General features: G+C 61.0%; 60 protein-coding genes (2 of these 60 cut by a window edge). 18 read left to right on the top strand and 42 right to left on the bottom strand.

Annotated features, from left to right (window positions below; genetic code table 11):
* On the bottom strand, window positions 1-3232 hold the 5' portion of the coding sequence (gene dnaE / locus HMPREF1531_RS09960; protein ID WP_016669827.1) for a DNA polymerase III subunit alpha. It extends 290 nt beyond the left edge of the window; 3232 of the gene's 3522 nt are visible here — the first part of the coding sequence; its start codon is at window positions 3230-3232; the stop codon falls past the left edge of the window.
* Between the two features lie 118 nt (window positions 3233-3350).
* Here dnaE and yddG point away from each other — a divergent pair, with 118 nt between their 5' ends.
* Window positions 3351-4274: an aromatic amino acid DMT transporter YddG gene (yddG, locus tag HMPREF1531_RS09955; protein WP_198011037.1), complete on the top strand. Its 924-nt coding sequence runs from the start codon at window positions 3351-3353 to the stop codon at window positions 4272-4274.
* An 11-nt stretch (window positions 4275-4285) separates the two neighbouring features.
* On the opposite strand, the gene HMPREF1531_RS09950 is transcribed toward yddG, so the two are convergent.
* Both HMPREF1531_RS09950 and HMPREF1531_RS09945 read right to left on the bottom strand, forming a co-directional pair.
* A complete protein-coding gene (locus HMPREF1531_RS09950; RefSeq protein WP_016669825.1) occupies window positions 4286-4915 on the bottom strand; it encodes a hypothetical protein in 630 nt (209 codons plus the stop codon).
* Window positions 4916-5106: 191 nt separating this feature from the next.
* A complete protein-coding gene (locus HMPREF1531_RS09945; RefSeq protein ID WP_016669824.1) occupies window positions 5107-5775 on the bottom strand; it encodes an AIM24 family protein in 669 nt (222 codons plus the stop codon).
* Between the two features lie 261 nt (window positions 5776-6036).
* Here HMPREF1531_RS09945 and HMPREF1531_RS09940 point away from each other — a divergent pair, with 261 nt between their 5' ends.
* From HMPREF1531_RS09940 to HMPREF1531_RS09915, 5 genes are all read left to right on the top strand, one after another.
* Complete coding sequence (locus HMPREF1531_RS09940; protein ID WP_016669823.1) at window positions 6037-6351, top strand: SAV_915 family protein; 315 nt, start codon at window positions 6037-6039, stop codon at window positions 6349-6351.
* Entirely contained in the window at window positions 6348-6635 is a 288-nt protein-coding gene (locus tag HMPREF1531_RS09935; RefSeq protein WP_016669822.1) for a hypothetical protein, read from the top strand. The genes HMPREF1531_RS09940 and HMPREF1531_RS09935 overlap by 4 nt, the downstream gene beginning before the upstream one ends.
* Window positions 6635-7870 (top strand): hypothetical protein, encoded by a 1236-nt coding sequence (locus tag HMPREF1531_RS09930; RefSeq protein ID WP_016669821.1) that lies wholly within the window; start codon window positions 6635-6637, stop codon window positions 7868-7870. The genes HMPREF1531_RS09935 and HMPREF1531_RS09930 overlap by 1 nt, the downstream gene beginning before the upstream one ends.
* A complete protein-coding gene (locus HMPREF1531_RS13385) occupies window positions 7867-8643 on the top strand; it encodes a hypothetical protein (protein ID WP_016669820.1) in 777 nt (258 codons plus the stop codon). Before HMPREF1531_RS09930 ends, HMPREF1531_RS13385 begins: the two co-directional genes overlap by 4 nt.
* 187 nt (window positions 8644-8830) lie before the next feature.
* Entirely contained in the window at window positions 8831-9607 is a 777-nt protein-coding gene (locus HMPREF1531_RS09915) for a hypothetical protein (protein ID WP_232210236.1), read from the top strand.
* A gap of 158 nt (window positions 9608-9765) precedes the next feature.
* Here HMPREF1531_RS09915 and HMPREF1531_RS13720 read toward each other — a convergent pair whose 3' ends face one another.
* Both HMPREF1531_RS13720 and HMPREF1531_RS14325 read right to left on the bottom strand, forming a co-directional pair.
* Window positions 9766-9993, bottom strand: coding sequence for a hypothetical protein (locus tag HMPREF1531_RS13720; RefSeq protein WP_156860243.1), 228 nt, complete (start codon window positions 9991-9993; stop codon window positions 9766-9768).
* Window positions 9994-10065: 72 nt separating this feature from the next.
* On the bottom strand, window positions 10066-10200 hold the full coding sequence (locus HMPREF1531_RS14325) for a hypothetical protein (RefSeq protein WP_269593314.1): 135 nt from the start codon (window positions 10198-10200) through the stop codon (window positions 10066-10068).
* Window positions 10201-10339: 139 nt separating this feature from the next.
* Between HMPREF1531_RS14325 and HMPREF1531_RS13715 the strand changes: the two genes are divergently transcribed.
* Window positions 10340-10582 carry a hypothetical protein gene (locus HMPREF1531_RS13715; protein WP_036897707.1) on the top strand — a complete coding sequence of 81 codons (243 nt, stop codon included), beginning with the start codon at window positions 10340-10342 and terminating at the stop codon, window positions 10580-10582.
* A gap of 21 nt (window positions 10583-10603) precedes the next feature.
* Here HMPREF1531_RS13715 and HMPREF1531_RS09905 read toward each other — a convergent pair whose 3' ends face one another.
* The 15 genes from HMPREF1531_RS09905 to HMPREF1531_RS09835 all read right to left on the bottom strand — a co-directional run bounded on the left by HMPREF1531_RS09905 (window position 10604) and on the right by HMPREF1531_RS09835 (window position 25191).
* Window positions 10604-10978 (bottom strand): hypothetical protein, encoded by a 375-nt coding sequence (locus HMPREF1531_RS09905; RefSeq protein WP_156860242.1) that lies wholly within the window; start codon window positions 10976-10978, stop codon window positions 10604-10606.
* A 107-nt stretch (window positions 10979-11085) separates the two neighbouring features.
* A complete protein-coding gene (locus tag HMPREF1531_RS09900; RefSeq protein ID WP_016669815.1) occupies window positions 11086-12219 on the bottom strand; it encodes a hypothetical protein in 1134 nt (377 codons plus the stop codon).
* Window positions 12220-12416: 197 nt separating this feature from the next.
* A complete protein-coding gene (gene lgt / locus HMPREF1531_RS09895; RefSeq protein WP_016669813.1) occupies window positions 12417-13283 on the bottom strand; it encodes a prolipoprotein diacylglyceryl transferase in 867 nt (288 codons plus the stop codon).
* The gene (trpA, locus tag HMPREF1531_RS09890) at window positions 13283-14116 is read right to left on the bottom strand and encodes a tryptophan synthase subunit alpha (RefSeq protein WP_016669812.1); all 834 of its coding nucleotides are present in this window, start codon (window positions 14114-14116) and stop codon (window positions 13283-13285) included. Before trpA ends, lgt begins: the two co-directional genes overlap by 1 nt.
* Window positions 14113-15354, bottom strand: a complete 1242-nt coding sequence (gene trpB / locus HMPREF1531_RS09885; RefSeq protein WP_016669811.1) for a tryptophan synthase subunit beta — start codon at window positions 15352-15354, stop codon at window positions 14113-14115. The genes trpA and trpB overlap by 4 nt, the downstream gene beginning before the upstream one ends.
* Window positions 15351-16151 (bottom strand): indole-3-glycerol phosphate synthase TrpC, encoded by an 801-nt coding sequence (gene trpC, locus HMPREF1531_RS09880; protein WP_016669810.1) that lies wholly within the window; start codon window positions 16149-16151, stop codon window positions 15351-15353. Before trpC ends, trpB begins: the two co-directional genes overlap by 4 nt.
* Window positions 16152-16154: 3 nt before the next feature.
* Window positions 16155-17681: an anthranilate synthase component I gene (locus HMPREF1531_RS09875; protein ID WP_016669809.1), complete on the bottom strand. Its 1527-nt coding sequence runs from the start codon at window positions 17679-17681 to the stop codon at window positions 16155-16157.
* A complete protein-coding gene (gene hisI, locus HMPREF1531_RS09870; RefSeq protein WP_016669808.1) occupies window positions 17674-18048 on the bottom strand; it encodes a phosphoribosyl-AMP cyclohydrolase in 375 nt (124 codons plus the stop codon). Before hisI ends, HMPREF1531_RS09875 begins: the two co-directional genes overlap by 8 nt.
* Window positions 18048-19538: an Asp-tRNA(Asn)/Glu-tRNA(Gln) amidotransferase subunit GatB gene (gene gatB / locus HMPREF1531_RS09865; protein WP_016669807.1), complete on the bottom strand. Its 1491-nt coding sequence runs from the start codon at window positions 19536-19538 to the stop codon at window positions 18048-18050. Before gatB ends, hisI begins: the two co-directional genes overlap by 1 nt.
* Window positions 19535-21049, bottom strand: coding sequence for an Asp-tRNA(Asn)/Glu-tRNA(Gln) amidotransferase subunit GatA (gatA, locus tag HMPREF1531_RS09860; RefSeq protein ID WP_016669806.1), 1515 nt, complete (start codon window positions 21047-21049; stop codon window positions 19535-19537). Before gatA ends, gatB begins: the two co-directional genes overlap by 4 nt.
* Window positions 21049-21345, bottom strand: a complete 297-nt coding sequence (gene gatC, locus HMPREF1531_RS14200; protein ID WP_036899003.1) for an Asp-tRNA(Asn)/Glu-tRNA(Gln) amidotransferase subunit GatC — start codon at window positions 21343-21345, stop codon at window positions 21049-21051. Before gatC ends, gatA begins: the two co-directional genes overlap by 1 nt.
* Window positions 21346-21728: 383 nt before the next feature.
* Window positions 21729-21935, bottom strand: a complete 207-nt coding sequence (locus tag HMPREF1531_RS09850; RefSeq protein WP_156860241.1) for a hypothetical protein — start codon at window positions 21933-21935, stop codon at window positions 21729-21731.
* 10 nt (window positions 21936-21945) lie between these two features.
* The gene (locus tag HMPREF1531_RS09845; protein ID WP_016669803.1) at window positions 21946-22920 is read right to left on the bottom strand and encodes a hypothetical protein; all 975 of its coding nucleotides are present in this window, start codon (window positions 22918-22920) and stop codon (window positions 21946-21948) included.
* A complete protein-coding gene (gene mnmA / locus HMPREF1531_RS09840) occupies window positions 22917-24008 on the bottom strand; it encodes a tRNA 2-thiouridine(34) synthase MnmA (RefSeq protein ID WP_084669329.1) in 1092 nt (363 codons plus the stop codon). The genes HMPREF1531_RS09845 and mnmA overlap by 4 nt, the downstream gene beginning before the upstream one ends.
* A gap of 31 nt (window positions 24009-24039) precedes the next feature.
* Entirely contained in the window at window positions 24040-25191 is a 1152-nt protein-coding gene (locus tag HMPREF1531_RS09835; RefSeq protein ID WP_016669801.1) for a cysteine desulfurase family protein, read from the bottom strand.
* A gap of 31 nt (window positions 25192-25222) precedes the next feature.
* Between HMPREF1531_RS09835 and glgX the strand changes: the two genes are divergently transcribed.
* The 4 genes from glgX to HMPREF1531_RS14320 are packed head-to-tail and all read left to right on the top strand — an operon-like array spanning window position 25223 to window position 32059.
* A complete protein-coding gene (gene glgX, locus HMPREF1531_RS09830; protein WP_016669800.1) occupies window positions 25223-27409 on the top strand; it encodes a glycogen debranching protein GlgX in 2187 nt (728 codons plus the stop codon).
* Between the two features lie 10 nt (window positions 27410-27419).
* Window positions 27420-29408, top strand: a complete 1989-nt coding sequence (locus tag HMPREF1531_RS09825) for an alpha-1,4-glucan--maltose-1-phosphate maltosyltransferase (RefSeq protein ID WP_156860240.1) — start codon at window positions 27420-27422, stop codon at window positions 29406-29408.
* 16 nt (window positions 29409-29424) lie between these two features.
* Window positions 29425-31323, top strand: a complete 1899-nt coding sequence (gene glgB, locus HMPREF1531_RS09820; RefSeq protein WP_016669798.1) for a 1,4-alpha-glucan branching protein GlgB — start codon at window positions 29425-29427, stop codon at window positions 31321-31323.
* A complete protein-coding gene (locus HMPREF1531_RS14320; RefSeq protein ID WP_269593313.1) occupies window positions 31316-32059 on the top strand; it encodes an NUDIX domain-containing protein in 744 nt (247 codons plus the stop codon). Before glgB ends, HMPREF1531_RS14320 begins: the two co-directional genes overlap by 8 nt.
* Before the next feature lie 51 nt (window positions 32060-32110).
* Here the strand turns inward: HMPREF1531_RS14320 and HMPREF1531_RS09810 are convergent, their stop codons facing one another.
* Entirely contained in the window at window positions 32111-33031 is a 921-nt protein-coding gene (locus HMPREF1531_RS09810) for a co-chaperone YbbN (RefSeq protein WP_198011036.1), read from the bottom strand.
* 46 nt (window positions 33032-33077) lie between these two features.
* On the opposite strand from HMPREF1531_RS09810, the gene pgm reads away from it, so the two are divergent.
* Complete coding sequence (pgm, locus tag HMPREF1531_RS09805) at window positions 33078-34712, top strand: phosphoglucomutase (alpha-D-glucose-1,6-bisphosphate-dependent) (protein WP_016669795.1); 1635 nt, start codon at window positions 33078-33080, stop codon at window positions 34710-34712.
* 39 nt (window positions 34713-34751) lie between these two features.
* Here the strand turns inward: pgm and HMPREF1531_RS09800 are convergent, their stop codons facing one another.
* The gene (locus tag HMPREF1531_RS09800; protein WP_016669794.1) at window positions 34752-35255 is read right to left on the bottom strand and encodes a hypothetical protein; all 504 of its coding nucleotides are present in this window, start codon (window positions 35253-35255) and stop codon (window positions 34752-34754) included.
* 37 nt (window positions 35256-35292) lie between these two features.
* Between HMPREF1531_RS09800 and HMPREF1531_RS09795 the strand changes: the two genes are divergently transcribed.
* The 4 genes from HMPREF1531_RS09795 to HMPREF1531_RS09780 all read left to right on the top strand — a co-directional run bounded on the left by HMPREF1531_RS09795 (window position 35293) and on the right by HMPREF1531_RS09780 (window position 38899).
* Window positions 35293-35634 carry an MGMT family protein gene (locus tag HMPREF1531_RS09795; RefSeq protein ID WP_016669793.1) on the top strand — a complete coding sequence of 114 codons (342 nt, stop codon included), beginning with the start codon at window positions 35293-35295 and terminating at the stop codon, window positions 35632-35634.
* A 46-nt stretch (window positions 35635-35680) separates the two neighbouring features.
* On the top strand, window positions 35681-36118 hold the full coding sequence (gene mce, locus HMPREF1531_RS09790) for a methylmalonyl-CoA epimerase (RefSeq protein ID WP_016669792.1): 438 nt from the start codon (window positions 35681-35683) through the stop codon (window positions 36116-36118).
* A 131-nt stretch (window positions 36119-36249) separates the two neighbouring features.
* The gene (locus HMPREF1531_RS09785; protein ID WP_016669791.1) at window positions 36250-37548 is read left to right on the top strand and encodes a DivIVA domain-containing protein; all 1299 of its coding nucleotides are present in this window, start codon (window positions 36250-36252) and stop codon (window positions 37546-37548) included.
* A 160-nt stretch (window positions 37549-37708) separates the two neighbouring features.
* The gene (locus HMPREF1531_RS09780; RefSeq protein ID WP_016669790.1) at window positions 37709-38899 is read left to right on the top strand and encodes an MFS transporter; all 1191 of its coding nucleotides are present in this window, start codon (window positions 37709-37711) and stop codon (window positions 38897-38899) included.
* 19 nt (window positions 38900-38918) lie between these two features.
* On the opposite strand, the gene nucS is transcribed toward HMPREF1531_RS09780, so the two are convergent.
* Window positions 38919-39629 carry an endonuclease NucS gene (gene nucS, locus HMPREF1531_RS09775; protein WP_016669789.1) on the bottom strand — a complete coding sequence of 237 codons (711 nt, stop codon included), beginning with the start codon at window positions 39627-39629 and terminating at the stop codon, window positions 38919-38921.
* A gap of 302 nt (window positions 39630-39931) precedes the next feature.
* Between nucS and HMPREF1531_RS09770 the strand changes: the two genes are divergently transcribed.
* Window positions 39932-40720: an alpha/beta fold hydrolase gene (locus HMPREF1531_RS09770; protein WP_016669788.1), complete on the top strand. Its 789-nt coding sequence runs from the start codon at window positions 39932-39934 to the stop codon at window positions 40718-40720.
* Window positions 40721-40725: 5 nt separating this feature from the next.
* Here HMPREF1531_RS09770 and HMPREF1531_RS09765 read toward each other — a convergent pair whose 3' ends face one another.
* Entirely contained in the window at window positions 40726-41412 is a 687-nt protein-coding gene (locus HMPREF1531_RS09765; RefSeq protein ID WP_016669787.1) for a peptidylprolyl isomerase, read from the bottom strand.
* Window positions 41413-41446: 34 nt separating this feature from the next.
* On the opposite strand from HMPREF1531_RS09765, the gene HMPREF1531_RS09760 reads away from it, so the two are divergent.
* Complete coding sequence (locus HMPREF1531_RS09760; protein WP_016669786.1) at window positions 41447-42064, top strand: cob(I)yrinic acid a,c-diamide adenosyltransferase; 618 nt, start codon at window positions 41447-41449, stop codon at window positions 42062-42064.
* Between the two features lie 91 nt (window positions 42065-42155).
* On the opposite strand, the gene HMPREF1531_RS09755 is transcribed toward HMPREF1531_RS09760, so the two are convergent.
* From HMPREF1531_RS09755 to thrH, 18 genes are all read right to left on the bottom strand, one after another.
* The gene (locus tag HMPREF1531_RS09755) at window positions 42156-42602 is read right to left on the bottom strand and encodes a DUF2550 domain-containing protein (RefSeq protein WP_198011035.1); all 447 of its coding nucleotides are present in this window, start codon (window positions 42600-42602) and stop codon (window positions 42156-42158) included.
* Between the two features lie 22 nt (window positions 42603-42624).
* Window positions 42625-43059, bottom strand: a complete 435-nt coding sequence (locus tag HMPREF1531_RS09750) for a F0F1 ATP synthase subunit epsilon (RefSeq protein WP_016669784.1) — start codon at window positions 43057-43059, stop codon at window positions 42625-42627.
* A gap of 1 nt (window position 43060) precedes the next feature.
* A complete protein-coding gene (gene atpD, locus HMPREF1531_RS09745; RefSeq protein WP_016669783.1) occupies window positions 43061-44506 on the bottom strand; it encodes a F0F1 ATP synthase subunit beta in 1446 nt (481 codons plus the stop codon).
* 10 nt (window positions 44507-44516) lie between these two features.
* Window positions 44517-45431 (bottom strand): F0F1 ATP synthase subunit gamma, encoded by a 915-nt coding sequence (locus tag HMPREF1531_RS09740; RefSeq protein ID WP_016669782.1) that lies wholly within the window; start codon window positions 45429-45431, stop codon window positions 44517-44519.
* 3 nt (window positions 45432-45434) lie between these two features.
* Complete coding sequence (atpA, locus tag HMPREF1531_RS09735; protein WP_016669781.1) at window positions 45435-47066, bottom strand: F0F1 ATP synthase subunit alpha; 1632 nt, start codon at window positions 47064-47066, stop codon at window positions 45435-45437.
* 48 nt (window positions 47067-47114) lie between these two features.
* Window positions 47115-47885 carry an ATP synthase F1 subunit delta gene (gene atpH, locus HMPREF1531_RS09730; RefSeq protein WP_016669780.1) on the bottom strand — a complete coding sequence of 257 codons (771 nt, stop codon included), beginning with the start codon at window positions 47883-47885 and terminating at the stop codon, window positions 47115-47117.
* Window positions 47885-48427, bottom strand: a complete 543-nt coding sequence (locus HMPREF1531_RS09725) for a F0F1 ATP synthase subunit B (protein ID WP_016669779.1) — start codon at window positions 48425-48427, stop codon at window positions 47885-47887. Before HMPREF1531_RS09725 ends, atpH begins: the two co-directional genes overlap by 1 nt.
* Before the next feature lie 14 nt (window positions 48428-48441).
* On the bottom strand, window positions 48442-48660 hold the full coding sequence (atpE, locus tag HMPREF1531_RS09720) for an ATP synthase F0 subunit C (RefSeq protein ID WP_016669778.1): 219 nt from the start codon (window positions 48658-48660) through the stop codon (window positions 48442-48444).
* Between the two features lie 37 nt (window positions 48661-48697).
* Entirely contained in the window at window positions 48698-49468 is a 771-nt protein-coding gene (gene atpB / locus HMPREF1531_RS09715) for a F0F1 ATP synthase subunit A (RefSeq protein WP_016669777.1), read from the bottom strand.
* Window positions 49465-49698 carry an AtpZ/AtpI family protein gene (locus HMPREF1531_RS09710; protein WP_016669776.1) on the bottom strand — a complete coding sequence of 78 codons (234 nt, stop codon included), beginning with the start codon at window positions 49696-49698 and terminating at the stop codon, window positions 49465-49467. The genes atpB and HMPREF1531_RS09710 overlap by 4 nt, the downstream gene beginning before the upstream one ends.
* On the bottom strand, window positions 49695-50135 hold the full coding sequence (locus HMPREF1531_RS09705; RefSeq protein WP_016669775.1) for a hypothetical protein: 441 nt from the start codon (window positions 50133-50135) through the stop codon (window positions 49695-49697). Before HMPREF1531_RS09705 ends, HMPREF1531_RS09710 begins: the two co-directional genes overlap by 4 nt.
* 54 nt (window positions 50136-50189) lie before the next feature.
* On the bottom strand, window positions 50190-51311 hold the full coding sequence (locus HMPREF1531_RS09700; protein ID WP_036897696.1) for an MraY family glycosyltransferase: 1122 nt from the start codon (window positions 51309-51311) through the stop codon (window positions 50190-50192).
* A gap of 4 nt (window positions 51312-51315) precedes the next feature.
* Window positions 51316-52152 carry an L-threonylcarbamoyladenylate synthase gene (locus tag HMPREF1531_RS09695; protein WP_016669773.1) on the bottom strand — a complete coding sequence of 279 codons (837 nt, stop codon included), beginning with the start codon at window positions 52150-52152 and terminating at the stop codon, window positions 51316-51318.
* Window positions 52149-53012, bottom strand: a complete 864-nt coding sequence (gene prmC, locus HMPREF1531_RS09690) for a peptide chain release factor N(5)-glutamine methyltransferase (protein ID WP_016669772.1) — start codon at window positions 53010-53012, stop codon at window positions 52149-52151. Before prmC ends, HMPREF1531_RS09695 begins: the two co-directional genes overlap by 4 nt.
* The gene (gene prfA, locus HMPREF1531_RS09685) at window positions 53009-54082 is read right to left on the bottom strand and encodes a peptide chain release factor 1 (RefSeq protein WP_016669771.1); all 1074 of its coding nucleotides are present in this window, start codon (window positions 54080-54082) and stop codon (window positions 53009-53011) included. The genes prmC and prfA overlap by 4 nt, the downstream gene beginning before the upstream one ends.
* Window positions 54083-54157: 75 nt before the next feature.
* Window positions 54158-54373 (bottom strand): 50S ribosomal protein L31, encoded by a 216-nt coding sequence (rpmE, locus tag HMPREF1531_RS09680; RefSeq protein ID WP_016669770.1) that lies wholly within the window; start codon window positions 54371-54373, stop codon window positions 54158-54160.
* A 116-nt stretch (window positions 54374-54489) separates the two neighbouring features.
* On the bottom strand, window positions 54490-56253 hold the full coding sequence (rho, locus tag HMPREF1531_RS09675; RefSeq protein WP_016669769.1) for a transcription termination factor Rho: 1764 nt from the start codon (window positions 56251-56253) through the stop codon (window positions 54490-54492).
* A 280-nt stretch (window positions 56254-56533) separates the two neighbouring features.
* Window positions 56534-56577, bottom strand: partial view of a bifunctional phosphoserine phosphatase/homoserine phosphotransferase ThrH gene (gene thrH, locus HMPREF1531_RS09670; protein ID WP_016669768.1) — the 3' portion only. 580 nt of this gene lie beyond the right edge of the window; 44 of the gene's 624 nt are visible here — the last part of the coding sequence; its start codon lies off the right edge, out of view — the gene reads right to left on this strand; its stop codon occupies window positions 56534-56536.

Genomic DNA, 56577 nt, shown 5'->3' with positions numbered 1-56577 from the left:
CCCGGACGTTGACCCGCCCCTTGATCCGCACCACGGAGTCCGGGGTGAGTTCGGTGGAGATCCGCTCGTAGACCTTCGGAAAAACGGAGACTTGGATGGAAGCGTCGAGGTCCTCCACCACCAGCGAGGCCCAGAAATCACCTTTCTTTGTTGCCCGCCGGTTCACTTGGGTGATCAACCCGCACAGCTGTTGGGTGGACCCGTTGGAACTCTCCCCCCGCTCCAGCAACCCGGCAATGGTCGTGGTGCGTTCGGCAGACAGCACATGTTCCAATCCGTTCAGCGGGTGATCGGAGACGTAGAGTCCCAGCATCTCGCGCTCAAAACCCAGCCGAGTGTGTTTATCCCATTCATCGAGTGTGGGAAGCGCCTCGGCGGTAGTCTGAGCTGATTCGGGATCGGCCCCGAATCCGCCGAGCAGCGAATCTTGCCCATGCTCGGCATTGCGTTTGACCTCGACGACCTGGTCGATAGCGTTCTCGTGGATCTCCACCAGGCCACGACGCGGGTGGCCCATGGAGTCGAAGGCCCCGGCCTTCACCAGCGATTCGATGACTCGCTTGTTGCAGACCACCAGCGGCACATTCGCCAAGAAGTCATGGAAGTCGCTGAAGTGCCCATGCTCCTCACGTGCGGCAATCAGGGCCTCCACGATGTTCTCCCCGACGTTGCGCACAGCCCCCAGCCCGAAACGGATAGCGTCGCCGACGGCGGAGTACTTGGCCAAAGACTCATTGACGTCGGGAGCGAGTACCCGGATTCCCATGCGACGACACTCGGACAGGTAGACCGCAGACTTGTCCTTCTCGTTGCGTACCGATTGGAGCAAGGCCGCCATGTACTCAACCGGATGATTGGCCTTCAGCCATGCGGTCTGGTAGCTGACCAGTCCATAAGCGGCCGAATGGGATTTGTTGAAGGCGTAGTCGGAGAAGGGAACCAGGATGTCCCACACTGTCTGGAAGGCCTCTTGAGAGTAGCCTCGCCTGAGCATTCCGTCGCGGAAGACCTCGTATTGGGCATCGAGTTCCTTCTTTTTCTTCTTGCCCATCACCCGGCGCAGCAGATCTGCTGCGCCCAGGGTATACCCGGCCAGCTTCTGGGCGATCGTCATGACCTGTTCCTGGTAGACGATTAGGCCGTAAGTCTCGTCGAGGATGTCAGCCAGCGGCTCGGCCAATTCGGGATGGATCGGTTCAATCTTCTCCCTCCCGGTCTTGCGGCGGGCGTATTTGTTGTGGGAATCAGCACCCATCGGTCCGGGGCGGTAGAGAGCCGAGACCGCAGAAATATCTTCGAATTTATCTGGTTGCATGGAGCGCAACAGGGCCCGCATCGGCCCGCCGTCAAGCTGGAAAACTCCCAGAGTGTCACCCCGCTGCATCAACTGGAAGGTAGCCGGATCATCCAGGGGGATGGCATCGATGTCCACGTCGACGCCGGTATTGCGTTTGATGTTCTTCAACGCATCGTCGATGACGGTGAGATTGCGCAGCCCCAGGAAGTCCATCTTGACCAGGCCGAGAGCCTCGGCCTTCGGGTATTCGAACTGGGTGATGATCGCCCCGTCCTGTTCCCTTTTCATGATCGGGATGACATCGGTGAGCGGCACCTTCGAGACGATGACCCCGCAGGCATGCACGCCCCACTGCCGCTTCAGGCCCTCGATGCCCTTGGCGGTGTCGACCACCTGGGCCACCTCAGAGTCGGCCTCGTACAGCTCCCGGAATTCCTTGCCCTCGTCGTAGCGTGCGTGGTCCGGATTGAACAGCTGGGAGAGCGGCACGTCTTTGCCCATGATGGCCGGGGGCATCGCCTTGGTGATCTTCTCGCCGACCGCGAAGGGCTTGTCGAGTACCCGGGCAGAGTCCTTCACCGCCTGCTTGGCCTTGATAGTGCCGAAGGTAACGATCTGGGCGACGTGGTCCTTGCCGTAGCGCTCGGTGACGTAGTCGAGAACTTCGCCGCGACGAGATTCGTCGAAATCGACGTCGAAGTCGGGCAGAGATGGGCGTTCCGGATTCAGGAATCGCTCGAACAGCAGCCCGTAAGGCAGCGGATCAAGATCGGTAATGCCCATCGCGTAGGCAATGATCGAGCCCGCACCCGAGCCGCGGCCCGGCCCCACCCGGATACCGTTACGTTTGGCCCACATGATGTAGTCCGAGACGATGAGGAAATACCCCGGGTAGCCCTTACCCAAGATGATGTCCATCTCGAAATCGGCACGTTCGCGCACCTCTCGCGGCAGCGGACTGCCAAAACGACGGATCAGGCCCTCCTCGGCCTCGTGGCGGAACCAGGATTCCTCGGTGTGTCCTTCGGGAACCGGGAAGATCGGCATGAAGGTACCATTCCCAGGCTCGAAGGTGGTCTCGCACCGTTCCGCGATCATCAGGGTGTTGTCGCAGGCCTCCTCGTAGTTGGAGAAGAGGGTACGCATCTCCTCCGGGGACTTGAGGTAGTAGCCGGTGCCGTCAAATTTGAATCGGTTCGCATCCGAAAACCGGGACCCGGAGGACACGCACAGCAGGATGTCCTGGGCACGGGCGTCCTCTGCGTGGACGTAATGCAGATCGTTGGTGGCCACCAGGGGTGCGCCCAGCTTCTTGGCCAGTCGCAGCAGGTCGGAGCGGACATCGGTCTCAATCCGCAGGCCGTGGTCCATCAACTCGACGAAAAAGTTCTGCTTGCCGAAGATCGACTGGAACTCCGCCGCCGATTCGACGGCCTTGTCGAACATGCCGAGCCGCAGATAGGTCTGTACTTCCCCCGAAGGGCATCCGGTGGTGGCGATGAGCCCCTCGTGGTATTCCTCGAGCAGTTCGCGATCGGCCCGGGGCTTGTAGAAGTGGCCTTCCAAGGAGGAGCGGGAGGCCAATTTGAACAGTTGGTGCATGCCCTCGCGGGTTTCCGACCAGATGGTCATGTGGGTGTAGGCGCCCTTGGCTGCGACATCGTCGCCGGTACCGTCTCCAAAGCGCACCCGCTTGCGTTCCCAGCGCGGGGTGCCTGGGGTGAGATAGGCCTCGAGCCCGATGATCGGCTTGACCTCGTGCTTCATCGCCGAGGTGTAGAAGTCGTAGGCACCGAACATGTTGCCGTGATCGGTGATGCCCAAAGCAGGCATTCCCATCTTCTTCGCCGCCTGAACGAGGTCGTCAACCCGTGCGGCCCCGTCGAGCATCGAGTAGTCGGTGTGGTTGTGCAGATGCACGAACCCCTTGCCCATTGCCTCCGCCTTCCGTCAACTGCCCGCATCACACTACCCTCCCGCCCTGGCATCCGCGGTGTGCGCACCGCGGTCACCGGTTCGCCGATGGTTCCCGGCCGGTGACATGATGCGACTCGTGAGTTTTTCCATTCGCAATGCGACCCTGGTCGGGATGGTCGCCATCATCCTGTGGTCCTCAATGGTGGCCTTGGTCCGCTCGACGACGGAAGCTTTCGGTCCGACCCAGGCCGCAGCATTGATTTACACCATCGCGGCGGCAGGTCTGTGGATCATCCGCCGCCCCCGCGGGTTACGCCGGTTCCCGGTGCGTTACCTGCTCATCGGTGGGTTGCTGTTCATCTCCTATGAGATCTGTCTGACCTTGGCTGTTGGCCTGGCCAGCGACGCCACCCAGGCCATCGAGGTGTCGGTGGTCAACTATTTGTGGCCAACCTCGGTGGTGTTGTTTTCGCTGCATGCGAACCGTGGCCGAGACGCGAACTGGCTGGTGGTGCCTGGAGTGCTCATCGCGACGATCGGAGTCACCTGGGCGGTGAGCGGCGGGAAGATTCTTGATCCCGGGGCTGTGGCGAGCCATGTCTCAGATAATCCGGTCCCCTATCTGCTCGCCTTCACCGGGGCCGTCGTCTGGGGCATATACAGCGTCCACACTCCGCGCATGGCGGCCGGCCATGACGGGATCACTCTGTTCTTCACGGGTGTGGCCCTCAGCTACTGGGGTATCCATCTGGTGCATGGTATCCACCAGCAGGTGACCGTCACCGCAGGGCAGATCTTGGTGCTCATCGCCGCAGGGTCGGTTATGGCCAGCGGCTATGCCTGCTGGAACATCGGTATCCTGCATGGCAACGTCACCGCGCTGGCGGTCGGTTCCTATGCAACCCCAGTGCTGTCTGCGATGTTCTCGGCGGTGGTATTGCGCGCCGATCTACCCGGTTCCTTCTGGTGGGCAGTGGGCTTCGTGGCCCTGGGGTCGGCTCTGTCCTGGCTGGGCACCCGCAGTTCGTCGGTGCGTGCGATCGGGCACCGGACACATTGACCCCATGCAGGTCAGGCGTGCTTGCGCAGTGGCGGCATCTGGTTCCAGCACTCCCCCAAGTCGGTGTTCAGGGATTGTGTTTCGGTATCTGGATTGGATTCCCGCAAGGCGAGCATCGGATCCCATGGTGCGCCGAAGACGAAGGACATCCGCGACGGGAGATCCACCACGTAGCCGCGGTCTTGCATGCAGGGAGCGAACTGGGCGTCGATGAGGGTGTACTCGTACCACTTTTCCGTGGCGCTGAGCTGGTCGCCCATGTCCCCGCGCACCGGGTAGGCTCCGGTGCACTCGAAGGAAGCCTGATCCGCATCGCGGGCCTGTTCGGCGGTCAGGGTTGCCGGATTCACTTCACCGGGCGCAGCCACCCCATGTTCTTGCAGGCAGGTGGCATGCACCTGCTCGAAATCCTCGGGGTTGATCCACCGGATGATCTGTGATTCCCCGGACACCTCCGGGTGGGAGTGCCGCACGACCTCCAGTTGTTCGGTCAACCGGTCCAGGTGTGCTTGGGTTGGGCGGTAGTACTCGATGGGTGCCAGCACCGTGGGGCCAGAGCCCTTCCAGGCTAGCCCGATGAAATGTGCCCCGGATAAACCAATGAGCACCGCGAGTGCCCGGATGACGATGGCCTTTACCATTGTTTTCTCCCCTCATGCCATCACACGTGGCGTGGTTCGGTCATGGCGGCGGACCACGGGGGCCGGTGGGTGACACCGGATTTCTCCACTGCTCGTGTTAATCATCGCACATTGGCCGACTAGTCACACCAACCGAGTGCTCACGTGACCGTACGACCCCGGCCGACAATAGACGGGGCCGCACGGCACACTCAACTGGCAGCAACGATGGGTTCACCCTCGCTGGGCTGAACCACCACGAATCCCGGGCCCTGGAAGCCCAGTTGGAAGGATTCGCCTGATCCCCGGCCGATGAGCGAGCCCATCTTGAAGGTCGATTTGATCTGGGGCTGCAGATTCGCAGACCAACAGATGGCCGCCTGCGGATCGACGAAGGTGGGCTGTTGCGAGCAGTCGAGCAGCATCGGCGGGCCGTCGGAGGAGATCGCTGCGGTCCCCTGCCCTTGCACCAGCAGGTTGAACAGGCCACCAGCCAAGATCCCAGCCCCTCCCATGGAGCGGATCTCGTAGGAGAGACTCGCATCGAAGGCCAGCAGGGATCGGGTATTGATGGTGATGGCATCTCCTTCGAGTTCCAACAGGAAGATGTCGTGAGCTGCCCGGGCGAAGAACACCTCTCCCTGGCCCGTGGCCCGCATGAGGTTCCCGCCCTCGCCAGTAACGGCTTTCTTCAGGAAACCGGTCACCGAACCGGAACCTTGGTAGTGGAAATCGACATTGCCCTGGTAGGCCACCATGGCTCCTTGTGCGGCCAACACCTCGGGGCCCAGCACTACCCTGAGCATCTTGTGGGATTGAAGGGTCCAGCGTTGAGTGGTCTGCTGTTCCTGGTGCACCTGGTCAAAGATCGCAGAGCGCATACTTCCTCACATCCTGTCGTGAAATCGTGAACTCAGCCTAATGCCCCGCCGGTGCATGACCGAAGCACCCGGGCAAGTATCTGCTGCGACTGGTGATGCGTCCGGGTGCTGTCTGGGAACCTTCCTGCCATGTCAGGAGGCCAAAGTACCCGCCGAAGAAAAGACACCGCTTTTCGATACAGAAGTGTATCCGCTCTATTGTGCTGTCTCGCGGTGGACACGGTGTTACGGTGATTTTGCCAACCCACATAAGGAGCCCCGATGTTTCCCGTCACAGATGCCGAACGACAAGCCGCCTTGATGTACCTGCCCCCGGTGTTTTATGTGCCGACAGCCCGGCTGAACGGACCAGACGGACCGGAGATCGAACTCCGGCATGTCGATGACAACGAGATCGCCCTGATGGTCTACACCGCCAGGGATAGGCTGCACCGTTGCTGTGGCGATTTCCAGCGGTGGGCGATGGTTCCGGCCGGGAATCTGAAAGAACTGCATCGCAGACTGCCCTTCGACAAGATCCTCACGGATGTGGAGATACCCGAGGAGCTCAGGTACGACCTGGAGGACCTGTTATGAGCGACTACGCGGTCGAGTTCGACGCGGCGATGGCGATGAGCGCCCAGCATGCCGAGAGCCGTGATGCCCTGGATGCCTTCGGTGCGAGCGCACCTACCGATGTCGATGGTGGTGATGGAACCGCCTACCTGCTGTCCATGCTTGCCGGAATCAACCGGGACACCGGAGCCCTGGTTGACATTCTGAATACTGCCGCGCACCAGATGGCGGTCACCGTTGACCTGTATCGAGGGGTCGAGGAGGAGGCCGAGCAGGTGTTCAGGGATCTGGGAGATCAGATCTGATGGGCGGCGGGGCATTCGACACCTACATCGCCGGTGAGCGTGCAGCAATCGACGATGCCGGGCAGTGGCTCAAATCGCTGCGAGCCGCCTACGCTGAGGCCGCCGATGACACCCACAGCGTGCGCTCGAAATCGAACTATGTTTGGACCGGCCGAGCCGGGGACGCCTACCGGGACTTCAACAAGGATCTCACCAAAGCACTTGATGAGATGAAGGATCGTTCCGCGAGGGCCGAGGATCTCTTCTTCTCCTACGCCCAGCAGCTGGCCTGGCGGCAAGAAGAAATGCAGGAGCATCGCGACAAGGCGATACAGGGAGATCTGGTGGTCGACGGCACCTGGATCAACGCTCCCGAACCGGTGGTGTGCCCTGCCCGGCCCCCTGACCCGAAGGCGTCTGCCGAGCGGCGCGCGCAGTACGGCGATGTGATGCGAGCCTACGAGCGGTACTGCGAGCAGTTGGATCTGTTCTTAGAGCTTGAGGAGAAGACCGCGAAGACCTTCAGGCGGCTGGAGGATTGGATCGAGATCAATCTGGCCGGGGCAGTCGAAGAACTCAACGCGGACAGCCTTGCCACGATCATGGGAACCGCCCTGTCGCGTCTCGGGCTTGCCGTTTCCGCAGGAAAAAGCTCTTTCAGCTCCCGGGCGGTCGATCTACGAGACAAGGCCACGAAGAGAGCCACCGAGGCCGCCCGCCGGGCCTCCGGTAACCCGGCAGTGAGATCTGGGCAGTATGACCCGAATCCTGCCTCGGTGCAGAAACGGGCCGAGGCTCATCCGAACGCAGTCCGCGCGGGCAGGGCCACCGACATGGCCAAGAGATTTGGCCGCATCGGTACCGCGCTGACCATCGCAACCGCTGGACTGGAGATCTCCCAAGGAGCATCGCCATCTGGTGTGCTTGTCGGTGTCGCCGGAGGTATCATCGGAGGCACCGTAGGGATGCCTGTCGGACAAGCTCTCGGAACTTCCGCAGTCGGTCTTATCGGCGCAGTGACAGGTCATGGCCCCGGCGCCGCTGCCGGGGCCATGGTCGGCGGGGTGGCGGGAACGGTTATTGGTTCGATGTTCTGCTCTTGGGCTGCGCGGTCTGCTTATACGAGTGTTATTCCGCAGCAAGTGCGCGAACTCATCGATGAGGGCATGAAAGACGCATGGGGCACCATCACCAGCTCCGACCCACCCGAGACCATCATCGTCAGCGACACCCCAGAAAGCCGCCACTATCGATGACACAAAAAATCACACTCACCATAAAACCACCACCCGGCACCAAAAAACTACCAAAGCCTCCACTTAAATACTTAGTGATAGCATTCTCTTTCAGCACAGCATCGCTAGCATTAGGATTTTGGGATTACGGAAGATCCAACAACTTTGGTTCCCTTCGTTTCGCAGGATCCATGGCATGCACCTTATTGTCCATGTTCATTGTTGGCTTGTCCTTGTGGCTCAAAAAAGATTGTCGATTGGAAATCTGCCGAACCGCAAACGAGCTTCAATCCCAAAACAGAATCAAAATACTTTTATCCTCTGCCACAATATCCCTCGTCAGCACATTTTTGATTCTCAACCCAAAAAATGCCAGTGCAGTATCTTTACTATGGTGGATCATGATGGGGATCACAAGCATTGGTTGGAGTCTATTTATAGCTTTAGCAGTAATTTCGGGAGCGCGTTTTTGCACGGTTCTTTCTGATCGCGGTATCAGAATACATGTGCTTTTTCGGAGTGACAGGGTCATCTTGTGGGATGATTGCCCGGAACCGTACATGATCTATCCACAAATCCTTGCTCTTTTGGTCGGCGGCAAGGTAATTTATGTATTAACCGGTTTTGAGGCGACGGATCCGCGGATTATGGCTGCTCTTATCAACTACTATCGCACCCACCCAGAACACCGACACGAACTCACCACCGGAGAAACCATCACCCGACTCACCACCGGACGCCTACCCATCGACTGGACCATCACCCCACAACCACAAAACCAGAAGAACACATGAACCCACACCCAAACCTCCGGCAAGAACACCCAAAAACTCAATACCTGACTCTCAACCACACGAACGTTATTCCATCGATAGACGAACCCATCGATGAGAGCGTGAAGAACGCATGGGGCACCATCACCAACTCCGACCCACGAGAGACCATCATCGTCAGCGACACCCCAGAAAGCCGCCACTACCGATGACACAAAAAATCACACTCACCATAAAACCACCACCCGGCACCAAAAAACTACCAAAAGTTCCAGCAAAAACGCTACTCTCAGCGCTTACCCTCATCGCGGCATCGTTAATATTCGGACTTCTGGGATACCAAAAATCTGATGACTTCAGCTTCCTTCGCATGGGAGGATCCATGGCATGCACCTTTTTGTCCATGGTTTCTTCTGCTGCAACTTTTCAATTCAGGAACGACTATAGATTCAAAGCTCGGCAAGATGCGGCAGGAATTCACTTCCAGAAAAGAATTGGAGCAACCTTTCTCGCTGCCACGACATCCGCTACCGGAGCAGCGCTGATCTTCAACCCCGAGAACATCAAAATTATTCATATCTCATGGATTGTATTAATAGGATGCGTAAATATTATTTTGAGCGGATATTTAATTTTGTTAACAATTATAGGACGACAGTCAGATATTATTTTTTCTCATCAAGGTATCGAAATACATGTTCTTTTTCGGAGTGACAGGGTTATCTTGTGGGATGATTGCCCGGAGCCATACATGATCTATCCACAAATCCTTGCTCTTTTAGTCGATGACAAGGAGATTTACGTATCAGCCGCCGCTGAAGGGATTGATCCTCGGATTATGGTTGCTCTCATTAATTACTATCGCACCCACCCAGAGCACCGACACGAGCTCACCACCGGAGAAACCATTACCCGACTCGCCACCGGACGCCTGCCTATCGACTGGACCATCACCCCACAACCACAAAACCAGAAGAATACATGAACCACACCCACATCACCGGTAAACACCCCGAACCTCAATACCCGGTCCTCAGCCTACTTACACGAGCATTACTCCACAGATACGCAAACCCATCGATGAAGGCATGAAAGACGCATGGGATACCATCGCCAGTTCCGACCCACCCGAGACCATCATCGTCAGCGACACCCCAGAAAGCCGCCACCACCGATGACATAAAAAATCACACTCACCATAAAACCACCACCAGGAACCAAAAAACTACCAAAATTTCCACTCAAATACTTACTCGCATTATTTGCCTTCAGCGCAGCACCGCTATTACCGGGATATCTGGAGTACGAAAAATCCAACAATCCCGGCTTCCTCCGCTTCGGAGGATTTATGGCATGCACTTTTTTATCCATGCTTATTGTCGGTCTTTTCTTTTATTTCAAAAGAAACTTTCGATTCGAATTTCGTCAAGCATCAAACGGGGTTCAATCCCAAAACAGAATCGAAACATTTTCGCTTTCAGCCACAGCATCCCTCGTCGGTACACTTCTAATTCTCAATCCGGAAAACGTCAGCGCAATATCTTTGCCATGGATAATTGTGATGGGAATCACAAGCATTGGTTGGAGTCTATTTATAACTATATCAGCAATCGCAGGAGCGTGCTTCTATACGGTTCTTTCTAATTACGGTATCAGAATACATGTGCTTTTTCGGAGCGATACGGTCATCTTGTGGGATGATTGCCCGGAGCCATACATGATCTATCCACAAATCCTTGCTCTTTTGATTGATGACAAGGAAATCTGTGTGGCAACCGGCTCTGAGGCGACCGACCCTCGGATCATGGCTGCTCTCATTAATTACTACCGCACCCACCCAGAACACCGACACGAACTCACCACCGGAGAAACCATCACCCGACTCACCACCGGACGCCTACCCATCGACTGGACCATCACCCCACAACCCAGCACATCACCTGGATTCAACGGGTCATAAGACCAGGACAACTACTAGATGTCAGGAGTCTGCTTGTTCTCCAGATTTCTCTTGTGGTTCGCCTGCCATCGATTCAAAGATTTCCTCGACATCGAACCCGGTTATCGCACGGATTTCTTTCCAAGACAGCAGAGAATTTAATCCCATGTCTTCGGCAATCTTTTTCGATTCCTTTTCCAGTTCACTCCGCATTTCAGCCACCATATCGGCACGCCATTCCTCGGAGAGTCCTGCCTGAGTCCTCAGGGTATCGAGAACCTGCTCATGGCCAGCAGCCTCGACCGCATCATGCAAGGCTTCAGCACCAGATAGCGGCCTGTCGGCCTCCAAGAATTCGTCAACCACCTGCCATACCGCCTTGTCCCCGGTCTGTGCGGCACGAGCCGATGCGGCCATCCTCGGATCATCCCCGGCAATGAGTTCCTCTAACCACAGTCGGGTCTCCCTGCCCTCCGGATCATTGCGTTGTCGCATCTTTTCCAAGCGACGTCTTTCATGCGGTTTCACCAGTCTGCTCCCAGATCCGGACCCGATGTTAAGAGTGCGCCAGCCAGTGCACAGAAAGTGACGAATCCCTGTAAAATCAGTAGTGCTTTGCTGAATGTCTTGCTGATCGCCTTGATGATGGCGATGGCCAAGCCGAACAGCTTCTTTAGGGCCTCCCACACGTGGTTCTCACCAGTGAAGATCCCAGTGACCATGTCCAAGCCCACAGCGATGGCATCTCCGAACTTGTTCAGGATGGTCTTCGCTTCGGCAAGAAATCCCAAGACCTCACCCGTCAACGTCTCGATGTCCTTGAGCAACACGTAGGAAGCCATTTGCCAAGCATCGTAGCTTTCATGAGCCTTCTCCCAGATTTCTTGAAGCCCATCCAGTTTGTCGGCAGCACCAAAAATCCTATCCCTCGCGGTGTCTGCACTTTCCCCTTCCCACTTGGCTTTCGTGGAGAACTCCTTCGCATTGTGACACATGAATCTCTGCATCCACCCTGTGTGGTCGGCAAACTTCTGGAAGATGTCAGCGATTTCTCCTAAAGCCTTCCAGTCACCAGCAACTGTGAACCATTTTTCCAAGTAATCAGTGGGTTTCTCACCGAAGATCCAGCCCAGCAGCTCATCCAGTGCATTGACCAAAGCGACCTCGCCCTTGAGCTCCTGGGCCATGGTGAGGATGTCGATGACCGGCCCGTACAGGAAAGGGCCACTCGCCTTGGGGCCATCGGTGAGACACATGTCAGAAGGAAGTTTATCCTCAGACCCCGGACCGTGAGGCATCCCACCAGACGACATACCGCTGTCGTCGTCACCCTGCTCGACGCCTGAGAAGATATTCCGTACCTGATCGACGTTGCCCTCCTCGGTCTTGCGATACATGGCGGCACTCTCGTGCAGGGCCTCGGAGATCTTGGTGATGTGAGCGTCCAGCTTCTGACACTGCGCAGAGACGTTGGGTGTCATCTCGCCGATGGTGGGCAGCATCATGCCCGGTAAACCGGTACTGGCTTGAAATGCCCTTTTATCGACGGCTTCACGTTGCCAGTAGTCGGATACCTTGTGAGAGTCTTTCGCCAATGTGGCGTATGTGTTCCCCACAGCGTCCAATCCTGCGGTATCGTAAGCGATGTCTCCAGTCATATGCTTCCTTTCACGTCACATGCACTAGCAGGCTAACCTGCGCAGGGGTCAGCACGAACGCGATAGCAGAAAAGACGGTAGCGCTGCGGCTGCAACTGAACTTCCCAAAGACGTGCATGATGGGCTCGCACATGCACTCCACAAGGGTCTTTTTCTTTTATGGAGAGGACCCATCACCTATGCCGCACCGAAATCCCCTATCCGGGTAGTGGCCTGGCCGGGCTGATACCCGATGCACCAGGAAAACCGAAGGGCCATAAGCGCATTCCCGGTTTCCTACGCCATGCGAAAACCAGGCTGGTTAGTCCACCGAGGAAGATCACCGCGGAGACCCACGAGTTCACCCGGAAAGCACCGATGTGGTTGACGGTGTCAATGCGTAGGGCCTCGATGAAGAACCTGCCGAAGGTGTACCACACGATGTAGGCGAGGAAGAGCTTGCCTCGTCCACAACGGAACCGTTTCTCCACCCACAACAGCGCTAGCCCACCAGTGAAATTCCAGACCAGCTCGTAGAGGAAGGCCGGATGATAGGTGGCGTAGGATTCGTAGCCTGTCGGCCGGTACGCGGGATCGATCGCTAGTCCCCAGGGCAAGTCGGTCGGTCGTCCGAAGAGTTCTTGGTTGAACCAGTTACCCAGCCTCCCGATGCCCTGGGCGAACAGCAGCCCTGGGGCGATGACATCGGCCATCTCACCGAAGGCCAGCCCACGACGTCGGCACATGATCCACGTGGCCAACCCGCCAACTATTACCCCACCCCAGATACCCAAACCGCCGTTGCGGATGTTAAGGGCCTGCCAGGGATTACGTCCAGGAGCGAAGTAGAGCTGGCTGTCGGTGATGACATGGTAGGCCCTGGCACCCAAGACCCCAGAAAGCACCATCACCAGCACCAGGGAGTCGAAATCCTCCGGTTTGCCTCCCCGGGCTGCAAACCTGCGACGACACAGCCGGGCCGCAACGAAAATGCCGATGAGAATGCAGACGGCATACCAGCGGATCTCGAATGGTCCGATAGAGAAACCGACCGAATCTGGTGATGGGATCTGGAGCAGATTCATCAGTTTGTCCTCCGGACCCCTGCCGCAAGATCGGAGACCAAGCGCCGCAACCCTCCCATGTCATTACTTCCCCGGCGCTCTGCTTCAATCAAGCACTTCACCAGGGCCGAACCTACGATAACCGCATCGGCGAAAGAACCGACCTCGGCGGCCTGGTCGCCATCGGAAACCCCGAGACCGACACCCACCGGAATCGACGGATCAATGGCACGAGCCCGCTCGACGATGACCGGTGCCGCCGCAGAGGTCGTTGCCCGGGCACCGGTGACCCCCATCACCGAGGTGGCATACACCCAGCCTCGGCAAGCAGCCATGGTCATCGCGATGCGTTCATCGGTGGACGACGGCGCAATGAGAAAGACCCGGTCCAAACCATGGACGTCGGAGACGCCCACCCACTGCTCTGCCTCCTCGGGGATGAGATCCGGGGTGATCAGCCCGGCCCCACCAGCATTGGCCAGGTCCCGTGCAAATGCCTCCACCCCATGCCGTTCCACCAGATTCCAATAAATCATCACCATCGGTACGGCTCCCGCAGCAGCCACCGTCTCAACGGCGGTAAACACATCTGCGATGCGCACCCCACGCTGTAGGGCTCTGGTGGTGGCGTGCTGGATGGCGAGCCCGTCCATCATCGGATCGGAATAGGGCATTCCGATCTCGACAATGTCCACGCCAATCCCCTCGCCTTCGACAAGGGCCTTCATCGCATCAAGTGAACCGGACACCGTTGGGTAGCCGACGGGTAGGAAACCGATGAGCGCTGAACGGTTCTGCTGCTTCGCCCGGGTCAGAACGTGCCCGGTAATTCCCAGCCGAGGATCGATGTTCATGCAAATGCTCCCGTCGTCGCGTCGGCCACGCCGTCGATCCCGAACCACTTCATGGCCGTGTCGACATCCTTATCCCCCCGCCCGGACAGGCAGACGACGAGCAGTGGGGACAGCTGTGGGGATGTGGCGGCCAGTCGCAGCGCCAGCCTGCGCGCCCCGGCCAGCGCATGAGCAGATTCGATGGCGGGCATGATGCCCTCGGTGCGGCACAGCAGTTTGAAGGCGTCCATCGCCTCGGCATCGGTGACCGGTTCGTAGATGGCCCGTCCCTTGACTGCGAGTAGGGCATGCTCGGGCCCGACCCCCGGGTAGTCGAGACCTGCGGAAATCGAATGGGATTCCACGGTCTGTCCGTCGTCGTCTTGGAGGATGAAGGTCCGGGTGCCGTGCAGCACCCCCTGGGAACCGCCGGTGATGGATGCGGCGTGGCGTCCGGTCTGCAGCCCATCACCCGCAGCCTCGAACCCGTGGAGGGCAACTTCCGGGCTATCAATGAAATCAGCGAACATCCCGATGGCGTTCGAGCCGCCCCCCACGCAGGCGCAGACCGCGTCGGGCAGCCGCCCGTACTGTTCCAAGCACTGGGCCCTGGTCTCGGTGGAAAGAACTCGCTGGAATTCCCGGACCATCTTTGGGAAGGGGTGCGGTCCGGAAGCGGTGCCGATCATGTAATGGGTATCGGCAACATTGGTCACCCAGTCACGCATCGCCTCATTCATTGCGTCCTTGAGAGTGGCCGAACCGGCCTCGACGGCCACCACCTCGGCGCCGAGAAGTTGCATCCGGGCTACGTTAAGCGCCTGCCGCTCGGTGTCCATCCTGCCCATGTACACCCGGCATTCCAGTCCCATCAAGGCTGCGACGGTGGCCGTCGCCACTCCGTGCTGGCCCGCCCCAGTCTCGGCAATGATCCTGGTCTTGCCCATCCGCTTAGTCAGCAGGGCCTGACCGAGCACATTGTTTATCTTGTGGGAGCCGGTGTGGTTCAGGTCCTCGCGTTTCAGCAGGATCCTCGCCCTCCCGCAATGTTCAGAAAAGCGTTCGGCGAAAGTGAGCAGGGACGGCCGGCCTGCGTAGTGCAGTTGAAGGTCACGAAGCTCGGCGAGAAACACCTCGTCATGGATGGCCGCCTCAAAAACTTCGGCAAGTTCGTGGATTGCTGCCTGGAGGGCCTCGGGGACAAAAATTCCCCCGAACTGTTCGAAATGTCCCCGGGAATCGGGCATCGTGTGGGTCATCTGGATTCCTCGCGATCTGCGGCTGCCACCAGCTCGCTGATGGCCTGTGCGGGGTGTGCATGGGTGACCAAGGCCTCGCCGACCAAGATGACGTCGGCTCCTGCCGAGCGCACCCTGGCGGCATCCGCCCCCGTGAGGATGCCGGATTCGGCGACTTTGACCACCTCATCAGGCAGATGGCTGACGATCCGTTCGAAATTCGCCACATCCACCTCAAGGGTCTTCAGGTTACGGTTGTTGACGCCGACCAACTCAGCCCCGGCGTGCACTGCCCGCCGGGCCTCGGCCTCGTCGTGCACCTCCACCAGGGGAACCATGCCCAGATCAAGGGCCAACCGGTGCAACCGGTCAAGTTCCGCATCATCCAGGGCAGCGACGATCAGCAAGGCGAGATCCGCACCATGGACACGGGCCTCCCACAACTGATAGTCAGTGACGATGAAGTCTTTGCGCAGCACAGGCAACCCGACCCGTTCGCGCACCGCGTCCAGATCGGCCAGACTTCCGTTGAACCGCCGCCTCTCGGTGAGCACCGACACGGCGGCTGCACCACCGGCCTCATAAGCAGCGGCTAACTGGGCTGGATCATTGATGGATGCCAGTGCTCCCTTCGATGGCGAGGCACGCTTCACCTCTGCGATGACCGAGAGCTGGTCGTTGCGGAATCGTCGCATTGCATCGCGCGGAGCTGGGGCCGCCGCGACAGCGGCCTCCAGATCGGTCATCGTGCAGGTGAGCATGCGCCGGGCCAGATCCTGGCGGACCCCAGTGATGATTTCGTCGAGAACAGTGCCCATGCGTCACTCCTCCTCGCCGATGGCCAGGTTGCGGATCTGGCCCGCACGAACCACCGCCCCCAAGACTGCCTCCGCCTTGTTGCGGGATTCGAGATCCTCGGCTGCGGGCACCGAATCGGCCACCACACCGGCCCCGGCTTGTACATAGGCAACCCCGTCGACGATCACCGCAGTACGAATCGCGATGGCCGCATCAGAATCACCGTCGACGTTGAAATAACCCACCACTCCACCGTAGGGACCCCGGCGCGAGGTCTCCAACTCGTCAATGATCTGCATCGCGCGCACCTTCGGCGCCCCCGAGAGAGTCCCCGCCGGGAAACAGGCCATCGTGGCGTCCAGCGCACTGCATTCATCGCGCAATCTCCCGGTAACCGAAGCCTCCAGATGCATGACGTGCGAGTAACGGTGCACCGACATGAATTCGGTCACTTGGACGGTCCCCGGCTGGCACACCCTGCCCAGGTCGTTGCGGCCCAGGTCAACGAGCATCAGGTGCTCGGCTCGTTCTTTCTCGTCGGCCAACAGCTCGGTTTCCATCCCCAGATCGGATGCCGGATCGGTGCCACGGGGACGGGTTCCGGCGATTGGGCGCGTGGTGGCTTGGCGATCCGACACGCTCACCAGCGCCTCCGGGGAAGAACCGACAATCGCGAACTCCTGTTCGCCATCGCTCAGCCGCAGCAAGTAGAGGTAAGGACTCGGGTTGGTCAGCCGCAGCTCGCGGTAAATCGCCAAGGCATCGGCATCGGTGTCCACCTCGAAACGTTGCGAAGGCACTACCTGGAAGATGTCACCGGCCCGGATGTATTCCTTGGCAGTTTCGACGACTCCTTCGAACTCCTCCTGGCTACGTTGACGACGAACACTCGGGGCAGGCCCCGCTGTACGAGTGGCGATCAATGAACGACGCGGCCCGGCCAGCACCCGGGCCATCCGTTCCAGCCTGGCGACGGCATCTTCCCACGCCTCGCTGGCCTGGGAGGGCGACACACAGTGGGTGTTGGCCACCAGCCACAGCTCACCGGTGCGGTGATCAAGCACCGCCATGTCCGAGGCCAGCATCATCACCATATCTGGCAGGTTCAGATCGTCCGGGTTCGCATCGCCGATGGACTCCAGCTGGCGCACCATGTCGTAGCCGAGGTAACCAACCATTCCTGCGGTGAATCCCGGCAGATCGGAGTCACGTTCTGTGTGCAGGTGCTCCAACGTGGCACTCAGCACATCCAGGGGACGACCGCCGGTGGGCAGACCGGGCGGGGGGGTACCGATCCACTGGCACCGATCACCGTGCCCGATCAAGGTGGCCGCTGCATTCACCCCGACGAAACTCCAGCGTGACCACACCCCCTGCTCGGCGGATTCGAAGAGGAAGGTTCCCGAACGCCCGCCACACAATTGTTCGTAGAGGGCTACCGGGGTCAGGTCGTCGGCCATCAGTCGGCACCGCACCGGAACCACGGCACGGTCCACTACCTGCGCGGCGAAATCCTCACGAGTGGGTATGACGATGCCCGGGTCAATCATTGGTGCTCCGTTCCTTCGTGACAGGTGACGCGAGAATCTCCCCACCGGTATCGAAACAGGAGTTCTCGCCGGTGTGGCAGGCGCCACCGGTCTGGTCGACGTGCAACAGCAGAGTGTCCCCATCGCAATCAATCTCGATTGTCCGAACGTACTGGGTATGCCCGGAAATCGCTCCCTTGCGCCACAGTTCTTGCCGGGAACGCGACCAATAGGTGGCTTGGCGGGTAGCCAAGGTGAGGGCGAGGGACTCGTCACTCATCCAGGCGACCATCAACACCCGTCCGGAACCGGCGTCTTGGACAACCGCCGGCACCAAACCGTTGGGGTCACGCTTCAACCGGGCTGCAACTGTGGGGTCCAGATTCATCAAGACAATTTTCCCATGATGATCTCACGCACCTTGGCGGCGTCGGCCTGGCCCTTCATCGCCTTCATCACCTGCCCGATGAGGGCACCGGCTGCCTGCACCTTTCCGTCACGGATCTTCTGAGCGACATCCGGGTTGGCAGCAATCACCTGGTCGACGGCGGCACCCAGCGCACCATCGTCGGAGACTACCGCAAGCCCGCGTGCCTCGACGACCTCACCCGGAGTTCCCTCCTTGGCGAGTACGCCGTCGATCACCTGGCGTGCCAGCTTGTCGGTGAGGGTGCCTCCATCGACGAGCGCCTGGAGCTCGGCCACTTGGTGCGCGGTGATGGCGAGCTCTTCGAGTGGAATCTCCGCCTCATTGGCACGCCGGGCCAGTTCCCCGCACCACCACTTGCGAGCAGCACCGGAGGTAGCACCGGCGGCGACGGTCGCCTCGATCAGATCGATCGCGCCCTCGGTGCCATTCACATCACGCATCTCCAGATCGGTAAATCCCCATTCACCTTGCAACCTGGCACGGCGGCGTCCCGGTTCTTCGGGAAGGCTGGCCCGCAGTTCGGCAACCCATTCCCGGGAGGGCGCGACGGGAACCAGATCGGGTTCCGGGAAGTAGCGGTAGTCCTCGGCCTGCTCCTTGGAACGCCCTGCGGTGGTGTAACCGGCCTCGTTCCACATCCGGGTCTCCTGCCTGACCCTCCCTCCAGCGCCGAGGATGGCCCCTTGGCGACGGATTTCGTAGGTGAGAGCGGCCTCCACCGAGCGCAGCGAGTTGACATTCTTCGTCTCTGTGCGAGTACCGAGTTCGCTGGATCCCTTAGGCATCAGCGAGACATTGGCATCACATCTCATGTTGCCCCGCTCCATCCGGGCCTGAGAGACTTTCAGGGCACGCATCATGTCGCGCAGGAACGACATATAGGCCCGGGCAACCTGCGGGGCCTTCCCCCCGGTTCCCCAAATGGGATGCGTAACGATCTCCATCAGCGGGACACCGGCACGGTTATAGTCCACCAAGGAGTGGTCGGCGCCCTGGATGCGACCGAGCCCACCCACGTGGGTGTTCTTGCCGGCATCCTCCTCCATGTGCACCCGCTCCACCGGGATGTGATAGCTCTGCCCGTCCACCTCCACATCGACTCCACCTTCGAAGCAGATGGGTTCGTCGTACTGGGACAGCTGATAGTCCTTGGGCATATCCGGATAGAAGTAATTCTTCCTGGCGAAGCGACACCACTCGGCGACCTCACACCCCAGGGACAACCCGATGCGGATGGCCGAAGCGACAGCTTCCCCGTTGACCACAGGCAGGGAGCCTGGCAGTCCGAGACATACCGGGCAGGTGTGGCTGTTTGGGTCCCCCCCGAAGGCGGTGGTGCACCCACACCACATCTTCGATGCGGTGTCGAGTTCGACATGCACCTCCAGACCGATGACCACATCGTAGCGGGCCATGACCTCGTCGTAGTCCATCAACTCGTCGGTCATCGAGTCACCTCCAAGGAGTCAAGGGAGGGGATACGTTCCAACAGCGGGCCTCCCCAGCGATCGGCCAGGGCTTCCTCCAAAGCGCCGCCCACACGGTAGCAGCGGTCATCAGCCATCACCGGGGCCATCACCTGCAAACCGACGGGCATATCGTCCTCGTCCGCCAGCCCGATCGGGAAAGAGCCCGCGGCATTACCTGCCAGATTCGAGGGAATGGTGCACAGATCCGATTTGTACATGGCCAGCAGATCGTCACTCTTCTCCCCGAAGCGGAAGGCTGTGGTCGGGGTGGATGGCGAGACGAGCACATCACACTGGGTGAAGGCTTGGTCAAAATCCCGAGAGATCAGAGTCCGCATCTTCTGCGCCGAGCCGTAGTAGGCGTCATAGTACCCGGCTGACAACGCGTAGGTACCCAGAATGATCCGGCGCTTCACCTCGTCACCGAAGCCGGCGGCCCGAGACAATCGCATGACCTGCTCGGCCGAGGTGATCCCGTCGTCACCGACCCGTAACCCGTAGCGCATGCCGTCATACCTTGCGAGGTTCGAGGAGACCTCCGCAGGCATGATCAGATAGTAAGTGGCCAGGGCGTATTCGAAATAGGGACAGGAAACCTCGACGATCTTGGCACCCAGTTCCCGGAGCAATTCGACCGCCTCGGCGAACCGAGCCTCCACCCCCGGGGCATATCCCTCGCCCCCGAGTTCGGTGACCACACCGATGCGCATGCCCCTCACATCGCGGCGCTGGGCAGCTGCCACCACATCAGGCACTGGAGCCTTGATAGATGTGGAATCCATCGGATCATGACCTGCCATCACCTGATGCAGCAAAGCGGTGTCTAAGACGTTACGGGCACAGGGACCGGGCTGGTCCAAGGAGGAGGCCATCGCGATGACCCCGTATCTGGATACCCCGCCATAGGTGGGTTTCACGCCGACGGTCCCGGTCACCGCGGCCGGCTGCCGGATCGATCCGCCGGTATCGGTTCCGGTGGCCAACGGTGCCTGGAAGGCAGCCAAGGCCGCCGACGACCCGCCCCCGGAACCACCAGGGATCCGATCAAGATCCCACGGATTGCGGGTCGGACCGAAAGCAGAGGTCTCGGTCGACGATCCCATCGCGAATTCGTCGAGATTGGTTTTGCCTAAAATCACCATGTCAGCTGCAATGAGCCGGTCGACGACGGTGGAGTTATAAGGCGGAATCCAGCCTTCCAGCATCCTGGAGGAGGCTGTGGTGGGCAGCCCTTGGTAGCAGAAGAGGTCTTTGACCGCGATCGGCACCCCAGCCAGCGCCGACAGTTCCTGACCGGAAGCCCGCTTGGCATCCACTCCCCGGGCAGTTTCTAGAGCTCGTTCGGTGCCCACGGCAAGGAAGGAGTTCACCACAGGATTGGTTGCCTCGATCCGTTCCAGGTGGATCCGGGTGATTTCCTCGGCAGATTGTTCCCCGGTCGCCACGCGACGAGCGAGTTCGGCTGCCGTGGCGTTGAGGGTGTCGTTCATCAGGCCTCCTCGTCGAGGATCCGGGGAGCACGGAACTGGGAGTCTTCGACAGCGGGCGCGCCGACCAGCATCGCCTCCGCGGGCCAGGACGGGGTGACGACGTCGTCGCGGAAGACATTGGTCATCGCGATGGCATGGGAGGTTGGCGGGATGTCCTGTTCAGCCACCTGCCCTACGACAGCGACCGATTCAAGGATTACGTCGAGTTGAGGGGCTAAGGCGGCCAGTTGGTCCTGCGACATCTCGATCCTGGCCAGATCGGCCAGCCGAGCGACGTCCTGCACACTGAGTGCCACGGGTTCTCCTTCCGCATCCGTGACCACCCAGGTGGTGGCACGGCCAGCGACACTGGCATCGTCCAGGTCGCCACCGGCCGACGCTCTCGTGAGGCGCCTGGCCAGAGCCAATCCTATCGGTGGCCATACCAGACTTGTCCCATGCGAGACGTTGTCTCCTGTCGACACACCGATCCAGTGATTCTCGCCGAATCCGTGACCGGCCCCGGTACTAGGCACCCAGGGGCCGGGACCGATCCTTCCGGCCGCCCATGACCACGCAATTGTGGCGGCCACGATGAAAGCCCGGTAAATCATCTTCGCCATCTAGTTGGCAACGAGTTGCATGATCCGCTTCGTCGTCATCGGGTGGGTGGCCACAGGGATGGTCGAGTAGTTCGGGGTCAGCCTCCCATAAGAATGGTGTAGAAGGTCCAACCCAGCCAGCACAAGGCGACGGTGATGCCAAGGCCCGCTCCTGCCACCTGCCAGCGGGCGCGGTTCTTCTCCCTTGTGGTGGGCACCCTGCTGGTGCCCCATTCCCCCAAACCCGGCTGAACGCGCACTGGGAGGTCACCGTTGATATTGAGGTCGGAGAAGAAATGACGCATGGCGACCATGCTACGCAAGCTCGGCCGATACGATTCCAGCCGCCCGGTCCAGCGTCTCGAAGCATCGTCCCGCATCTCCCAAGGCCCAGGAGGCCAGCCCGCACTCCGGAGTGAGCAGTACCGAATCATCAATGTGCCCGGGATCCATCGCAAAATGACGCAATGATGTGAGAACTCTTGCCGCGATCTCATCGTGCCCCGGGCACCGGGGTACGCGGGTATCGACAACTCCTGCGGCGAGAGCGCCTCCGGTCCCGATCCATTCCTCCAATACCTCGATCTGTTGTGGCTCGCCGGGCAACGGACAGGAAATACCGTGGAAACCACTTTGCTTCAGCAGGTCAAGCGGAACCGCTCCCCCGCAACTGTGCAACCAGGCACCGGGCACGCACACTTCACGCAACACCCGGATGATCTCCCCACGATCCGGTCTCCGGTAACGATGCATCCCGGAGGTGGTAGGCAGGGCTCCGCCGAGGACCCCCGCAAGAGCTGGCTCGTCGATCTGAATGATCAATTCGTTGGGGAATCTGCTGGCGAACCGTGCCACCAGCTCCCCGACTGCCTCCCCCATCCCTTGGGCAACATCGAGTACTGCGATCGGATCGGCAAGCACATGGTCCATGGTGGGGTGGGGCAATCGCAGACATGTCGCGAGAGTCCACGGGCCGGTGATCGCAATCTTCACCGGTGATTCCATGCCCTGGGTGAATTCGCCCTGGGTGAATTCCTCAAAATCATCGAAATCGTTGCGCCACCACCGCGCAGCCCTGCGGTGGGCGCCGTCTTGTTTCCGGGATAAACGCCACCCATCGAGGCAACGTTCCACCGGAAGCTCACTGAGCCCCAGAGCCCGCGAGATCATGTCAGAATCCGGCCGGGCAGGCAGTTCCGGAAAGGCCACCACCGATTGGGTGGTAGCCACGATCCGGGTAGCCTCGGCGAAACTAGTGCCGGGCATGGAGCCCACGCCGGTGGTTCTCATGACACACCCACCCCACGCCGGGCGGTCGTCGCGATGACGCAGGACCCGACCACCCGGTCATCGTCGTAGCACACCGCGTACTGCCCGGGCGCAACCCCCCTGAGCGGCTGCTCAGTGGCGATTTCCAGGCCCTCGCCGTGCGCGGTGATCGTCGCAGCCACGGGTGCCGCATGGGCGCGCACCTGCACCTGTCCACTCCATGACCCCAGCACCGGAGCCTGGGTCCATGTGGCGCGGATCCCAGTGAGCAGGTTGACCTCCAGATGCTCGGCGTCCCCCACGGTCACGGTGGCCGATGCCGGGTCAATGCCCACCACGTAACGCGGTCGGCCGCTGACCGAGGGGATTCCCAAATTGAGTCCCTTACGCTGACCGATCGTGTAACGGAAGATTCCTGCGTGATCACCTAGCCGGTTTCCCGCCATGTCGACGATCGGCCCCGGTGCCGCACCGAGCTTGTCAGTGAGGAATCCCGCGGTGTCCCCCTCGGGAATGAAACAGATATCGACGGAATCGGGCTTGTCCGCAACGAGCAGACCCAGCTGGGCTGCCTCGGCGCGCACCTCGGCCTTGGTCGAATCACCCAGCGGGAACAGCGAATGGACCAGTTGACTCTGGTCCAGGACCCCCAGCACATAGGACTGATCCTTGGCCGCATCGACCGCCCGGTGCAGTTCGATGACCCCATCGCCTTGCACAAGTCGTGCATAGTGGCCCGTCGCGACCGCGTCGTAGCCCAAAGCCATTCCCTTTTCCAGGAGGGCTGCGAATTTGATGCGCTCGTTACACCGCAGGCAGGGGTTGGGGGTACGTCCTGCGGCATACTCGTCGAGAAAGTCCCCGATCACCTCGTCGGCGAATCGCTGCGAGAAATCCCAGACGTAGAAGTCGATACCCAGTTTGTCTGCCACCCTGCGGGCATCGTGGGCATCGGCCAGCGAACAGCAACCCCGGGACCCGGTTTGCTGTGCCAGCGGCGTGCGTGACAACGCTAGATGAACACCGGTGACCTCATACCCGGCATCAATCAACCGGGCAGTGGCCACCGAAGAGTCCACTCCCCCCGACATTGCTGACAGAACTCGCACGCCGGTCAGTCTACGGATCGGATCAATCCACTCAGTTCCGCGGCACGGCGCGAGCCCGCTCCACCGCGGTCGGCAGCGCGGCGATCAATCGGTCCACGTCCTCACGCCGAGTGCTCCAGCCAAGGGAGATGCGCACCACAGCGGATGCCGCAGCCTCGTCCTGCCCAATAGCTAGCAACACCTCGGAGGGTCCAGTAACACCGGCCCGGCACGCCGATCCGGTGGAAACCTGGATTCCCATCTGATCGAGCACGAAGGTCACATCGGAGCCGACGACCCCGTCGAAGACCAAAGAGATGATGCCTGGTGAGACTGGGAACGCACCGATGACTCGACCGCCACAAGCACTCGCCGCCGCAGTAATGACATGGCGGAAGGCGAGCAGCCGCTTCGAACGAGTCTCGAACTCGATGGTCGCGATCGAGGCCGCCGATGCGAACCCGGCGGCCAGCATCACTGACGGTGTACCGGAGCGCACACCGCCCTCCTGACGCCCGCCCAGCCCCCATGGGCTGAGATCGATCCCGCGACGCACAATCAGCGCTCCGATACCCACCGGCCCACCTAGCTTGTGAGAAGACACTGACATCAGGTCAGCACCGCTACCGGAGAAATTCACCGGGATCGACCCGAAGGCCTGAACCGCATCGGTGTGGAACCATGCCCCCACCCGGTGTGCTGCCTCGGCTGCCCGATCAATCGGTTGGATGGTACCGATCTCGTTGTTCACCCATATCAGGGAGGAGATCGCGACGGTCTCGTCCAGTTGTCCTGCCCAGCGTTGCGGGTCGATGTGGCCGCTCGGCTCGACCCCGGCAACCCGAACCCGCTCGCCGAGTGCCTCGGTGACGGTGGACACCGACGGATGCTCAATCCCCGAGATGACCACCCGGGATCGCTCGGGAGCACGATGCGCGGCCGAGGCGAGCAGGGCGATCGAGTTGGCTTCGGAACCGCCCGAGGTGAACCAGACCTCGTCGGGTTCGGCCCCAGCCAAAGCCGCGAGATGTTCCCTGGCATCCTCAATGACCGCCCGGGCTGCCCGTCCGGCGCCATGCTGGGCCGATGGGTTGCCAGCCAGTTCGCGGGCCTGACCCATTACCTCCCAGGTACGGGGGCGCAACGGAGTGCTGGCGGCATGATCCATGTAGACCGGCGGGACTTGATCTAGGCTTTTATCCATCGTTCAAGGCTATTGCACAGCAAGGAGACCCATGCCCACCGAGATGGCCGCAACGCCCGGATGGCGCAACGGGGCGACGATCGACCAGGACGGATGCCGTTTCCAGTTGTGGGCCCCGGCTGCGAGCCGGGTGCAGCTGACCTTGTTGGATTCGGTAGGCACCCAATTGGCCACCGACATGGTCCGTTCGGGTGAACACTGGCGGCTGTTCGTTCCCGGGGTCGGGGCGGGGCGATATTACGGGTTCCGGGTGCATGGCGAGTGGGATCCGTCCCGCGGCCTGCGGGCTAATCCGGCGAAGCTCCTGTTGGATCCGTATGCGCGGGCGATCACCGGAGGGGTGCACCATGATGGCCCGATCCGCGACCATGGTTCGAACCTCCCGGCCTGGGCGGACACCCGCGACTCGGTCGGTCATGTTCCCTGGTCGGTAGTCGTCGCCGATTCCCCGCCACCACGTCCGATTGCCCGGCGACGCCCGATGAATCAGTCGGTGATCTACGAACTGCATGTGAAGGGATTTACCCAGCAGCACCCCAAGGTTCCGGTCCACCTGCGCGGCAGCTATCTGGGCCTGGCCTGCAAACCAGTCATCGAGCACCTGAAACGGATGGGGGTGACCGCTGTCGAACTGCTTCCAGTACAGGAGTTCTTGTCTGAGCAGTTCATCGCAGCGAAGGGCTTGTCCAACTACTGGGGATACAACCCAATCGGTTTTTTCGCCCCGCACGGCGCCTACTCGGCAACCGGCACCACCGGGGCCCAGGTAGAGGAATTCAAGGCCATGGTCTCGGCGCTGCATGCCGCAGACATCGAAGTCATCTGTGATGTGGTCTATAACCACACCGCAGAATCATCCCATCATGGGCCCACGCTAAGCTTCCGCGGCATAGACCAGGCGGGGTTCTACCGGTTAGACGGTGATGCCCATCATGATGTTGATGTCACTGGGTGCGGAAACTCCGTCGACACTTCCAATCCGGCAACACTCAACTTCATCCTGGATTCTCTGCGGTACTGGGTGCAGGAGATGGGGGTGGACGGGTTCCGCTTCGACCTGGCCACCGCGCTGATCCGCAACGAACACCACGGCGTCGACCGAAACCATTATTTCTTCGAAGCTATCGCCACCGATCCCATCCTGTCCCGGGTGAAGATGATCGCCGAGCCCTGGGACATCGGCATCGACGGGTATCAGCTCGGTGGCTTCGGGCGGGGCTGGAGCGAGTGGAACGACAAGTACCGCAACTTGGTGCGTGACTTCTGGCTTGGCACCGGGGGCATCCAGGAACTGGCGACTAGGCTTACTGCCTCTGCGGATGTCTTCGGCCACTCGGATCGCCCACCGTCGGCATCGATCAATTTCGTCACCGCGCATGACGGGTTTACCGTCCGCGACCTGGTGAGCCACGAGTACAAGCACAACTGGGCGAATGGCGAACTGAACCGCGACGGCAGCGACGATAACCGCTCAACGAACTGCGGGGTTGAGGGTGACACCGATGATCCCTCAATCAACGCGTTGCGCCACCGGCAAGTCCGCAACCTGCTGGGCACCTTGTTGGTCTCGCGCGGTGTGCCGATGCTGTTGGGCGGCGATGAGCTGGGACGCACCCAGCTGGGCAACAACAATGCCTATTGCCAAGACAACCAGAGTTCCTGGGTGGACTGGATCGGTGGGGAGTCCTGGCAGGATGTTCAAGAATTGGTGCACTCGCTGACCCAACTGCGCACCGACAATCCGTTGTTCACCCACGACGACTACCTATACCGGGTGGAGGTCACCGATGAGCGCGGTCGTTTCCTGGGACGCTACAACCTCGCTTGGATGAACGGTGGTTCCGGGGAGATGACTGATGCCGACTGGACCGATCCCAGCCGGCGGCTGATCGGTATGTACCTGTCGGACCGTTACCGTGCTCTGCTGGTGTGGTTCCACGCCGGGCACCAGTCGGTGCAGGTCACCATGCCTCCGGCTCCCTGGGGGTCCCACTACGAGGTGATCGCTACCACCGCGGAGCCGGGTGAACTCCCCCGGACCAGACTGTGTCCCGAGGAAACGCTGAGCCTGCCCCATCAGTCGCTGACCGTCATGGGGGTCGAGGTGATCACCCATGCCTCCGGGCTGAAGCGCCTGCCTCCGGCCCTACGCAAAAACCGTGGCGATATACCCGCTCATCCTACGATCCTGGGTGTATCTGGGCACGGTTCCCGGTAGCGTTGGAACCGTGACTGACACCACCACCAGCGTGAGCGGACGCTACAGCCAGTTCCAGTTCGGCCGATTCCCTATCGGCAAGGTTTCCCCGGTCATTGAGCATGGCGCCTATGCGGCAAAAGCAGTCGAGGGGGAATCGTTCCCAGTCTCCGCACGGATCTACCGCGAAGGGCATGACCGAGTCGGGGCGACGGTCGTGCTGACGGATCCGCAGGGAACCACCCACCACGTCGACATGGTTCAGATCTGGCCCCAAGGCCTGGACATCTGGCAAGCCTGGGTGCGGCTAGAGCAACTGGGTGACTGGCAGTTCCACATTGAGGCCTGGTCCGACGACTGGCACACCTGGGTACACAACGCCGAGGTGAAGCTGGATGCCGGAATCGACGTCGAACTGGTCTGCTTGGAAGGCCAGGATCTCACCGCAAGCGCCCTCACCAATGCGCAAAACGCCGATGACGCCCATGCTGCAGCGATCATCGCCGCGGCGCACGAGGCCTTGGTGCCTACCGCATCCGCCGAGGAACTGATCGCCGTCGCCACCGACCCGCAGCTTGATGCGGCAATGGTGGCCCACGCCCGTCGCCCCTTGACCACCCCCACCGTCGACTACCCGATCCGAGTAGATCGCAAGCGGGCCCTGTTCGGTTCCTGGTACGAGTTCTTCCCTCGTTCCCAAGGTGCCAGTCTCGATCCGGAGACCGGGCAGTGGACATCGGGCACCTTCGCCCAGTGCGGCCCGATTCTCGAACATGTCGCGTCCTTGGGCTTCGACGTGGTCTATCTCCCGCCGGTCCATCCCATCGGAACCCAATTCCGCAAGGGTCGCAACAATTCATTGGAGTCCACCGACACCGACCCGGGCTCCCCGTGGGCGATCGGCAACATCGAGGGTGGCCACGATGCCATTCACCCCGATCTAGGAACCATTGAGGACTTCGATGAGTTCGTTGCCAAAGCAAATTCCCTGGGTCTTGAGGTGGCGCTGGATTTCGCTCTCCAGGCTTCCCCGGACCACCCTTGGGTCACCGACCACCCCGAGTTCTTCACAACCCGCCTCGACGGCACCATCGCCTATGCCGAGAACCCACCGAAGAAGTACCAGGACATCTACCCGATCAACTTCGACAACGCACCGGCCACAATCTACGCGGAGGCGCTGCGCGTAGTGAATTTCTGGATCGACCATGGTGTGACGATCTTCAGGGTGGACAATCCGCACACCAAACCCCTCAATTTCTGGGCCTGGCTCATCTCCGAGGTGAAGGTGGACCATCCCGAGGTGCTTTTCTTCGCGGAGGCCTTCTCCCGCCCCGAGGTTATGCAAACTCTGGGCAAGGCCGGTTTCGACATGAGTTACACCTATTTCACTTGGCGCAATACCAAGAATGAGTTGGCCTCCTATCTCACCGAGCTGGCTTCAGAGACCGATGCCTTCATGCGACCGAATTTTTTTGTCAACACCCCCGACATCAATCCACTCTCGGTGCGTTCTGGAGCGCCCTCGGCCTTCTGGATTCGTACCATTCTGGCCACCATGATGTCCCCGAACTGGGGCATATACCAAGGTTTCGAACAATATGAATTCGAGCCTCTCAAACCCGGCGGCGAAGAATACCTCAATTCGGAAAAATACGAGTACCGTCCGCGCGATATCACCGCGGAACCGAACATGAATCCGTTGATGGGCCGGCTCAACCAGATCCGGCGTGAGCATCCCGCGCTCCAGCAGCTGCGGCGAGTGAAAGTCCTACCGACCACCCACGATGACCTGTTCGCCTTCGCCAAGAACGACGGCGATGACACGATCCTCGTGGTGGTGAACCTCAACCCTCATGACAGTGCCGAGGGCAATGTGTCGGTGGACCTATCGGAATGGGGAATCGGCACCGAGATGGGTGTTCACGACCTGCTGGGAGACGGAGCTTGGGCATGGGGAACTGAGAACTACGTCCGGCTAACCCCCGATCATCCCGCGCACATTTTCAAAGTGAACTGAAGAGAACGAGGACGACATGGACAAGTTCGGAAATCTGACCGGATGGGATCTCGAAGGATTCCACTGCGGTGGTGACACCGAGGCCTGGAGGCGGCTGGGCTCCCATGTCGTCACCGTCGACGACCCGGTGCGTGGCCCGGTCCGGGGTACCCGCTTCGCCGTATGGGCCCCCAATGCGGCACGAGTCCAAGTGATCGGTGATTTCAACTGGTGGCAGGGCGATGACATGGAAATCGTCCCGGGCTCCGGAGTATGGGCATTGTGGGTCGAAGGGGTCGATGTCGGCACCCAGTACAAGTACAAACTGCAGCACAGCGACGGGACTTGGCAGGAGAAGGCCGATCCCTACGCACGCTTTGCCGACATCCCCCCCGGCAATGCATCAATCGTCTGGGAATCCACCCACGACTGGGGCGAACAAGAGAGCCGTTGGCTGCAACAACGCGCCGAAACCAATGTCTATGAATCCCAGATGTCGATCTACGAGGTGCATCTCGGTTCCTGGCGTCCCGGGCTCAGCTATCTGGAGTTGGCCGAGCAGCTTCCCGCCTATGTGAAGTGGCAGGGCTACACCCATGTCGAGTTGATGCCGGTAATGGCCCACCCCTTCCCCGGTTCCTGGGGTTACCAGGTAACGGGCTACTACGCACCAGATGCGAGATTGGGCACCCCCGATGATTTCCGAGTGCTCGTTGAGGCGCTGCATGCCGAGGGCATCGGGGTGATCCTGGACTGGGTGCCCGGGCACTTCCCGAAGGATGACTGGGCACTGGGTAGATTCGACGGGACAGCTCTCTACGAGCACGCGGATCCCCGCCAAGGCGAGCAGCTGGACTGGGGAACCTATGTCTTCAACTTCGGTCGCAACGAGGTGAAGTCCTTCCTGGTCTCCAATGCCTTGTACTGGGTACAGCAGTTCCACGTCGATGCGTTGCGAGTGGATGCCGTCGCATCGATGCTCTATTTGGACTACTCACGTCCCGAGGGTGGTTGGGTGCCCAACCAGTTCGGCGGCAGAGAGAACCTGGAGGCCATCGACCTCCTCCGCTACGTCAACAAACATCTCTACGAACGCGAGCCAGGAGTCATCATGATCGCCGAGGAGTCCACCTCCTTCGACGGTGTCACCCGGCCGACGAACTGGAACGGGCTGGGTTTCGGGTTCAAATGGAACATGGGCTGGATGAATGACACCTTGCGCTACATCAGCCGGGATCCCTTTCACCGCCAGTACCACCACGATGACCTGACCTTCGCCATGGTCTACGCCTACTCGGAGAACTTCATCCTGCCCATCTCCCATGACGAGGTGGTGCATGGCAAGGGCTCAATGCTGAACAAGATTCCCCAAGACGACTGGCGCAAATTCGCCACCCTGCGAGCCTTCTACTCGTATATGTGGTCCTTCCCCGGTAAGCAGTTGCTGTTCATGGGGCAAGAATTCGCCCAGCGCCCCGAGTGGAGCGAGGCCACTGGCCTGGAATGGTGGGTTGATTCCCTGCATGGGCACAACGGGATTCGCCAGCTGATCCGCCGAATGAACGAGATCCAAGCCGACCACCCCGCCTTGTACGAGCTGGACTGCTCACCAGCGGGGTTCACTTGGATCAATGCCGACGATTCGGCACACAATACCTACTCCTATGTGCGGGCCTCCCGTGATGGACAGTTGGTCGCCTGCGTGACGAATTTCTCCCCCAATCCGATCGCCATCTATCCGGTACGGTTACCTCGACCGGGACGTTGGGTCGAAATCCTCAACACCAACTCCACCGACTTCGACGGCAACGGGGACTATCTCAACAGTAACGGGGTGCTGGCCTCCCCAACCGTGGCAGGTGCCGACGAGTGGGCTGCGGCCTGCCTGAATGTTCCCCCGCTGGGGTCTGTATGGCTGCGTCACGAAAGTGAGTGAGGCCCGGCTGGAACTGCCCGACTGCGAAGCTTCCGAGATCTCCGGCTGGTTGACGGCCAAGGCCGGGGAGTTGTTCGCCTCGGGACATTCTAGGGTCGAGGTCCGGGTCAGCGCCGGTGACCGGTCGCGTATCAGCGCCCTGCATCATGCCCGTTTCCGCAGGGAGGCCAGGCTGCGCGGTGCGGGCGCCGACGGGGAGGACTTGCTTGTCTATTCCTTGGTCCGTGACGACGTGGTGACAGGCGCCATGGGATTCACCGCCATGCTTGATACCGTCTTGCCAACCCACCGGGTGATCGGTCACGTGTTGCTCACAGATCAGACCGGCCGAGTGCTGTTGCTGGAGACCACCTACAAACCAGACTGGGAGTTGCCCGGCGGCGTAGTAGAGCCCGGGGAATCACCCCGGGTGGGAGCTCAGCGAGAACTCATGGAGGAGCTAGGACTAGAGATCGCTCTCGGGCAACCGCTGCTCGTCGACTGGATGCCCCCGTATCTGGGGTGGAGCGACGCCATTGAGTTCATCTTCGACGGCGGGATCTGTGATGCGCAGACGACCGAGGCGATGGTGTTGCCCTGCCATGAGATCGCCGCTTTCCACTGGGTGGAACCGGATCGGGTGGCCGCACATGTGTCGAAACTCTCGGCGCGCCGCATAGCCCGGATGTTACAGATGCTCATCGTAAATGAATCGATGACCTACACCGAGAACGGCCTGGATCCCCAGGCGCGTTGATCCGGACCCCGGTGTCAGGGGTCCGGATCAGCCGCAAACCAAGTGATGACCTCAGAACAGCGCGGCCGACAGCAGGCGCCGCGCTCTTTTTACCTCAGGATCTGCAGCACCCCTGGTCTCAAACAGTTCGACCAGACGTTCACGCACTTTGTCGCGTTCTACGTCGCGGGTCACTCGCACCAATCCCAGCAGTCGGTCGAAGGCTCTCGCGACATCACCGGTGACCAATTCGAAGTCAGCAGCCGCGAAACCGAGCTCAATGTCGGTGGGTGCGGCATCGGCCTTGGCGACCACGCCAGGATCGACCTCGCTGGTACGGGCCAGCAAGGCTGCTTGGGCTCGCCCGGCAAGGGCCTGGGCATCTCTGGGGGCATTCTTCAGCACCTTGTCGAATTCCTCGACGGCCCGCTGGAAATCGCCAGCCTCAAGGGCCTCGTCAGCCGCCGCGAACCGCGGATCGGCCTGTTCCCCAGCTGCCTCGGGTACCGAGGCAGTACTCACCGGCGTGGCGCGCCCACTCAAGCCGTTGGCCACTGCCAACTGGACGACCTGAGCGATGAGATCAACAATCCGCTGCTTATCAACAGTTCCTTGGAACAGCGGCGCCATCTGACCTGCGATGAGGGCAATCGCCGTGGGTACGGCCTGTACCTGCAACGCCTGGGCGATCCGGGGATCGGATTGAACATCCACGACGCCCAGAATCAGCCGACCTTCCTGGGCATTGACCGCATCGGTGAGATCATCCACCACCTGGTCGGCCCCTGGCGCCTGGGTGCTGGTGAGCACCAGAACCACCGGGTAACGCACCGATTGCGCGGCGACCTGCTCAAAGTCCGCCTCGGTGACCGGAAGGACATAGCTGCCCCGCGCGCCTGCACCAGTGGGTTGGCCAGTATTGTTGGCTGCGGCTGCAGTCAGCCCAGCAAGATCAACCGCGCCGGGCCTGGAAAAATTCTGATCCGTGCTCATGCACACCATTGTTCCACCACAACTCCAATTGAGGCATGATGGATCCATGGCTCATCCACGTGCAGGCCAAGTGGCCGATTCAACCGATCTCATCGACGTCGATGCGGTGATCGCCGCCTATTACGACATGGTTCCAGACCCCTCAAACCCCGACCAGGCGGTGTCCTTCGGTACCTCAGGACACCGCGGTTCCTCCTTGGACACTTCCTTCAACGAAGCCCACATCACCGCCATCACCCAGGCAATCGTCGAATACCGGACAGCTCAGAACATTACCGGCCCGCTGTTCATCGCCAAAGACACCCACGCCCTATCCCTTCCCGCTTGGAAAACAGCCATCGAAGTGCTCACCGCCGCCGGAATCGAGGTGCTGGCCGAACGGGCCGACGAGTACACCCCAACCCCTGCCCTGTCGCGGGCCATCATCCGCTACAACCGGAAACACGCCGATGGCCCACAGGCTGACGGCATCGTGGTGACTCCCTCGCACAATCCTCCACGCGACGGCGGTTTCAAATACAACCCACCGAATGGCGGCCCGGCAGACACCGATGCGACCAGTTGGATCGCCGACCGCGCAAACCAGTTGATGACCGACCCCGGTTCGATCAAACGGAACAACTACGATCGAATCGCCGACCAGGTCACCAGGTACGACTACCGCACCCCCTACTGCCATGAGTTGGCTCTGGCCATCGACATGGAGGCCATCAAGGCATCCGGATTGCGAATCGGTGCGGACCCGATGGGCGGGGCTTCGGCCCAATACTGGCAGTTTATCTCCGAGAACCTGCTGCCGGATCTGACCGTCGTGAACCCGGTCGTCGACCCAACGTGGTATTTCATGACCTTGGACACTGATGGCAAGATCCGGATGGACTGTTCCTCCCCCAATGCCATGGCCTCACTGGTCGCCAACAGGTCAGCCTTCGACATTGCTACCGGCAACGACGCCGATTCGGACCGGCACGGTATCGTCACCCCCGATGCTGGCCTGATGAATCCAAACCACTACTTGGCGGTCGCCATCGGTTACCTGTTCGCAAATCGTCCCGATTGGGGCCCGGATACCAAGATCGGCAAAACCTTGGTCTCTTCCGCGATGATCGACAATGTCGCAGCGAAGCTGGGACGCACGCTGGTCGAGGTGCCCGTCGGTTTCAAGTGGTTCGTGCCCGGGTTGATCTCCGGGGACATGGGTTTTGGTGGTGAGGAGTCAGCCGGAGCTTCCTTCTTGGAAAAGACCGGCGCCACATGGACCACCGACAAGGACGGCCTGCTGTTGGATCTGTTGGCCTCTGAGATCACTGCAGTGACCGGACAGACCCCATCCGAGCACCACCGGGATCTGGTCGGCGAATTCGGTACCTACCACTACGCCAGGGTTGACGCCGAGGCAAACCGAGAACAGAAAGCACGGCTCAAGGCTCTCACTCCTGCCGATGTCACCGCGACCGACCTGGCCGGGGATCCGATCACCAATGTCTACTCCCATGCTCCGGGCAATGGTGCTGCCATCGGCGGTATCAAGGTGACCACCGACGCCGGTTGGTTCGCCGCTCGCCCATCTGGTACCGAGGACAAGTACAAGATCTATGCGGAATCCTACCGCTCGGCCGAGCATCTGGCCGAGATCCAGGCCGCCGCGAAGATTGTGGTGAATACGGCGCTCAACGGCTGAGTAATCTCAGCATCTGTCCCGACGACGAGCGGCCAAGGCTCACCGGGTCTGTGGCCACCGGGTCTGTGGCCCGTATTGCGGTGCCTGCTCAGGGAATCCTTGCCCTGGCGACATCAGGTTCTGAGGTGGTGTGTTTTCTTGGGGAGCAGTGGAATAGTTCTGCACCGGAGCCTCGCATCCGAAGGCATCGGACGCCGCGGGCACACCGATGCCTGGAGTCCATGCAGGACTGCCCCCAACCCCAGTAAACTGCCCACTGGTGAAGGCCTTCACCCCGCCCGTCACGAGCAACACGATGGTTCCCGTCCATAGAAGGTGTGTGACGAAACTCACAGGTAAGATGCTCCAGGCCGCGTCAAGATATGCGGCCAATGGCCCCTGAATGAGGCCAACCAGCGAACCGGCCAAAGCACAGGCGGCCGCCAAGAAGAAAAAGGTGCGCGGCGTACCACGCAACTTCATTGCCCCGATGATCATGACGATCACTTGAGCAAGCAAGAACAGTGCTCCGAAGACTCCGAGCACCAAACCCACAGCATGCATGCCCCACAGATTAGACCTTGCAATAAAATCGACCCTAATGGATCACGAATTCCGTACCGAGTTAGTGCTGCGCTGCGTCGAGGCCATCCCACCCGGGCAGGTGGCGACCTACGGCGACGTCGCTGCCATCGTGGGGTGCGGGCCTCGCATCGTCGGCACCCTCATGGCCCAGGTCGGTGGCGGGGTCTGCTGGTGGCGGGTCGTGAACCGAGCCGGGCGATTGCCGTCTCGGCTGCTCGACGACGCAAGGGTCCACTGGGCTGCAGAAGGCACGGCCCTGCGCGGTGATGCACCACTGCCCGATATGGCTCGGGCCCGAGTGGACGTTGCCCGGCTTGATGCGAACTGGCGGACAGCCACTGCTGAGCTCACACAATGATGCCCCCACCTGTGCGTGTCATGTGAGCCTGTGGGAGAATCGGGACATGGAAGACCTCTTCATCTGCATTGACCACGCCGCCTACGTCTGCCCCGACGCAGAGGAGGCACAGAAGTACTACACCGACACCTTTGGCTGGCACGAGATCCACCGTGAGGTCAACGACGAGCAGGGTGTTTTCGAGATCATGATGGCCCCAGCAGCTGAGCTCACCGAGCACATGACCCAGGTCCAGATCATCTCCCCGACCCGCGAGGACGCCACCACTGCAAAGTGGCTTGAGAAGAACCGCCCCGGCCTGCATCACATGGCATGGCGTGTCGCCGACATCGCTGCGGTCTCGAAGACCCTGCGTGATCGTGGCGTTGTGCTGCTTTACGACGAACCACGCATCGGCACCGGCGGCTCGAAGATCAACTTCATGCACCCCAAGTCCGGCAAGGGTGTGCTGATCGAAATCGTGGAACCCGGCAAGGGCCACTGACACTGATGTCATGAATGTGCCGGGTCGGCGGGAGTTCTCCCCCGGTCCGGCACATCCGTGTCCGAGGGCGTGGCACCCCGGGATCACTCCACCGGTGTTGCTAGCCTCAAGGATGACGTGAGGAGTCCCAGATGAGCACCACTACCCCCGGACCAGAGGAGAACGAGGAGACCGGCCTCAACCTGTTCGATGACAGGGCCTCTGCTGCCGGTTCTTTCCCCCACGCAATGTTGGGCTATGACCGCCCCACCGTCGACAACTACGTGCGTGAGATTGAGCAGCAGGTCGCCACCCTCAAGCAGTTAGTGCGTCACTTGCGCTCCGAAGTCGCATCCGCACGCTCCATCCACGGAGACACCGACTTCACGAAGCTGGGCTCCCATGCCACTACCCTATTGCGCGCGGCCGAGGCCCAGGCCGCCGATTTGGTGGCGAAGGCCGCCGCCGAGGCTGAACGCATCAAGGAAGAGGGCCGCAGGGTCGCCGGGGATCTGCGTGCCAACGCCCAGACCGAGGCCGATGACGTGCGGGTGGAAACCCTCGCATCCCTGCGCGATATGAGGGCCGCCCTTGATGCAGAAGCCACCCAGCTCCGGGAAGCAACGACCCGGGATACCGAGGCCCTACTGGCCGCTGCTCGCACCGATGCTGCCGCCTTGGTGGACGCTGCCCGGCGCCAGGCGGAGATGGAAGCAGCGCATTCCGCAGCCCAGCGTCGCTCCTTGCTGGAGGACGCCCATCGGCAGGCCGATGAGACGACTCAGGCCGCAAATGCCGAGGCAGAGAAGATCCTCATCGGTGCCAGATCGCGCAGCGAAGGCATCCTTTCCTTGGCCCACGACGAGGCACAGTCCCTGTTGAAGGATGCGGCTGCCCAAGCCAGTGAGATCACCGCGAACTCCGCCAGTACCGTCGCCGAGGCGAATAAGCAACTGGAGGCAGCCCGGGCCCGGCTCGATGCTGCAGCTGCCGAGGCCCAGGAGATCCGGAGCCGGGCAATGACCGAGGCGGAATCGCTTCGCACCTCGGCGTCCGCAGAAGCCCAGGCACAAGTGACTCGCTCCCACCAACAGGCAACGATGATGATCGACCGCCTGGAGGCCCAGTACGCTTGGCGCAAAGAGCAACTCGAACGCGAGATCGGGGTACTGCACACCCGCAAAGACACGATCATCTCCCAGATGGGCAACCTGCAGGCCCTCGCCACCGAGGCCACCCAGGATTTCTCCGCCGATGATTCCGACTCCGAAACTTGGGTGTCGTCGAAACCGGTACGCACCTCCGCCGCATCCACCGAGCCCACCGCGGTCGTGGATCATGAGCAGATGGAAAAGACGACGGTTCTGTCCAAGCCACCGGACCACGAACCAACCGTGGTGCTCTCCCAGTTCATGCAGAACCAGCAGAGCGCCTCGAAGCCGACCGACTGAACACGAGTATCGGCGTGCGGTCACCTGTTCGGATGAATTCCGCGACACTGCCCACCAGCCATTCACCCACACTGTGGCCCGGGTGCATGTCTTATGGAAGCGTGGTCGGCCACAAACTTGCTTCGACTGATGTTTCACCTGCAGTCTTCGAGGCTGTCTGGTGAACCGGCTCGCCCTTCGGCACCAAATTGCCTGCAGTCTGGCCTTCTTCACCAACGGAGCGGTCTTCGGATCCCTGCTGCCGCGCTATCCGGAGATCAAAAATCTGCTGGGACTGACTAACACCCAGTATGGGCTCACCGTCATCGCCGTCTCACTCGGCGGGCTGCTCGCCTTAAACATGCCCTCCCGGCTGTTGGCCCGCTGGGCACCACCGCACATCGGGATTGTGGCCACCGTGGTAATGGGCGGGGCTCTGGTCATCACCGGAACAGCATCCTTGTGGCCGATGGTCTTCGTCGCCCTGCTACTCGCCGGGATCGCCGACGCGGTGTCCGACACCGCGCAGAACGCCCAGGCCATCGCGGTCCAGGAGGCATCCGGCCGCTCGTTGATCAACCGAATGCACGCCTTCTGGTCGCTGGGATCAGCCTGCGGTGGCGTCACCGCGGTCCTCGCATCCCGGGCTCACATTGATCTGGGCATCCAACTGCTGGGAACCGGATTCGCGTGCACCGCCGCCATGGTGGTCTCCGCCTGGCTATCGTCTGCCCGGCTACCGGATCACCACCGGTTGGCTGCCCCTGCGCAGAAGCCAACCGCGACCGCCCGCGGCAAAACTTCGGTGAAGTTAATCATGACCGGGCTAGTAATGATCACGATGACCTCCACCCTGACCGAAGACTTCGCCAACAACTGGGCCACCCTCTACTTCCACAAAATCGCTCTGCTCGACCCGGGAACCGCTGGGTTGGCCTACACCACCGTCATGGTCTCCCAATTTGCCGGACGTATCGCATCCGACCCCGTGACCGACCGTATCGGGGCAGCGCGCACCTGCGTAGTGGGATGCGTGATGGTCGCCCTGGGACTGTTAACGGTTGTCGTTTCTCCCCTACTCGTGATGCGCTGGGCTGGATTGATCGTCATCGGTGTGGGCTGTGCCCCACTTACCCCGACGGCCTATGCCGCATCGGGCTCCATCGCGACCATGTCCTCGGCCGGCGGAATCACCCTGATGTCCTGGTTCTTGCGGGCGGGTGGGCTGGCCGGTTCTCCGCTGCTGGGGTTGGCATCCGACGGATTCGGACTTCGCTGGGCGATACTGTTACCCACCGTGCTAGCCGTCGCGGGCACCGGATTCGCGGTGTGGATGTGGCGAACCGGAAATCTGCGCACAACACGCGGCTGACCATTGCGATCCGCACACCTCAAAACAGCCGCTCCTCGGCGCGGTCCATGCCGCGCAATGCATCGTAGTCGACCACCACGCAGTCGATGCCACGATCACTGGCCAGGGTGCGAGCCTGCGGTTTGATCAACTGAGCCGCGAACACCCCACGCACCTGCCCCAACAACGGATCTCGGTTCATCAACTCCAGGTAGCGGGTGAGTTGTTCTACCCCGTCGATCTCACCGCGACGCTTCACTTCAATGGCCACATAGCCGCCATCAGCATCCCGGGCCAGGATGTCCACTGGTCCGATTGCCGTCATGTACTCACGCTGGACAGTGGTCCATCCCTCGCCGAAGGTATCCGGGTTCTCCGCGAGCAGAGCCTGGAGATGCGCCTCCACACCATCTTTCTGCAACCCGGGATCAACACCGAGTTCGATACACCGGTCGAGTTCGATGCAGCCCAGACCGATCTGGAGGATATCCCCGTTGCGAGCCTTGACCACCCAAACCTCCCGGATCCTCGGGTCGAGTTCCACCCCGGACAATCCATCAAAACCCTCGGCTTCGACGACAGTCATGGTGCACGGCGGTGACATCCAGTTCAACGGCTTGTAAGCACGGTCATCGGCGTGCACCGAGACCGACCCGTCGGATTTGACCAGGATGAGCCGTTTGGCCATCGGAAGATGGGCTGTCAGTCTGCCTCCGTAGTCCACCTGACACTCACCGACAACAACGCGCATTTGGCAAAACTACCCGGGTAATGTGTCGGATGTGAAACGTCGCCCCAGCAAGCATCTACGTGAACCACGCCCCCTGAGGTTCGGCTCACAGACCAAGGCGACCACCTCCGAGGGCACTTGGGTCATCCGACGCATCAGCGGCCAGTCATCAACCAAGACCTACACCTGCCCACACTGCAATCGCCCGATCCCCCCGGGCACACCGCACGTCGTGGCGTGGCCGCATACCCCACCAATCGGTTCGAGTTCTGGCGTGGAACACCGCCGTCACTTCCACACCACCTGTTGGAATGCGAGGAGTCATGGGTCTGCACACTACTGAGATCGGCCACGGCGAGAAGCGGGTCGCTTTCCTGCACGGCCTACTGGGTCAGGGGAAGAATTTTGCCACAGTCGCGAAGATGCTCGGCGACGTTGCCACCACCACCTTGGTGGACCTGCCGAATCACGGGCGGTCTGCATGGACGAGTTGCTTCGATTACCCACTGATGGCCGACATCGTCGCAGATACGCTCATAGAGGCCGGCGCAGGGAAACAGCCGATCACCCTCATCGGCCACTCGATGGGCGGCAAAGTCGCCATGCAACTCGCACTCGACTATCCCGGCCTGCTGGATCACCTGGTCGTTATCGACATCGCCCCCCTAGATTCGCCCGACACCAGGAGCTATGCCCACTACACCCAGGCGCTGCTGAATCTCGATCTGAATTCGCTGACCGATCGAGCCAGCGCCGACGCGGCCCTGGCTCCCGCGGTTCCCGACCCCGATGTCCGCGCCTTCCTGCTGCAGAATCTGCACCGGGGCGATCCCTGGAGATGGCTGCCCAATCTCACCCTGCTGGACAATTCGATGAACCAAATTGCCGGGTGGGGAGCCCAGGAGCGCAGTTGGCAGGGCCCAGTACTGTGGCTCGCCGGTGGGAAGTCCACCCACGTCGGTGCCCACCAGCTACCGCTCATGCGAGCACTATTCCCGAAGGCCGAACTGGTGACCATCCCCGATGCTGGACACTGGGTGCACGCCCAAGCACCACGCGAGACCGCCGAGGCCATCCGGTCCTTCATCACCAGTGAGCCCCGACGGTCGTAAGATGCTCAGCCTAGGGTCACTTTCCGGATCTCTGCGGGAGCATTGGGGGCCGGCGACTTGTCCTGGGATACACCTTGGGAAGCGATCCCGGTAATCACCTCGAGGGACTTCGCATCAACCGTGCCGAAAACCGTGTAGTTAGGTGTCAGCTGAGTGGAATCCTGCCACACGATGAAGAACTGTGAACCGTTGGTGTCCGGCCCTGCATTGGCCATCGCGACCACACCAGCCGTGTATTTCTCGTTGCCAGTAAGTTCGTCGTCGAAGCGGTAACCCGGTCCTCCGGTGCCGATTCCCGTTGGATCGCCGCACTGCAACACGTGGATCCCTTGATCAACGAGCCGGTGACAAACGGTGTTGTCAAAATAACCCTGCTTGGCCAGGGCTTCGAAGGAGTTCACGGTACACGGGGCGGCTGCACGATCCATGGTGATTGTCACCGGGCCCGCGGACATGTCCAAGGTCATCGAGATCTCCCCGCTGGTGCGCACATCGGTGGCTCTCGGCAAGTCGACCGGTCTCGCTGGAGTACCGAAGGAGCGATACTCACAGGTGCTTCCCCCGTTTGCGGAAGGGGATGCGGTGGCCGTGGCACCGTTGGAAGCAGGCGGGTCGGTGATCGGCTGTTCCGCCGCACATCCCGCGATTAGCACACATGTCCCTGCGAGACCTGCCAACATCATTCGCTTCATCGAAGCCCTCCCGCTCACTGCGTAGTCTGGTTCCATGGTCAACCTCACACGCATCTACACCCGCACCGGCGACGGCGGAAACACCCGGCTGTCGGACAATTCGCTCACCACCAAGACAGATCCCAGGGTCGATGCCTACGGCTCAGTCGACGAACTCAATTCTGCCATCGGATTCCTGTTGGCCACCCACCGACTCGACGAGGAACGACGTGATGTGTTGGGACTCATCCAAAACGAGCTATTCGACGTCGGTGCCGATCTGTCTAATCCCGTGGTCGCAGCACCGGAATGGGAGCCGCTGCGGGTTGTCCAGCCCTCAATCGACCGGCTGGAAAGCTGGTGCGATCGCTTCGGAACGGACCTGCCGAATCTGAAGTCATTCATCTTACCCGGGGGCTCCCCTGCAGCCGCTCAGTTTCACCTACTGCGCACCATGGCACGACGTGCTGAACGTGCGGCCTGGGTGGCAGCAGAAGCATTCGGGCTGGATACCGACGAACAGCGGGTTGAGGGTGGAGTCTCGAAACTTGCGATCACCTATCTCAACCGGCTCTCCGATCTCTTCTTCATCATGGCCCGGCACGCAGGTGTCATCGACGGGGTCGATGAGATTTTGTGGATCCCTGGTGGGGAACGCAATCCCAACGTCTGATTCGTTTCCGGCACTAGCGCCCGTGGCGGTCGGCCCACGGGTGCTAGTGATCGGGCAGCCACCGACCAGGGCCACGCGTAGCGTCCACTAATCACAGATCCGGCCGGTAGGCGACTCCACCGGGCGGCGCTGCCTCCAACCAACTGACCAGTCCGGTGGCCGAACCAGCATTCATCGCCAACGACCAGCGCACCTCGGGAAGATCCGAGCGTACCAAGACCAGCACCTTGGAAAAGGCATAGCCCTGCCTCGACTCCTCGTCAGTGGAATCCCGCCACTCGCTCACCTTGGCACCACGCCGACGTAGGACTAACGCTGGACGAGGCAGCAGCCCCCACCTGCCGAACCACTCGAACCGATCCGAACGGTAGCGGGCCAGTCCGGGGTGCCAGCGACCGTCGTCACGGCGTAGGGCGCAGTCGACCAGACCCCCGCTCACGGTCAGCCACAGTCGACGGCCCACCAACACGAGTAGGTAGACGCCGAGCAACCCGACCATGATCGGCAGAATCTCGCCCATCACTGCCGGAAACCCCACATACATGAGGCTAGCGCGTTATTCAATGGCGCGTCGGTGACTTGATCAACTCGTTGTACTTGTTGGCAGCCTTTACTTGGGATTCATAGCGACGATAGGCCCTGACTTCGGCGTCAGAGGCCTCGGCAGCCTGAACTGCGTCGTGCAATGCAGCCAACTCTATCCTTGCCTGTTCCACCGACACATCACGGGCGAGTTGTCCGTAGACCGACAGCACCGAGACATGGTTGTCCACCACCGAAATGAACCCGGAATCCACGGCTACGACCACCCGGTCCCCATCTTCATCCACTACCTCGGCACCGTGCGGCACTAGAGCAGCCATGAAGGGCACGTGCCCCGGCCACACCCCAAGATCACCCTCGGTGGTGCGGACCAATACGCTGGAAGCTCGTCCCTCCCATACAACCCCATCGTTGGCGATGAATCGCACTTCGAGACAGGCTTCGGAGGCCATCTCAGGCACCCTTTCGCAACTGCTCGGCCTTGGCCATTACGTCCTCCATGCCACCGACGTTGAAGAAAGCCTGCTCCGGGATCTCGTCGCACTCGCCGTCACAGATCATTTGGAAGGCCTCCACAGTGTCGGCCACCGGGACGGTGGAACCGGGAACACCGGTGAACTTTTCGGCGACATAGAAGTTCTGCGACAAGAACTGCTGCACCCTGCGGGCCCGGTTCACCAACACCTTGTCCTCCTCCGAGAGCTCATCAATGCCAAGGATTGCAATGATGTCCTGGAGTTCCTTGTTGCGCTGCAGGATCTGCTTGACCCTGGTTGCAACATGGTAATGAGCATCCCCGATGTACTGGGCATCAAGGATGCGCGAACTCGAGGTGAGTGGGTCCACGGCTGGGTAGATGCCTCGCGATGCGATCGCCCGGGACAACTCGGTAGTCGCATCCAGGTGGGCGAAGGTTGTTGCCGGGGCCGGGTCGGTGTAGTCATCGGCAGGCACGTAGATCGCCTGCATGGAGGTGATCGAGTGTCCGCGGGTCGAGGTGATCCTTTCTTGCAGGCGGCCCATCTCGTCGGCCAGGTTCGGCTGATAGCCGACCGCGGAAGGCATCCGCCCAAGCAGAGTGGAAACCTCGGAACCGGCTTGGGTGAAACGGAAAATGTTGTCGATGAACAACAACACATCCTGACTCTCGACATCTCGGAAATACTCGGCCATGGTCAGGGCGCTGAGCGCCACCCGCAAACGAGTACCCGGCGGCTCATCCATCTGGCCAAACACCAAGGCGGTGTCCTTGAGCACATCGGCCTCGGCCATCTCGTTGATCAGGTCGTTGCCCTCACGGGTGCGCTCCCCCACCCCTGCGAACACCGACGTGCCACCAAAATTGTGCGCGATGCGGAAGATCATCTCCTGGATGAGCACCGTCTTGCCTACTCCCGCACCACCGAACAGGCCAATCTTGCCACCTTGCACATAGGGGGTGAGCAGATCAATGACCTTGATGCCGGTCTCCAGCATCCGGGTCTCCGGCTCCAAGGAGTCGAATGCGGGCGGATCGCGATGGATCGGCCAGCGCTCGGTCACCTCAATGGCTGACGGATCAACGTTGAGCACTTCACCGGTCACATTCCACACGTGTCCGGTGGTGATCTGGCCGACGGGCACGGTGATCGGGGCGCCGGTGTCCAATACCTGGGCCCCGCGGCGCATGCCGTCGGTGGGTTTCAGTGCGGTGCAACGCACTTGGTTGTCACCGATCTGCAATTGAACCTCAAGAGTGATCTGACGGCGGTCGCCGCCGACACCAGCGTCCACCTTGAGGGCGTTGTAGATCTCGGGAATCGCATCCGGGGGAAATTCGACGTCGACGACCGAGCCGATCACCCTGGTGACCCGACCAGCGCCGGTGGTGGCGGTGTTGTCAGTGGGAGGGATGGACATGGCTCTCCTGTCACGAATTCGACAGCGCAGCAGCACTGCCGACGATCTCGTTGATTTCCTGGGTGATCTCGCCCTGACGGGCCTGGTTTGCGGCCCTCGTCAGGTCGCGGATCAATTCGTTGGCGTTGTCCGTGGCAGAGTGCATAGCCTGCTGGCGGGCAGCCAACTCGGATGCCGCGGACTGGCGCAGCATGAATTTCACGGTGTCGACGATGTACATCGGCAACAAGGCATCGAGAACTGCCTCGGGGCTAGGCTCGAAGGTGTAGTCCGGGACGAAGCCGGTGGGCAACTCTCCCTCCGAGATCTCCTCCTCGTCATCCGCTTCGACCACCTGCAGGGGCAGCAGCCGGATGATCCTAGTGCGTTGCGAAACCAAGGAGCGGAAGTGGGTGTATACCACATGTACCTCACCGACTCCCCCTGCGGCCTGGGAGATGAGGAAGCGCTCCATGAGCACCTGCCCAATCTCATGAGCCTCGGAGAAATGCGGGGCTTCAGAAAAGCCCGACCACGACCTAGTGACCGGCACTCCGCGGTAGGCAAAGTAGTCGTGGGCCTTACGGCCCGAGGTGTACAACTCCACCTCAATGCCCAACTCCTCCAAGTGCTGGATGAGACCCTCGGCGGCCTTGGTCACATTGCTCGGGTAAGCGCCGGCCAAGCCGCGATCCGAGGAGATGACCAGCACCGCTGAGCGTTGGCGAGCGTGGTGTTCCCTGGTCAACGGGTGATCGACATGTGCGAAGGTGGCAACGGCATTCACCGCGCGGTGGAGTTCCATTGTGTACTCACGAGCCGCATCGGCTTTGATCTGGGCCTTGTTCACCCTGGAGGCCGCAATGAGCTCCATCGCCTTGGTGATCTTCATCGTCGTGGCGACCGAGGCCCGCCGTTCCCTCAGTTCACGCAGGTTCGAGGCCATCGGTCAACCTCGGTTTCCCTTGACGATCTTCTGCTGGTGGATGTCATCGTCGCCCACCTCGTCGATACCCAGTTGGGACAACAGCTTCCCGTCAAGGGTACGATAAGCCGCCTTGTACTTGGTGAGGATCTCGTCAGCGGCCGACTCCGCTTCGTCACTGAACTGACCGGAGGACTCGATCTCAGTGAGCAGGGAGCTCTCGGAAGCGACAGTCTCGATCCACCCGTCGATGAATCGCTGGACCTCTTCCACCGGAACCTTGTCGATGCGCCCGGTGGTGCCTGCCCAGATGGACAGCACCTGGGTGGCCATGGGTACCGGCGAGTACTGGGGCTGTTTGAGTAACTCCATCAGGCGCGCACCCCGCTCCAGCTGGTTCTTGGATGCCTCATCTAAGTCGGAGGCAAACATCGCGAAGGCCTCCATATCACGGTACTGGGCTAGCGAGATCTTCAGCGTGCCGGAGACCTTCTTCATGGCCTTCGTCTGCGCCGCACCGCCCACGCGCGACACCGAGATGCCAACGTCGATCGCGGGACGCTGATTGGCATTGAATAGGTCCGATTGGAGGAAGATCTGCCCATCGGTGATCGAGATGACATTGGTCGGAATGTAGGCCGAGACGTCATTCGCCTTGGTCTCGACGATCGGCAGGCCTGTCATCGACCCCCCGCCCAGATCATCGGAAAGTTTGGCGCAGCGCTCCAGCAGACGTGAATGGAGGTAGAAGACATCACCGGGGTACGCCTCACGACCCGGCGGCCGACGTAACAGCAACGACATCGCCCGGTAGGCCTCCGCCTGCTTGGTCAGGTCATCAAAGACGATCAACACGTGGCGGCCCCGGTACATCCAGTGCTGGCCCAATGCGGCACCTGCGTAGGGGGCTATGTACTTGTAACCGGCGGGATCCGAAGCCGGAGAGTTGACGATGACCGTGTAATCCATCGCCCCGGCTTTCGCTAAGATCTCGTGTACCTCGGCGACCGTCGAGTTCTTCTGTCCCACGGCAACATAGATGCAGATGACCTGCTTCTCCGGATCGCCGCTGTCCCAATTGGCCTTCTGATTGAGGATAGTATCCACCGCGATGGCCGTCTTGCCGGTTTTGCGGTCGCCGATGATCAACTGGCGCTGGCCCCGCCCGATCGGGGTCATCGCGTCGACCGCCTTGAGACCGGTCATCAGCGGCTCGCGGACCTCTTGGCGATACATGACACCGGCCGCTTGGATTTCCAGGGCCCGGCGCTCCGAACTGGGGACCGGCCCTTTGCCATCAATCGGATTGCCCATGGCATCAACAACCCGGCCCAAGAAGCCGTCTCCCACCGGAACCGACAGAATGTCACCGGTGGCCCGCACAACCGAGCCTTCGTCGATACCCTCGGATTCCCCGAGGACGACCGCACCGATCTCGCGCTCCTCCAGATTGAGCGCGATGCCCATCGTCCCGTTGGAAAACATGAGCAACTCATTGGCCATCGCCGACGGCAACCCGTCGACCCGGGCGATGCCGTCACCCGAGGTAATGACCGTGCCCACCTCTTCACGAGCGCTCGCCTGCGGGGCATAGCCCTGGACGAAGGATGCCAGAGCATCACGAATCTCGTCGGGGCGAATCATCTGTTCCGCCATGAGATCTCCAATTCTGTTCGTCAGCCCGTCGGGGCCGTGTGTGATGCGTCAGCCGATGAGGCGTCGCGCTTTGTCAAGTCGGGTACGGATGGTGCCGTCGATGATCTCCCCGCCGACGCGCACGTGCAGGCCCCCCAGGACCCGCGGGTCGACGTCCACGTGAAGGTCGACCTTGACTGCGAAAATCCTGTCGAGCTCGGTCATCAACCGGGCACGCTGCTCGGCGGTCAACGGGGCCGCTGCCGTGACACGGGCCAGTTGATGTCCCACCACCTCGGAGGTCAACTCAGTGAGTTCCACTAAACGCTCGACGAGTCGTCGTCCCGTGACAGCCCGCTTGACCAAGATCGCAGTCGCTGGGCAGGCCCGCCCCTCCAGCAGATTGGCAGCCAGCTGCTGGCGTGCGGCAAGGTCGAGGGAGGGATCGGTGAGCGTGGATGCGAGTTCCGGATCAGCCAGCAAGCTGGCTATGATCCCGGACAGCTCCTCACGCACCTTACCGAGGTCCTGGGCCGAGCGCAGAACGGCACGATCCGCTTGCCGGCCCATCTGGAACTCAAGGTCCTGCGCATCGGTCGCCATCGCGGCAACCATCCCCAAAACCTGGCCGACACGATCCCCCAAGCGCTGTCCGACGAGGTCTCTCGCCAGCTCGGAACGCCGTTCGGGCGGGATGGAACCGTCAGCAAGGGTGATCCTCAACCTCGGGTTGACCGACAACTCGTGACAGACCACCTGGAGAGCGTTGATCTCGGTGTCCGTCAGTGACAGCCCGTCAACTCCCCCGTCAAGGGTGCGCATGTGTCGAGTGGTCGTCATCAATTCCCCTGCACCGCCCCGCGAGAGGGGATCGCCTCGAGTTCGGCCAAAAACCGGTCGACGCTGCGATTAATCTTCTCGGGATCGTCAAGTGATTCACCAAGGATCTTCTCGGCGAGATCGGTCGCCAGCGTGCCGATCTGGGTCTTGAGCTCCGAATAGGCCTGATCACGCTCGACCTGGATGTGCGCCAGCGTCTGTTCCCGAATGGTTGCTGCCCGGGCCTGCGCCTCTTCCTGGGCGCGTGTGATGATCTCGGCGGACTTCGCGTGGGCATCCTCGCGGATCTTCGCGGTCTCAACGGCCGAGGCCTCCAAGCGTTCCTGGTACTGCTGTCGCGCAGCCACCGCTTCGGCCTGCACGGCCTGGGCCCGGTTAATGCCACCCTCGATCTCGGCGGTCCGCTGCTCGTACATCTGCTCGAAGCGCGGCACGACCACCTTGCTGATGAACACGACGACCAGCACGGCAAGCACCAGACCCGCGACGAGTTCGCTGAGGTGCTCGGGCAGAAGCGGGTTGCCGGTCTCCAGTGGGATCATGGTCGCGTCCCCGCTCAGCGGATGAAGGCCAGCACGAAGCCCAGAATGGCCAAGGCCTCGACGACGGCAAAGCCAATGTAGGCGGTGCTCATCATCGCGCCACGGGCCTCCGGCTGACGTGCGGTGCCGTTGATCACCGAGGCGAAGATCCAGGCAACGCCCAATGCCGGGCCGAGGGTCGCCAAGGCGTAACCGAGGACGGTCAGGTTACCGGTCAGTTCCATGGGAGTCATTGCGTTTCCTTCCGATTTGTCGTGAAGTTCGGTCCGGTCAGTGCGATTCACTGATCGAGCTGGAGATGTACTGGGCCACCAGAATCGTAAAGATGTAGGCTTGGAGAAATCCGATGAACAGCTCAAATCCCATCATGACGACGCCGAACACCAGGGACAAACCCCCGCCGACGTTGTAGAACAGGTTGTTGGCATAGGTAAGCAGGTAGGTGCCACCGACGACGAATACGACCACCGTCAGGTGCCCGGCGAACATATTGGCAAACAGCCGCACGGCGAGGGTGAGCGGCCGGGTGACGAAATTCGACAGGAACTCAATGGGGATGATGATCACCCACAGGCACCAAGGAACCCCTTCGGGGATCAGCGACTTGCGAAGGTAGCCAATGCCGTGGGTCCGGAACCCGGCAAAAATATAGAGCAGATAGACGAACCCGACCATGCCCCACACGAAACCGATCTTGGAGAAGGTCGGGAACATGAACAAGAAAAATTCCCCGAACCAGTTGTTGAACAGTACGAAGGTGAACAAGCCGACCAGCACACCAAGGTAGGGGCGGAACCCTGGGCCCAGCACGTCACGACCGACCGAACTGCGAATGAAGTCGTAGACCTGCTCGAACAGGAACTGGGATTTCGAGGGCACCGTGCGCAGTTTGCGCGATACCACGCACCAGACCACGATGACGAGGATCGCAGCTATTACCAGCTGGAGCAGTGGCTTGGTCACCCATGCGGTGCCCCACAGTGGCTCGAAGTGGAAATCCTCGACTCCTGGATTAGTGTAACCGCCCTCCATGGGGATCATGCTGCACGTCCATATCTCTTGATGATCATCCAGATCGACACCGCCGTTCCGAACAGCAGCCCTACCATGACCCCCACCCTGGTTCCCAAGAAGTGGTCAACGCCCCACCCCAACCCGCCGTAGCAGACCATGCCTGCCAGCAGGTAGGAGACAATGCGCATGCCTTGGTCATGACCGGATGCTTCGACCGCGGTGCGACGGGCGTCGCCGATGTCTGCACGCAGGCTCACGATTCCCACCCCTTCGGCTTTGGTGCGGTGTACTGAGGGTCGTAGACGGGAATTTTCTCACGGGAATGACCGAAAAGCATCCCTGCAACCCACCCACTGACCCCCACAAGAGCTCCCACGCCCAGCAGAGTGGGCGAGGCATTCTGACCGATGATGGGATGAGTGGCGAGTGCAGTGCCAACCGCCCACAACACACACAGACGCAGCAGGTACCCAGCCACATTTAGCAGGAGCCCACGGGCATCACCCATGGCCATGCACAACCGCTGCACGAGAACCCCAGATGCGAAGAAGGCCAACACCGCCGCCCCACCGACCAACACTGATACCGCAGTCTCAGTTCCTGCGACGATCCAAGCGATGCACCCAGCTCCAGCAACGAGAGGGCCTGCCACGGCGGCAGCCGTCCAGGAGACCGTCGTGACATCTTGTGTCATGCGAACCTCCTCGTTCTCCACCCGGTCAATGCAGCCACGAGGGATACTAGGCCATCAGGCGAAAGCATCCGAATCGACCTTCCGGGCTCGTCGGCGAGCAGGCCACAGGGTTACCAGAGTTGCTGCAACAACGCCCGTCAGGATGCCAACAAGCGCGACCTGCAACGGAGCCAATGCCAAGGCGATCGTCCCGTAGGCAAAGACTGCCGTCCATAGGTACATGATGAGCACCGCGGTAATCATGGAGTGCCCGAGACGCACCAGCCTGTGGTGCAGGTGCTGTTTGTCGGGAACGAACCACCACTTGCCGTTCCATGTACGTCGCACATAGGAAGAGACCAGGTCGAACAGTGGTACCGCCATGATCGCGAAAGGCAGGATGAGCGGTAGCCAAGCAGGCATCAACCCGGCTCGGGCGGCGTTGATGACCGTGGAATCCATCTGACCGGTGAACGACAATGATGAACAGGCGAGCAGCAGCCCCAGCACCATCGACCCGGCATCGCCCATAAACATCCGGGCCCGGTGGAAGTTGTGCGGCAGGAAACCGAGACACACTCCCACGGTGGTCGCCGACACCAGCGATGCAGTGGTCGCGACGACCAAGTTCTCCTCCCGGGCCAAGACATAGGTGTAGATGAACATCGCCGACGCCCCCACGGCGACCACCCCCGCAGCCAAGCCGTCCAGCCCATCGACCAAGTTGATGGCATTCACGCACACAAAGATAAAAAAGACAGTGATGAGGATCGAGGTGGCCTGGTCTAGAGCAATGGTGCGCTCTGGCAGGGATACCCAGTACATCCGGACCCCGTTGATGACGGCAATCCCCGCGGCCAGCACCTGTCCAGCGATCTTTGCGATGGCCGACAGATCCAGCACGTCGTCTAGCACACCGACCACGCAAATCACCCCAGCGGCCAGCAGTACTCCCCCGGAATCCTTGGTGACCACGTCATGACGGCCAAGGAAAGGCATATTCGATGCGAGTAAGAAGGCACAGGCAACCCCGAAGAACATGGCCACCCCACCTAGATAGGGCGTCGGTCTGGTGTGCACATCGCGTTCCCGGATCAAGGCCTGTACCCCGTAACGGATCGCCACCCGGCGCATCACCCCACACAGCAAGTGGGTCGCCGTCGCGGCAACCAGCATGACCAGGAAATACTCCCTCATCGATTCACGCCCCGGGGGTGTTCGGAAATTTTCCGCCCTCTGCATCCCCGCCCGTTGCAGTGACATTCGGCGACGAGGCCTCGGTTTCCTGCGGGGCTGAAGGTATGTCCTCGTCGTCGGCGTTCCCGGCGCCTACGGCGGAACCGTCACCGGATGCGGGGGCTTCGTGGCCCGGAACAGGAGCATCCACCAAACCGGGCAGGTGAATGCGCAGGTCTTGGTGGGAGATCACCCCGGCACGCACGATGCGACCGATTCTCGTGGTAGCCAAGTCGACGATTGTTGAAGCAACCGGTCCAGGGGCTGGGCCCGCATCAAGGTAGACGGTGACCGAATCACCCAACTGGATGATCGCATCATCGACCGTTGTGGCTGGTGGCTGACCGGAGATATTCGCCGAGGACACCGCCAGCGCACCGGTGCGCCTCAGCAGTGCCCGGGTCTGTTCCTGGGCCGGGACCCGGACCGCGATGGTGCCGTTGGCCTGCCCCAGATCCATCCGCAGATCGGGCTGGGCCTTCATTATGAGGGTCAGTGCCCCGGGCCAGTGCGCTTCAATGGTCCGCAGCACCTTGGGGGTAACCTCGCTGACCAGTGCTCGCAGCATGGCGGGTTCAGCAATCAACACCGGCGGCGGCATATCTTTGCCCCGGTGTTTCGCGTCCAACAGGGCCTGGATGGCTCGCGGATCGTTGGCATTGGCACCGATCCCGTAGACCGTGTCGGTGGGCAGCACGACGAGTTCCCCCGCTGTGATGGCTTGTACTGCGGCTTCCAGGCCATCTTCGTACTGGGTCGCCAAATCATAGCGACGCCACCGGTGTTCTGCTGCCACGCTCATCCCCCCAATACTGGCACGCGACGTGCGCTGACGTGCCGAGGCCGTCCTGCCAGATCCCGGTGTCCGGCCGGTTCCTCAAAGTCGGCGGCTCCGAGCATCCTGAGCACCCTTTGCTGCTGGTCATCGCCGTGCTCAATGACGACTGCCCCTCCGGCGCGAAGTAACCGTGCTGCGGTAGCGATAACCATAGCGATGTCCGCACATCCGTCGTCATCGGCAAACAAGGCGGTGTGCGGATCATACGCGACAACCTCCTCGGGCAGATGTTCGAGATCACACCAGGGAATGTAGGGCGGATTGGCTACCACCACATCAACGCTCCCATCCAAATCCCCTAGCGCATCGGCCATGTCCTGGCACACAACGACAGCTCCCGTGCCTGCCAGATTGCGCCGGGTCCAAGCACAAGCGGCCTCATGCTTTTCCACGGCCCATCCCCGGACTCGGGGAACTTCCAAGAGCACCGAGGCAGTGATCGCGCCGGTTCCGGCGCACAATTCCACCCATCGCAACCCATCCGGGTGTTGCGGAGTCATTTCCCGCAGTATCTCAATGGCGGTCTGGGCCACCGATTCGGTCTCCGGACGTGGCACGAAAACTCCCGGCCCCACCGCGATCCGCAGTCCCCGGAAGGGCGCCCATCCCACGATGTGCTGCAGCGGTTCGTGGGCTGCACGCCGGGCTACCAGAGCGGCGTAGGCCTCGATCTGCTCGGGCGAGGGATCGGCTGCGGTGAGCAGGCCGATTTGGTCGACCCCCAGCAGATGCTGGGCAAGCCAGCGAGCATCCGCTGACGGCGCCGCAATTCCGGAACGCTGCAATGACTCAACGGCAATCGCCTGCAGCCGGGACCACCTCACTGGTCATTCCCCATAGCAAGCCGTTCGGCAAGATCAGCCTCTTGGAGGGCGGCGATCACCGGACCAAGTTCCCCATCTAGCACCTGGTCGAGATTGTGAGCCTTGAAACCGATCCGGTGGTCGGTGATCCGGTTCTCTGGGAAATTGTAGGTTCTGACCCGCTGGGAACGATCCACGGTGCGCACTTGGGATTTCCGGGCGGCCGATGCCTCGGCTGCGGCCTGTTCGGCCGCAGCCGCAACGAGCCGGGCCCGCAGGATACGCATTGCCTGTTCTTTGTTTTGCAACTGGGAACGTTCATCCTGGCACGTCACCACGGTGCCAGTGGGCACGTGGGTTATCCGCACAGCCGAGTCTGTGGTGTTGACTCCCTGACCTCCTTTGCCAGAGGACCGGAAAACGTCAATGCGCAGATCGCCCTCGTCGATATCCACCTCGTCGGCCTCGACATCGGGCATTACCAGGACGCCTGCCGCCGAGGTGTGGATGCGACCTTGAGATTCTGTGACTGGGACACGCTGCACACGATGCACCCCGCCTTCGAATTTCAGCACCCCGTAGGGGGCTTGGCCTGGCTCGGCGTTTCCTGCATGCACAGAGAAAGTGACGGTTTTCACCCCGCCCAGATCAGTGACTTCCGAGTCCAGCACATGCATTTTCCAGCCACGCGATTCCACGTAATGCTGGTACATCCCCAGCAGATCAGCGGCAAACAGGGCCGATTCCTCTCCTCCCTCGCCGGACTTGATCTCGATAATCGCGTCGTTGTCGTCGTTGGGGTCCGAGGGGGCCAGCAGCGCAGTCACCTTCGCCCGGGCAAAACCGAGTTGCTTATCGAGATCGTCGACTTCGGCAGCGAAGGAAGGATCCTCCTGTGCCAACTCCGCTGCTGCCTGGCGGTCCGCGAATAAGCGGTCATGATCATCGAGAGCCTTTACGATCTGCCCGAGCCGCGCATAGCGACGCCCGACGCTCCGGGAGCGGGAGCCAGCGGTGAGCACCCCGGGATCGGCCATCCGCAGCCCGAGGTCTGCATACTCGGCCCTCAACTCTGCCGCATTCTCGAACATCTCGACCCCTCATCTCGGCACAAGACGACAAGGCGCCGGGCACGGATCACCGTGACCGACGCCTCATCCGAAGAGCTACTTGCCAGTCTTTTTGCCGTAGCGACGCTCGAAACGGGCGACCCGGCCGCCGGTGTCGAGGATCTTCTGCTTGCCGGTGTAGAAGGGGTGGCACGCCGAACAGACGTCGACACTCATCACCCCGCCGGTCAGCGTGCTGCGGGTCTCGAACTGATTCCCACAGGTACACACGACCTTGACCGAGTCGTACTCGGGATGCGTGGACTGCTTCATTTGGATCTCCTTGTCAGTTTCACCGGGTCGCCTGCGGATCCATGTGGCGTGAACCGGCAACTCCGCGATGGTAGTTGATGGATGCGGCTGGGGCAAATAGCCAAGCCACAAGCGGTTCAGTCGTTGCCAGGAGTGGTTCGCGAGATGAGCACCAAGAACTCCGAATTATTGGTGGTCTTACGCATCCGTGACAACAGCATCTCCACTGCGGCCTGATCCTCCAGACCCGACAGCACCCGGCGCAGTTTCCAGATGATGTCAAGTTCAGTGCGCCCCATCAGCAACTCCTCGCGACGGGTGCCGGATGCGTCGACATCAATCGCCGGGAAGATGCGCTTGTCAGCCAGTTGACGCGACAGCTTCAACTCCATATTGCCGGTTCCCTTAAACTCCTCGAAAATGACCTCATCCATTTTGGATCCGGTCTCCACCAAGGCGGTAGCTAGGATGGTCAACGATCCGCCATTCTCGATATTGCGGGCCGCGCCAAAGAATTTCTTCGGCGGATACAGGGCTGCAGAATCCACGCCACCAGACAAGATACGCCCAGAGGCCGGTGCTGCGAGGTTGTAGGCGCGTCCCAAGCGAGTGATGCCGTCGAGCAAAATAACAACGTCACGGCCCATCTCCACCAGCCGCTTGGCTCGTTCAATGGCGAGTTCGGCGATCGTCGTGTGATCAGTGGCCGGGCGGTCAAAAGTGGATGCGATTACCTCGGCAGTGGTGGTGCGCTGGAAGTCGGTCACCTCCTCGGGACGTTCGTCGACTAGGACGACCATGAGGTGTACCTCAGGGTTGTTCTGGGTGATCGAATTCGCGATGGCCTGCATGACCATCGTCTTGCCTGCCTTGGGCGGGGAGACGATAAGCCCACGTTGACCCTTGCCGATAGGCGACACCAGATCCATGATCCGCCCGGTCATGTTGTTCTGGATGGTCTCCATCCGCAGCCGCTCCTGCGGGTACAGCGGAGTGAGCTTGGCAAATTCCGGACGGTTGCGAGCTTTATCCGGTTCGGCGCCGTTGACGGTGTCCAGGCGCACCAACGGATTGTATTTCTCCTTACGGTCGCCCTCACGCGGCTGACGCAACGCACCGGTGACGATGTCGCCCTTGCGCAACCCATTGCGACGCACCATGGACAAAGAGACATAGGCGTCATTGGGCCCCGGAAGGTAACCGGAAGTACGCACGAAGGCGTAGTTGTCCATCACGTCGAGGATGCCGCTGACCTGCACGAGCACGTCATCCTCGCGCACAGACTCGTCGACCCCGGAGTCGCCATTGTTTCCACGGTTACGACGATTGGCACGGTCCCGATTGCGACGGTTACGCCGTCGGCTGCTCGGCTGGGAGGCCTGTTCTTCGCGATGTTCGGCAGTGACCTCACTAACCTGCGCCTTGCCTGCATCATGACGCTGTTCGCGGGCCTCCTCACGTTCTCGCAATCGTTGCTGCAACTGAGGGTCGGCTTGCAGTGCAGCCATCCGCGCGCCGATAACTTCATCGGTATCGACCGCGGGCTCGGTAGCTGCGGTTGGTGTTTCCCGATGCTGATCACGGTTGCGACGGTTGCGACTGCGAACCGGACGATCACCCCGCTGGGGCAATGATTCGACACTTTGCCCGGTGACTAAGGGGGCCTGGGCCGGCTCAATATCGGAAGTCTCCGGCGCCGTCGGATCTGGTGCAGTCGATTCTGCGGCATGCCTGGGGCGCCCCTGATTGCTCTGGGCAGCCGAGTTCGAGGCCTGGATAGCGGAGATCAGGTCGGCCTTGCGCATGGTGCGCGCACCTTTGATACCCAGCCCCACGGCAATCTGCTTCAGCTCCGGCAGGAGCTTCGTGGACAGCGCCGAGTTGCTTGCAGTCTCGCTCACTGGAGTCCTTTCATGGTGGTCCGCGATTGCCGCGGTTGTACCCGGTTCGGTCCACCAAGCGTGGAACCGGGAAGATCTGTTTTGTCGTCGGCGCACGCAGGATCGTGGCCGGGCGGCATCCCAACAGCACCGCCGATGCGGTCACCGCCGGGGTTCTGAGTGCGAGTCAACACTCGGTCGGGCACCGCGTGCACCAACCAACCTCGCCAGAGTACCCCAAGACTAGCAGCACTTTCCCCAAGATTAGCAGCACTCGTGGTCTACTTCGGACAACATCGGTTCAGCCCCGTGCAACCAAGCGTTCCGCAGCCTCGGTAAACAGCT

Origin of the sequence: Propionibacterium sp. oral taxon 192 str. F0372 (genome assembly GCF_000413315.1) — a bacterium.
GTDB lineage: Bacteria > Actinomycetota > Actinomycetes > Propionibacteriales > Propionibacteriaceae > Brooklawnia.
The sequence above is the reverse complement of the archived record's forward strand: the minus strand, read 5'-3'. Positions and strand labels throughout refer to the sequence as shown.

Coding starts and splice junctions, on each gene's coding strand:
- atpH (WP_016669780.1), bottom strand. CDS start 47,885: ATGACGACCACTCGACACATGCGCACCCTTGACGGGGGAGTTGACGGG.
- HMPREF1531_RS13715 (WP_036897707.1), top strand. CDS start 10,340: ATGATCTATCCACAAATCCTTGCTCTTTTGATTGATGACAAGGAAATC.
- HMPREF1531_RS09810 (WP_198011036.1), bottom strand. CDS start 33,031: ATGAGCACGGATCAGAATTTTTCCAGGCCCGGCGCGGTTGATCTTGCT.
- HMPREF1531_RS09940 (WP_016669823.1), top strand. CDS start 6,037: ATGTTTCCCGTCACAGATGCCGAACGACAAGCCGCCTTGATGTACCTG.
- glgB (WP_016669798.1), top strand. CDS start 29,425: ATGGACAAGTTCGGAAATCTGACCGGATGGGATCTCGAAGGATTCCAC.
- HMPREF1531_RS09835 (WP_016669801.1), bottom strand. CDS start 25,191: ATGGATAAAAGCCTAGATCAAGTCCCGCCGGTCTACATGGATCATGCC.
- lgt (WP_016669813.1), bottom strand. CDS start 13,283: ATGAATCTGCTCCAGATCCCATCACCAGATTCGGTCGGTTTCTCTATC.
- hisI (WP_016669808.1), bottom strand. CDS start 18,048: ATGAATCTGGACCCCACAGTTGCAGCCCGGTTGAAGCGTGACCCCAAC.
- trpC (WP_016669810.1), bottom strand. CDS start 16,151: ATGGGCACTGTTCTCGACGAAATCATCACTGGGGTCCGCCAGGATCTG.
- HMPREF1531_RS09785 (WP_016669791.1), top strand. CDS start 36,250: ATGAGCACCACTACCCCCGGACCAGAGGAGAACGAGGAGACCGGCCTC.
- HMPREF1531_RS09770 (WP_016669788.1), top strand. CDS start 39,932: ATGGGTCTGCACACTACTGAGATCGGCCACGGCGAGAAGCGGGTCGCT.
- HMPREF1531_RS09765 (WP_016669787.1), bottom strand. CDS start 41,412: ATGAAGCGAATGATGTTGGCAGGTCTCGCAGGGACATGTGTGCTAATC.
- HMPREF1531_RS09905 (WP_156860242.1), bottom strand. CDS start 10,978: ATGGCCGCATCGGCTCGTGCCGCACAGACCGGGGACAAGGCGGTATGG.
- HMPREF1531_RS09725 (WP_016669779.1), bottom strand. CDS start 48,427: ATGATCCCACTGGAGACCGGCAACCCGCTTCTGCCCGAGCACCTCAGC.
- glgX (WP_016669800.1), top strand. CDS start 25,223: ATGCCCACCGAGATGGCCGCAACGCCCGGATGGCGCAACGGGGCGACG.
- HMPREF1531_RS09950 (WP_016669825.1), bottom strand. CDS start 4,915: ATGGTAAAGGCCATCGTCATCCGGGCACTCGCGGTGCTCATTGGTTTA.
- HMPREF1531_RS09900 (WP_016669815.1), bottom strand. CDS start 12,219: ATGACTGGAGACATCGCTTACGATACCGCAGGATTGGACGCTGTGGGG.
- pgm (WP_016669795.1), top strand. CDS start 33,078: ATGGCTCATCCACGTGCAGGCCAAGTGGCCGATTCAACCGATCTCATC.
- HMPREF1531_RS09875 (WP_016669809.1), bottom strand. CDS start 17,681: ATGATTGACCCGGGCATCGTCATACCCACTCGTGAGGATTTCGCCGCG.
- mce (WP_016669792.1), top strand. CDS start 35,681: ATGGAAGACCTCTTCATCTGCATTGACCACGCCGCCTACGTCTGCCCC.
- trpA (WP_016669812.1), bottom strand. CDS start 14,116: ATGAACATCGATCCTCGGCTGGGAATTACCGGGCACGTTCTGACCCGG.
- HMPREF1531_RS13385 (WP_016669820.1), top strand. CDS start 7,867: ATGACACAAAAAATCACACTCACCATAAAACCACCACCCGGCACCAAA.
- HMPREF1531_RS09795 (WP_016669793.1), top strand. CDS start 35,293: ATGGATCACGAATTCCGTACCGAGTTAGTGCTGCGCTGCGTCGAGGCC.
- atpE (WP_016669778.1), bottom strand. CDS start 48,660: ATGACTCCCATGGAACTGACCGGTAACCTGACCGTCCTCGGTTACGCC.
- HMPREF1531_RS09740 (WP_016669782.1), bottom strand. CDS start 45,431: ATGGCCTCGAACCTGCGTGAACTGAGGGAACGGCGGGCCTCGGTCGCC.
- HMPREF1531_RS09945 (WP_016669824.1), bottom strand. CDS start 5,775: ATGCGCTCTGCGATCTTTGACCAGGTGCACCAGGAACAGCAGACCACT.
- HMPREF1531_RS09915 (WP_232210236.1), top strand. CDS start 8,831: ATGACACAAAAAATCACACTCACCATAAAACCACCACCCGGCACCAAA.
- HMPREF1531_RS09760 (WP_016669786.1), top strand. CDS start 41,447: ATGGTCAACCTCACACGCATCTACACCCGCACCGGCGACGGCGGAAAC.
- HMPREF1531_RS09705 (WP_016669775.1), bottom strand. CDS start 50,135: ATGACACAAGATGTCACGACGGTCTCCTGGACGGCTGCCGCCGTGGCA.
- HMPREF1531_RS09700 (WP_036897696.1), bottom strand. CDS start 51,311: ATGAGGGAGTATTTCCTGGTCATGCTGGTTGCCGCGACGGCGACCCAC.
- gatB (WP_016669807.1), bottom strand. CDS start 19,538: ATGACCGACGAGTTGATGGACTACGACGAGGTCATGGCCCGCTACGAT.
- rpmE (WP_016669770.1), bottom strand. CDS start 54,373: ATGAAGCAGTCCACGCATCCCGAGTACGACTCGGTCAAGGTCGTGTGT.
- HMPREF1531_RS09935 (WP_016669822.1), top strand. CDS start 6,348: ATGAGCGACTACGCGGTCGAGTTCGACGCGGCGATGGCGATGAGCGCC.
- HMPREF1531_RS13720 (WP_156860243.1), bottom strand. CDS start 9,993: ATGGATAAAAAAGTGCATGCCATAAATCCTCCGAAGCGGAGGAAGCCG.
- atpB (WP_016669777.1), bottom strand. CDS start 49,468: ATGATCCCCATGGAGGGCGGTTACACTAATCCAGGAGTCGAGGATTTC.
- trpB (WP_016669811.1), bottom strand. CDS start 15,354: ATGACCCACACGATGCCCGATTCCCGGGGACATTTCGAACAGTTCGGG.
- nucS (WP_016669789.1), bottom strand. CDS start 39,629: ATGCGCGTTGTTGTCGGTGAGTGTCAGGTGGACTACGGAGGCAGACTG.
- HMPREF1531_RS09800 (WP_016669794.1), bottom strand. CDS start 35,255: ATGCATGCTGTGGGTTTGGTGCTCGGAGTCTTCGGAGCACTGTTCTTG.
- HMPREF1531_RS09750 (WP_016669784.1), bottom strand. CDS start 43,059: ATGGCCTCCGAAGCCTGTCTCGAAGTGCGATTCATCGCCAACGATGGG.
- atpA (WP_016669781.1), bottom strand. CDS start 47,066: ATGGCGGAACAGATGATTCGCCCCGACGAGATTCGTGATGCTCTGGCA.
- HMPREF1531_RS09695 (WP_016669773.1), bottom strand. CDS start 52,152: ATGAGCGTGGCAGCAGAACACCGGTGGCGTCGCTATGATTTGGCGACC.
- HMPREF1531_RS09845 (WP_016669803.1), bottom strand. CDS start 22,920: ATGAGAACCACCGGCGTGGGCTCCATGCCCGGCACTAGTTTCGCCGAG.
- HMPREF1531_RS09930 (WP_016669821.1), top strand. CDS start 6,635: ATGGGCGGCGGGGCATTCGACACCTACATCGCCGGTGAGCGTGCAGCA.
- gatA (WP_016669806.1), bottom strand. CDS start 21,049: ATGAACGACACCCTCAACGCCACGGCAGCCGAACTCGCTCGTCGCGTG.
- HMPREF1531_RS14325 (WP_269593314.1), bottom strand. CDS start 10,200: ATGCTTGTGATTCCCATCACAATTATCCATGGCAAAGATATTGCGCTG.
- HMPREF1531_RS09850 (WP_156860241.1), bottom strand. CDS start 21,935: ATGCGTCATTTCTTCTCCGACCTCAATATCAACGGTGACCTCCCAGTG.
- prfA (WP_016669771.1), bottom strand. CDS start 54,082: ATGTTCGAGAATGCGGCAGAGTTGAGGGCCGAGTATGCAGACCTCGGG.
- atpD (WP_016669783.1), bottom strand. CDS start 44,506: ATGTCCATCCCTCCCACTGACAACACCGCCACCACCGGCGCTGGTCGG.